Genomic DNA, 57,324 nt, shown 5'->3' with positions numbered 1-57,324 from the left:
TCAAACTACATGAGGTTGACCTGCCGGCGATCCGCGCAGCTCGCGAGGAAGCAGGCCCCGACGTCGAACTGATCGCGGATGTCGGCTGTCCATGGACGCTGACCGAAGCGCAGAACCTTGCCGCAGAGCTCAGGGCCGTCAACCTGAAGTTCCTCGAAGAGCCGCTGTGGCCGCCGGAGAATTTCGCCGGTCTTGCCGAGCTGCGGCGGACCGCCGGCATCCCCATCTCGTCTGGCGAGAACGCCTCCACGCTCATCGAATTCGAACACATGCTCGCCACGAAAGCGGTCGATTTCATTCAGCCGAGCCCGGCCAAAATGGGCGGAATCAGCGAGTTACGCAGAATTTTTCCCCTCGCCGCCGTCCACAACATCCCGGTGATGACGCACTCCTTCTACGAAGGCCCCGGACTGCTCGCAGCGATCCAGACCACGGCAGCGCTGGGAACCTCTGACTCGATGATTGAGTGGCGCCGTTTCGATCTGGAGGCAGCGATCTACGGGATCGACGCACTCAGCCCCCACGCAGGTCGAATCTCCGTACCCCAGGCGCCAGGCCTCGGAATCGACCCCGATCCCGATGTCATAAGCGCCTATCGCAGCGACAAGGTCTCCCCACGCGGCTCTTCATCACAGGCGACATGACGCTGACCGACGCTCTCGAGGAGATTCCGCACCGCTATCCCCACATCGACGTGGGCCTTACCCGGACAGGTGGCACGGCCTTGTTCGCGGTCGCCCCGATGAGGACGCAAGGCGGTCGTTCGGCACGACTGTGGCAATCGTCTACCTAAGCGCCTCGGCGAAGTTCGAACATTCACACCGCATGAGCGAGTAGCACGCGACTTCAACGGTAGGAGAACATAAAACGTCGATGATCGGCTACAGCGGTGAGCGGCCATAGCAAAGTCAGCCCGCGGAGGAACGAATGACTCCCGACCACAATCAAAACAAGCACCTGCGGCCGGCGTGGAGTTCGCCGAGCACAGCGGAATCTCGCTGCATCTTCGAGCTCCGGGAAAATGGACGGCACCGAGGTGGTGTAGCCGCCGGGCATCGCTGCCTAACCGGCAATGCTCCGCAATACGCCGAGCACCCGCGTGATTGTCGGCGATTTCGCATCCACGAGGTGAGCGGCAATCAGGTCGACGCCGAATGACGAGGGTTCCAGTAATCGGTAGGTGACTCCCGCGACGTCGAGATCGGCTGTCGGCGCGGGGACGACTGCGACGCCCAAGCCGGCCGCGACGAGTGTCACGAGGGTCGACGTCTCTGCGGCTTCGTGGCGAATACGCGGAGAGAACCCGGCAGCAGCGCATGCCGCGGCGAGCACTCCGCTCATGACCGAGCGTCCCTGTCCCGAATGGACGATGAAGTCCTCATCCCGCAGGTCGCCGATGCGCAACTGGTTGTGGTTTGTCAGCGGATGATCGGCCGGAAGAGCGGCGATCAAGCGATCCCGACGCAACACCTCGCATCGGACAGCAGGGTTTTCGACGGGCGGTCTCAGCAGGGCGATGTCGATGTCACCGGCTAACAATGCAACGAGTTGGGCCGGGGCGAGCATCTCGCCTCGAATACTGACCTCGAGATGTGGCACTTCGTCGCGCAGCGCGCGCACCAGTTGGGGAAGGACCGAATAGGTCGCCGATCCGACGCAGCCGATGGCCAGGTGTCCCTCCACTCCGGTCGCGATTCGCCGCGCCTGGTTTCCGGCGTCGTCCACCGCATCGAGGACCCCAATGGCTCGCTCCAGGTACACCTCGCCTGCGGGAGTGAGTTCGACCTTTCGGGTGCTCCGCGTGAGGAGGCTGACGCCGATTTCCCGCTCGAGTTGCCGAATCTGTTGGGAGAGCGGCGGCTGCGCAATGTGCAGGCGCTCGGCAGCGCGGCCGAAGTGCAGCTCTTCGGCCACGGCGCGGAAATAGCGCAGGTGGCGTAACTCCATTATTAGGACGTTACAGATATCAATAGCACTTATCTACGTATTTCAACATATCGTCGCAGCGGCCTACGGTCGAACTATGACAGATGTCGTGATCTGCAATCCGCTCCGAACCCCCGTCGGGCGAATGGGGGGCGCGCTCGCTGCCCTTACCGCGTCCGACCTCGCCACTGCGACCCTGCGTGAACTGATCTCCCGTACCGGACTCGGTGAAGGTGACGTCGACGACGTGGTCTTGGGCAACGGCTATGCCAGTGGCGAGGCGCCGGCCCTCGGTCGGATTGCCGCGCTGGACGCCGGTCTGGGTACCGGGGTGCCTGGACTTCAGATCGATCGGCGCTGTGGTTCCGGGCTGCAGGCCGTGCTCTACGCCGCCGGCCAGATCGCGACGGGTGCGGCCCGCCTGGTCGTGGCAGGCGGCGCCGAGTCGATGTCGAATGTCGAGCACTATGCACTCGGCCTTCGCAGCGGGGTGCGCCAAGGCGGAATATCACTGCTGGACCGTCTCGACCGTGCCCGCGAAACCGCAGGCGGTGCTACTCATCGCGTGGCCGGGGGGATGATCGAGACCGCGGAGAACCTCCGCCGCGAGTACGGCATCAGCCGCGAAGAGCAGGACGAACTCTCGGTCCGCTCGCATCGCCGCGCCGTCGCCGCCCGGGAACAAGGCCGATTCGCCGACGAACTCGTCTCGGTCGCGGTTCCGGGCAGGCGCGGGGGACCGGACGTCGTTGTGGACCGCGACGAACACCCCCGAGCCGATATCACCGTCGAACGACTGGCGGCGCTGCGCCCGATGCGCTCGAAGGTGGACGCCGCGGCCACGGTTACCGCCGGGAACGCGTCGGGACAGAACGACGGCGCGGCCATGTGCATCGTCACCACCCGGGAACACGCCGAAAGCCATGGACTCACACCGATGCTCGCGCTGCGGTCTTGGGCGGTCACCGGATGCAACCCGGAGGTCATGGGCATCGGACCCGTCGCCGCCACGGCTGCGGCACTGGACCGCGTCGGCCTCACCCTCGACGACGTCGACCTCATCGAACTGAACGAGGCGTTCGCCGCGCAGGTGCTCGCCGTGCTCGCCGAGTGGAAAGTCGATCCGCGCGACGACAGGCTCAATCCCAATGGGTCGGGCATCTCCCTGGGGCATCCGATCGGTGCCACCGGCGCCCGCATCCTCGCCACCGCGGCGTACGAAGCCCAGCGCCGCCAGGCGCGTTTCGTACTCGAGACCATGTGCATCGGCGGCGGCCAAGGACTTGCGGCCGTGTTCGAAGCAATCCGATGATCGAGAAATTCCTGGAGGGGCGATGAGCCGCACGGTGATCTGCTCGGACGCGGCGGAGGCCGTCGCCGGTATCGAGGACGGCGCCACCGTACTCGTCGGGGGGTTCGGCATGGCAGGCATGCCGACCACACTGATCGACGCGCTGATCGCTCAGGGTGCGTCCGAGCTCACCATCGTCAGCAACAACGCGGGCAACGGCGACACCGGGTTGGCGGCGCTGTTGGCCGCAGGCCGGGTCACCAAGGTGATCTGTTCTTTTCCGCGCCAAGCGGATTCCTACGTGTTCGACGGGCTGTACCGTGCGGGTAAGGTCGACCTCGAGGTGGTGCCGCAGGGCAACCTGGCCGAGCGGATGAGGGCGGCCGGCGCCGGCATCGGCGCGTTCTTCTGCCCGACGGGCGTCGGTACCCCGCTGGCCGAGGGCAAGGAGACCCGCACCATCGGCGGCCGCGACTATGTGCTGGAGTACCCGATCCACGGCGACGTCGCGCTCATCGGCGCCCACGTCGCTGACCGAGCGGGAAACCTGCTGTACCGCAAGACGGCTCGCAACTTCGGCCCCGTGATGGCCACGGCCGCGGCACTGACGATTGCCGAGGTCGCCCGCGTCGTCGACGCCGGCGACATCGACCCTGAAATCGTGGTGACACCCGGTATCTTCGTCGACCGCGTGCTGAACCTGTCCGAACTGTCCGACACCCAACAGAAGGCATCATGACCGATACCCTGGAATTGGCGACGGTCGAGCATCTCGACCGGGGTCCCGTGGACAAGCGGGAACTCGCCGCCATGATCGCGCGTGACATCCCCGCGGGGTCCTACGTGAATCTGGGTATCGGACAGCCCACCACGGTGGCCGACTACCTCGACCCCGCCGCCGGAGTGGTACTGCACACCGAGAACGGGATGCTGGGCATGGGTGGGGCCGCCGTCGGTGACCAGATCGATCCGGATCTGACGAACGCGGGCAAGATACCGGTCACCGAAACCCTTGGGGCGTCGTACTTTCACCACGCGGACTCGTTCGCGATGATGCGCGGCGGTCACCTCGACGTGTGCGTGCTCGGCGCGTTCCAGGTCAGCCGGCACGGGGACCTCGCGAACTGGCACACCGGTGCGTCGGACGCGATCCCGGCAGTGGGTGGCGCAATGGACCTGGCCATTGGCGCCAAGCGCGTCTTCGTGATGATGAGCCTGTTCACCAAGGACGGCACCGCCAAACTCGTGCCCGAGTGCACCTATCCGCTGACCGGGCTGCACTGTGTCAGCCGGGTGTACACCGAGTACGCGACCTTCGACATCGACCCTGCGGGTCACGGCATATGGGTCCGTGAAACGTTCGGCCTCAGCGTCGCGGCGCTGTCCGAACGGATGGACGTCGAACTGCTCGACGAACGGGAGCAACCGAAGGCCGTACCTCGACCTGATCGTTGCTCGGGGTGACTCAGCGGCGCAGCGCGGCCAGGTCCGACGTCGAACGCACCCCCAGCTTGGCGAAGACGGTGCTGCGGCGGCTGCTGATGGCGGCATAGTTCCAGTGCGTGGCGGTGACGTGATAGCCGTCGTCCACGACCGCATTGACCAGAACGGCGGCGATGTGGCTGGTGCTGTCGGTGGTCGATGCGGTCATCTGTGCCTCCAGAAGCGGTCCATTCTTGATTAATAGCGCCAAATCATGTCCTGGTGCTATATGGATTCAGTGCTTACCGTCGAACGTGCCGGTCATCACACGAAGGGCCTCTAACGAACGGAATGCCCATGGAGCTGTGGCCACCGACCACCGTCCGGGTTCTCCCGAATCGAGCGCCAAGGGCACGATCCCGACGCGCGATGGTGAACACGGCACCACTGGTGTGGCCGGGCAGCATCACCGACGCCGACGGCACACCGTTGCGGGCAAGGTCGACCTCTGGCACGCGGACGACGACGGCTATTCTTCCACTCCCCACCGGGAATTCCCGAGTGGAACCTGCGGGACAGCTTCTCCACGGGGCAGGACGGCGTCTTCGGGATCACCACGATTCGCCCTGCGCCGTACCAGATTGCGACCGACGGCAGTTGCGGTAGGCTCATCGCGGCAGCCGGCCGGCACGCCTGGCGCCCGGCGCACCTGCACGTGAAGGTGAAGCCGACGGCTCTCAGTCCGTCGCCTACGGCTTCGTGCTCGACCCAGAACGGAGCTGATGTGCTCTTCCACGTGCACATGGAGGTGAAGCTCCCGGCCGACATGGACCCGCAGACACGGGCCGAGATCGTTGACCGGGAGAAGGCCTACTCGCAGGATCTGCAGCGTGAAGGCAAGTGGCCACACATCTGGCGCGTCGTCGGCGAATACGCCAACTATTCGATCTTCGACGTCGATTCCAATGACGAACTGCACCAGATCATTTCGGGATTGCCGCTGTTTGCCTACATGAACGTCCATGTCACGCCGTTGGCCACACATCCGTCGGACGTCAACTCGTAGGCGCGTCAGCCCATTCGGGGCGGACCGCACTGTGGCACCCCGCCCGAAATGGCCTCGTCCTACTGATTCAGCTGCGCGATCGCAGCGACAATCTCCGGCTTGTCAGATTGCAGACTTCCTTGCCATCCGACGTTTTCCAGCGGGAAGTGATTGATCAGCACCAACACCTCGTCGGTATTGGCGATGCCGTCGTAGGCCGCGGCGATTGCGGATTCGATTTTCTGCACGAGCTTGCGCTTGGCGTCCAGGTTCGCCAGCGCCGGCGCCTCCAATGAGCACACCGGCCGCACCGGCTCGGCCTGGATGCGCCCGTCTTGGGAGGTGTTGTCGGCCGGATACTCGCGCAGCCAGCCGCGGGTGTCAGGAATAGGCCAGGCTTCGTGAAGCGCCTCGGTGACCTCTCGCATCATCTTGTGCTTGGCGTCCTGCGGTACCCCGGTGGGTGCGTCAATTGTGAAGACGGGCATCGACTTATCTCCTTCTGAGGACTGGTGGAGTGATACCACTCAAACATTACTACTCATTACTTGGAAATAACAAGTAGTTAGTCGGAATGTTAGATTTCGGCTGGTAGAGTCGATGCAATGGCAGGAAGACGCAAATATGACCAGGGTTGCGCGGTGGCTCACGCTCTGGACCTGGTCGGCGAGCGATGGGCGCTGTTGGTGGTGCGGGATCTGCTTCTCGGTCCAAAGCGCTTCACCGACCTGCTGGCCGGCCTGCCTGGGGCCAGCCCCGACGTGCTCACCCAGCGGTTGCGCGAACTCACCGAAGCCGGTGTGCTGCAACGCCGCCGACTCAGCCCGCCCGCTGCCTCATGGGTGTATGAACTGACTCCGTGGGGGGCCGACCTGGCGCCGGTAGTGGTCGGTCTGGCGCAGTGGGGCAGTCGCTCACCACAGATGCCCTACGACGCCCCACTCGGCACCGATTCGGTCATGCTCTCCCTCAACGCTCTCTTCGACCGCACCGCCGCCGCCGACCTCCGCGCTACCATCGCATTGCGCCTCGGCGACGAGCCCTTCCATGTCCGCATCGCCGACGGCGATCTCGCGGTCACTCGCGGCGAGGTCGTCAACGCCGATGCGACGCTCGAAACCGATCAGGCCACCTTGCTGTCGTTGCTGCGCACCGACCGCCCGCTCGACGAGGCACTCGCCAGCGGGAACCTGCGCCTGACCGGGGACCGCCCCGTCGTGGAGCGTTTCCGCAGGCTGTTTCCGCTGCCGCGGCTCGCATCAGAGTGACGCGAGTGACTTATCCCGGAGAAATTCATAACTACGTAGGGACAACAAAACCATGCCCGTGTGGAAGATATACACACCGACCGGCGCGTACTCGGACGACGACAAACGCACCATCTGGGAGACGGTCTCCAACTTCTACGCACAGATTCCGATTGCAAAATTCTAGGTACACCATCTTCGACGAAATCGACAAGGGCGGCCTCTACGTCGGCCGGGGTGAAGAACTCGAATTTCATCCGCTTTCGGATCGATCACCTCGCCCGGACGCTGCCCGGCGCGGTGGTCCGGGAGGGGTGGATGCGCATGATCGACAACACGCCGGCTCCCCGGGTGAAGGATCGCGGGATCGATTGGGAAATCTCCGTCGACGAAACGCCTTTTGACTTGTGCCCAATTCAGGGCGAGATTCCGCCGCCGTTCGAGTCAATCGCAGGGCGCACAAGGGTGCAGGACAACCGTCCCAGTCCGTACGCGTCGGCAACGTCCCACAAGCCGACGTCGGCGCGGCGGAGCGCAATGAGTTGCAACCCGGTACGGTTGCTCACCGCCCGTCGTCAGTCCGGGTCCACCACTTCGTTGCTGCCGTCGGCATAGGCCAGGAGGGCGGTCATGATGCGCTGATCGAGTACCGGATCTCGAAAGGCCTCCACGAACTGGGCATTCCACCACAAGCCGTCGGCGGCCAACCAGGCGATCTGCGCCCGAAGCGGATACGCGTCCAGGTCCGGCTTCTGCTCCATCCAATGTTCGAAAGCCTCCGAGATGGGACCCTGCATACCGGGTTCGGTGCGCGCCGCCAGGATGACCGCCCAGCGCCGCAGGACGGCATCACCGTCGACACCGGTGATGCCGTGTGAGGAGTTGGTGATGTAGGCCCTGGTGTAGGACCCGGCCGCTCGTCGTCGTATCGAGCCAAGTTGGCGTTCACATCCTTGACGAGCCGCGCGACCAATGCGGCGACCAGATCGCCCTTGTTCGCGAAGTGGTAGAGCACCCCGCCGTTGGAGACCCCAGCCTCAGCGGAGACGGCGTTCAATGTCAATGCCTGCGGCCCGAGAGAACTGTTTCGTTGAGGCGGCGTCCAGCATGCGCTCTCGCCGATCCGGAGGTGCCATTCGGACTCCCGTGGTGCGCCTCGCGGGCGGCTTGCGGTTGCGGTGTGTCGCTGGTCGAGCCTAATGGGGGACCGTTCTGATGACCTCAATGCCGGGCCGGGCCTCGCCCCGACATCTCAGTTGGTGAGCGCACCAATCTTGCCCGTTGCCCGTGCGACGAGCGGGCTGATCCCGGCAAGGAGAGCGATTATGGTGCCCGCGCCGTACGCGCCGGTGGGACCGAACGCATCGGTCATGGCGCCACCAACCGCCGTTCCGATCGCGGCTCCCGCCAGCGCGCCGGTGTTGAGCCAGCCGAACGTCTCGGTGGCCAGGTGCTCCTCGACGCCCCGGGACACCATGAGATAGAGCGTCGACAACGCCGGTGCGAAGCCGACGCCGGCGGCGAACAGTGCGCAGAATTGAAGTACTCGTCCGTCGACAACCCCGGTGAGCGCCGTCCCCACGGTGACGACTGCGAGCATCCCCAGTAATCCCACCATTCCCAGCTTGCGGTGCCCGAAGACGATTCCGCCGACCAGCGAGCCGACACTCGACAGCGCGATTGCCGCGCCGGCGACCACCCCGTTGCCACCCAGATCTGCCAAGACACCGACCTCGAGAGCCATGAACGACGAAACCAGGGCAAGGCTGGCGAACATTGCCAAAATCACTTCCCGCTGGAGCAGTACTCGGCCGAATGACGAGGTGTTGCGAACAATCCGCGGCGGACGCCGCTTGAGATTGGTGAGGAACCCGACCGTTCCGGAGACAGTGATCACTGCCATCACCACCAGCGGCACCTCTGTCGTCATACCGGTGGCAAGCAGCGTCGCCGCGACGGGTCCGATTACCCAGATGAGTTCCTGCGCCGAGGTATCCAGCGCGAACAAAGCGCCGACGACGTCGCCCGGAACCATCTCGGGGTACAGCGCTCGAACCACCGGCATCACCGGTGGAACCGACGCTCCGGCCAGGGTCCCGAACAGTGCCAGCAACGCCACGTTCGCAGGCGCGAATGCCAGGGCCACCATGGCGGCGGCATTGACTGCGCTCGCGGACAGCAATACCGGCATGACGCCGAAACGTCCGGTGAGCCGGGCAGTCACGGGCATGGCAATTGCTTCACCAATGCATACGCCCGCAACGACCGTTCCGCCCAGGGCATAGGACCCGGACTTGGCGTGAACGTGCAGAAGGATGGAGAGGGACAGCATCCCCTGAGGTAGGCGCGCGAAGAGTTGCCAGGCGGTCACCCGCAGCACGGAGGGCATCCGCAGCAGATCTAGATAAGCCCCCACAGTGTATTCCTTTGCGACGTAGACGCGTTCGCCCAGCCAGGGCGATCGACGTTGACCAGCCTCGGCGAGGTCGTCCCAATGGGAACCACCGCGGCGGCCGCTGGATTCCGGGCAGGGAGCCGCACGAAGGAACCGGGCTGCAGAGAGCAATAGTGTACCGTCCGGACGGTATGCTGAAACCGTACCATCGGCAGTGGTTTCGGCGGACAACCGGCCGTCAGCTCACAGCAACTGTCCAGTTTTGTTGCGGCGTGGGTGGATTCGACGCCCCTCCGCGGCGGGACACAGCGGAGGCGCGGATGATGAGCGGCGGCAAAGACCTTGGCGCGCTGGCAGGTCGATTGCTCATCGGCGTGATGGTCGATGACCTCGAGGCCCTGGGCCACGTAACGCAGGCCTCGATCCGGCCGACCGTCGAGCCAGGCTGGTGCTGCCGACCAACCGCGGACGCGGCATTCTCGTGACCTCGGTGCCCAAGAGTTGCGACGGTTCTTGTCCGGTTTCGAACCGCCATTGAGCACCAGTACGCGGCGATACCGGTCGTCGTCCCGGATCCGGACTCGACGGCCCGCGTGGTGCTTGACAAATGAGCGTTACGAAAGTAGTCATGCTTTGTGACAGTAAATGCTATTTACTAGTAGCCGTCCGACCACGCTCACGCGATCGGGTCGTTCCAGAACCACCAGATGAGGCAGGGAGGGATGAATGAGTTCGTCGGGCCGGGTTCCGTTCACCCGCGAGAACACCGCCGTGTTGCTGGACGACCCACCAAGGCGGACTGTTCACCGGCGTGCACGACATCGACGTCAATGAGCTCAAGCACAACGTGGTGGGGTTGGCGCGGGCTGCGCAGATCCTCACTCTGCCCGTCGTGGCGGTCACCACCGCACGCGACAGCAAGTGGTGGCAGACCATCGGGATGACGAACGGTTCGTCGCCAACGTCTCCGACTACGCCACGATGGACATGTCCTTCGCCACGCTGATGGGCCAGGTCACCTCCCCAATGACCAGATGAGCGCAATTGTTGAGGAGCGTGTGGTGCGCACTATACCGATCGAACCCGAGGATATTCCAGCCGGTCGAGCATTGCGGGCTGAGTTCGCCCGGTTCTGGTCCACCCAGCAGGGCGAGCCCCGCACCGTGTACGACCGATTCATCGCCGCGACCCCGATCGTCGCGGATGTGACTGTTCAGCGCGTCGCGGCCGATCCCGGCCCGGGTGTCTGGCTGCGGCCCGCCGACGCAGCGCCGGACCGAGTTCTGCTTTTTCTGCACGGTGGCGGCTATGGACTGGGCAGCACGTCGGCCTACGCGGGTCTGGTCAGTCAGCTCGCGGCGCGTGCGGGGGTGGCGGCATTCGCACTGGACTATCCGTTGGCGCCGGAGTCGCAGCTGCCCGATGCGCTGAACCTGGCCGTGGCGACACTGACACGGCTGAGCCGTGACTACGCCGCCGTCGCCGTCGCCGGCGACTCCGCCGGTGGCGGACTTACGCTCGCGACCGCAATCCACGCGCATCGGATAGGACTCGAAGTGGCTGCCGTCGTGGCATTCTCGCCGTGGACCGACCTCAGCCTCAGCGGTGCCAGCGTGCACGAACATGCGATCGGAGACCCGCTGCTCGATCCCGCGTACCTGCGCGAGTCGGCCGCGGCTTATCTGGGATCCGCTTCGCCCGATGACCCGCGCGCGTCACCGCTGTTCGGCATCTCGGATGGATTGCCGCCGCTGCTGCTCCAGGTCGGCTCCGACGAAATCCTGCTCGACGACTCGCGGCGCTTCGCTGCCGCCGTCGAAAATGTCGGCGGGACGGTGACACTCGAAGTGTGGCAGGGCATGCACCATGTCTTCCAGCTCAACGTGGAGCAGCTCGCTAGCGCACGGCGAGCCTTGGATACGGCAGGAGAGTTCTTGTCCCGACACCTCGCCGGAGCGTGACGAATCCGCTCGTGCGGCTGTCAGGCGTCATCTTCGACGGGAGCTTCGACGAGAAGCGACATCCCGTGATGGGCGGGCAACTCGACCGCGAAACTGTGCAGATCATCCACCGTGGCAAGCGCTTTGCCGGTGAACATGTCGGACACCACGCCGCGTGGCGGAAGCTTCTCGGATCGCACCGTGCCGGCCACTTCCTCGTTGGCGAAGTTCAAAACGGTGAGTTGATAGCGGCCTTCATCGGCGAGTTGGTGGACGAGGACGAGCATGCCGCGGTGTGACACCTCGGGGATGTCGATCTGGCGGCTCGTCGCTATACCGTAGTGCGACCGAACCCGAAGTATCGCCTGAAGTTGGCGCAGAAAACTTGTCTCGTCGCCCATCTGCTCGGGTATGGGGCCATAGAGACTCTTCCCCCGCGGCATGCCCGCCGTCGATTGCGTTGCGGCGGGGTTGACGCCCATGAGGTCATGTGCGGCACGGTGAATCCAGCGAGTGTCCCCGCCCCGCAGCAACTCTGCGACGTCAGCCGGTGGAAGCGTCAACATCCCGCAGAGATCCCACCCCGACAGCGCGAATACACCCGGCTGCAAGGCATTGAACATTGCCAGCAAGAGATGCGCGCGCCGGATCCGGTCGATATCGCCGATGGCGTTCAGGTCAGTGATGCCGAGTGTGGCCGCAATGACTGTCGCAGTGGTGCAGGCGATCCCGTTCGTGGTGAACACCAGGTTATATGGCGCGTTTTCGCCAGTGAGTCGATCCAGCAGGTCCCCACGGATGGCTTCCCCGAGTGACTCACCGGTAACCTCCGCGCCCTTGTATGTATAGACGTCGTCGCGGTGACCGGTTGACCAATGTACGAGCTCGTAGGTCAGTTCGTCGTGGTTCTGCAGCGCATGTACGAGTGAGGCCGGATCGACCCCCAGGTCCAGTGTGGTGCGCAGAGTCAGTCGGAGAAACTCGGTGTCGGCGGTGGCCAGTGCGTGATGGTAAGCAGGCCGATTGATGAAGTCGTACGACAAGTCGGCGCCGGCTTCACCGATTTCACGAATGTCGTCGATGGTGAGATTGAGCTCCTGGAAAGTGAAGCCACCCAACTTGCGAACCATGCTCGCGATCACGTGGTTCGCCGCCTCCGATAGCGGATGACCTTCCGACCACGCCGTGCTGTCTTCCGCGGCAGTCTTCTCCGCACCCAGAAAGCCGTTGGCGTCCAAACGAAGTCCGCCCGTGCCGAGGTCGGTCAGTGAATGCAAAGCGTCGCCGATGACCAGTCGCATACCGGCAAACGATGGGTCCAGCCAATTGATCGAGGGCTGGCCATCCTTGAAATAGTGAAGGTAGACCCAGCGACGTTCGACACCATCGGGGCCCAATACCGGGCGGGTGACACTCCAGTTGGTCTCCTTGATCCCTTCGGCGTAGAAGATGACGCGTTGCAGGCGGCCGATGATGTAGCCGGCCTTGTCGAGCCAATCCTCGGCCGCGGTGTCGATGTTGATCGAATCGACCCCGGCCGGCACTTCGGGAAGATGCTCCCAGTCGCGCGGGTCGATCTCGACCATGTGGTAGATGCCGGGGTAGTCGGCGTACTTCATCTCGGCCAAGCGAAAGTCCGCGCCTTTACCGGTATGGCCCGGCACGATGTCGTCGATGATCGTCCCGCCGTACCAATTGGCGGTGCCACACATGGAGCGAAACTCTTCCTCGGTACCGAACGCCGGGTCGATCTGTGTGCTGATCCGGTCGAAGTGTCCGTCCACGCTGGGTGTCTGCTCCCAGCCGGTGATGCCCCCTGCACGCTTCACGGGGCCGGTGTGGATCGCCTCGATTCCGATTTCGGCGAAGGCCTTCCACATCTCCTCGTCGGCCATGGCCTTGAGAAAAGATTCGCTGGGGCGGGTGACCAGCGAAAGCGGGTAGGCGGTGAACCACACGGAGGCCGTCTCGACGGCGCCACGTGGATTAGGCGTGGCATAGGGGTTTTGCCACATCGAGCCTTGTCCCGAGAATTGCTGGCTGATCTCGTTGGCATCGGCCAGCATCGATTGGCTCAGCAGCCAGGACACGTACGCCGGATTGTCGGCGGTGGCGGGGCCGTCCCGCGTCGGGGATCGTCGGCTGAACGGCGCACGCACGCGAGGACGGAAGCGAAGGGAGCGGGGGCGCGCGGGATGAAGATATTCGTCAAACGTGATTTCCGCCGGCTCGTGGGGCTGGTCCTCGGGGTCCGACTCTGCCGTTTGCGACATGAATTCCTTCACAGTTGTCCACTTGTTCGTCTGGTCGCTGTATTGCCAGAGCTAGCCAGGGTTGAAACAGCGACGTCGCGAGCGTAGAGGAGATAGATGGTCGTCGCCTGCCGCTGCGTCACGTCAACCCCAGATCGATGCCCTGGCGCAGATCGTCCATCGAGAAGGCGATCTTCGCTTCACCGATATCCACGGTGTATTGGCCGTCACCGGGCCGCGTCACCGGCGCCGAGAACTTGTACTCACAAGATGCACGTGACGATTCGAGGTGAGCCCGTTGTGTCATCTCCTGCACGAACTCACCGGTGGACAGATCTCCGCCGCCGACGGCCCGCCCGTCGAGACTGATGACCACCGGAGTGCCTTGCCGGACATCGATGCCCGCCTGAACGGAGTTGGCGATACATCGCTTGGTTTGCGGGGTATTCACATGGCTCCCGGAGATGGCCACCGTGATTCGGCCGTAGGCCAGGAAGCCGTCCTGTCGCCCGTCTGATTGGCGAGGATCCAGGACAATGTGGGTCGCGGCTGCAGCGGCGATCGCCAGCATCAGGTTGGCGATCAGTACCACGAGCCAAACGCCGAGTCGGCCATGTCGAACCATCGGGATGCCTCCGAGGAGCCGAGTCGAAGCCTACTGCCGTCGCCGCGGATCTTCAGCCCACATCAACCGACCGTCGTGAAATCACGCAGGCGCAGCGCGGCTACGAGTCGCGGGAAAGGCCCTGGCCGCATCTGTGCGAGGTCGGACTGCGCCGGGCCCACGAGAACCTGATGACATCAGATCGGTGGCCGCCTCGGTGGCCGATCGGTGGGGTTCAACAACCTGAGCCGCTTCGTGGCCTTGCGCAAAGAGCGCTATCGCGCGTCACCCGCGACGATGCTTCGCCGTGCGGCTTCGTGAACGCCGGTATCAGTGGACGTCGCATTATGCCGAGAGATCGTCGGCCCGCCAGCTGCTGTCGGGCTCATCGAGAATGCTGAGAGTGGGATTGAGAACGAGGCGGACCTGGTTGCCGCCGGCCTCTTGCGCCTCATTCATTGCGTCGGTCGCAAAGCCGAGGATTTCATCCAGCACCTCGTGCGGCGGATGCGACGCGAGTGGGCGCAGCGCGACGTTGGCGGCGCCGATGCTGGCCATCAACCGGGCCGGCGGCTCGCCGAGTCTGCCTTGGATTCGATTGATGAATGGCGACGGATCCGACGTCGTGAACAGTTCGGCGATCAAATATTCGGCCTCGCCGACGTGCGCAAGAAGGGCGGCGCCCCGGAGACACTTACGGAGTTGCTGTCCCGCCGCTACCCGAACCCGATCGCGATCGGAGTTGTTCAGCGTCGGGTAGCCATCGATGGTGACAATCGCCACCATCAGGTACTGGTCGCCGTGGCGCTCGCGCGCGCCGATAAGTGTCGATACACCGTTGTAGAACGCGTCGGCGTTGAGCAGGCCGGTGAGCTCATCGAATTCGTCGTGCCGGCGGTCGCCGGCCGTCAGCCGGATTGTCATTCGGGCGACGAACGCACAGAAAACGCTGACCAGCGCAACGAACCCCGGTCCGGCGACAGCCAAGGCGAAGCTGCTGTCACTGATCCGCAGAGCAAGGACTACGAGGGTCACCGCACCCACCGCCCACACGAAGACGAGCAGCCGAACAGTGTGGAAGAACGCGCAGTAAGCCGTCAGGATCGCGAAGGCGGTGGCGCCAAGCACCGCAATGACGGGGTTGGCCTCGATAAGGCATGCCGTCGCGATACAGACCGCGCCAAGCGCCACGCATCCTTGTGATTCAAGCCTGGTCGGCCACGACCGCCTCAGCCACAGCGACGCCATCGCCAGACAGCACAGCGTGACGGACACGGCGAGAAAGCTGTTTCGCAGGGAGTGGGGACCGGCTTCGGCGATAACCACCAGCGGCGCCAAGCCGAGGCCGCCGATCGCCGCGGCGATCAGTAGCCGAACCTTCGTGTGGGCTTCTCGCGTCGTGAGTAAGGCGGCCAACCAGTAGTACTGGTCGGGATTGCCGGCCTGTCGTCGTGACAAGATCAATGGATGACCGCCCGATCGAGGTAGATGTGGACAGGAGAAGAGTCAGCAAACGAATGCTGCGTTAGCCACAAAGCGAAATTGTAGCAGGCGTCAATAACTGGTGCTGTCGTGGAGCAGCCGGAGCAGGCAGTCGGTGCATCATGCGGAGCGATGACCCGCCGGCGGAGTTCACCGCACGTCGATTCATTAGGACACCGCTGCGACCTGGTCGCGCCGGTTGGTGCTTCGAGATGGCCGCATTCAGCATATGCGGCGGCCAGGGCATTGGAGTGGGCTTCCTTCAGCCGATCAACCAGCTGCAGACCATGGGGTTCTGCATGCACGCGGCGTTGATGTCGGGCAGCGGGCCCCGGCAGTGCAGCTCCTGAACGCCTCCCCGGTGGCATCGGTGGGCATGGTGACCCGTCTGCCCGCACACATGCCTGTTCAGGTCCGGCGAGGGCCGACGCCGCACTAGTCAACGCCATGCCGGGGGCAATCGCGGTCGCACCGAACAGGAGTTGGCCGAGTTTCATCGTTCAATTCTTCTTCCTCACAGATAGCGCCTTACCGCTATTTGCATGCTGGGGATTTGACAACCGCCCAGCGAAGTTTCACGGAGTGCTTTGACAGTAACTCGCATCGACGACATCTCGGCACCGGATGGGCGAGTTGCTACGCGAGGCGCCGGTGCGTTGCCGCCGGTGGAATGGTTCCGGTCGTAGCCGCGTTCGGCCCTGTGTGAGCAGTGTGGACGAGGATCGGCACCGATTTGGCGTGAGTGTGCTCGGCGGCCCGACGACCGTGGTTGATGTCGCGGGCAGACGCTTCGTCATTGATCCCACGTTCGATGCGTCAGGTCCGCATGGTCACCTCACCAAGACGGCCGGCCCTGCTATTCCGGTGTCGGCTCTCGGCGCGGTCGACGCTGTGTTGATCAGCCATGACGAGCACCTGGACAACCTGGACGAGGCGGGGCGCCGATTCGCGCTGTCGGCGCCTCTGGTTGTGACGCATCCCGGCGCGGCCCAGCGGCTCGGCCCGCCGGCCAAGGGCCTGGCGGTATGGGAAAGGCTGGAATTGCCCAAACGGGGCGATGCCGGAGCCGTCACGGTGCAAGCGGTACCCGCGGTACATGGCCCTGCCGATGGAGACCGAGATGGCAGTGGTCATGTCACGTGTGAGGTGACGGGTTTCGTGTTGGCCGGCGATGGCATCCCCACGACGTATCTCAGCGGCGACAACGCATCACTCGGTGCGGTCGCCGAGATCGCCGATCGGTGCGGTCCGATCGATGTTGCCGTTCTGTTCGTCGGCGCCGCTCGTCTCGCGGCGAGGCAGAACGGTCGTCCCCTGACTCTCACGAGTGCCAGGGCCGCGGCGGCGGCCGAGGTGCTGAAGGCATCAACAGTCATTCCAGCGCACATGGATGGATGGGCACACTTCACCGAGGGCGTGACCGACATTGTCGCCGCGTTCAACGATGCCGGGATTTCCGAAGTACTCAAAACCGCTCCGCAGGGGCAGTGGATCGTGCCGACGGTCGAGCGTCGTCAAGGAGTCAAAGCGTGAACCTGTCCTCGTCCTTCGTGCCGGTAATCGGTGCCGCTGTGCGCTCGGCGGTCGCCAGGACGGTGGCGTTCGAATCGCGCAGACAATAATCGGCATCACGGACGCGTCCACGACGCGCAGTCCTTCGATCCCCCTCAGCCGCAGTCCGGGGTCGACGACGGCGCGCAGGTCGACACCCGTGCGGCACGTGCCGACGGGGTGAAAGTACGGGCCTGACGTTGCGCGAATGTATGCGCGGCAGGAACCGTCGTCGACGAGATCGGCATCAGGGCCAGTGCTGGTCCCCGCAAGGTGGACAGCGCTTTGGTGTCAGCGAGTTGCTGCGCCCGATTCGGCGAAGTAAGCGGGCAACAGCTGCGGAGCCCCGACGGCCAGCGCCCGCGGAGAGCACGACTTCGTCAACGCTCTCGACGTGGTGTTCCACATCGCCGACGCTGTACTCGGCACTGCGGCAGCGCTTTTCCGTCGAGATTGCCGAGGAATGCAGTCGCGGTGGGACGGGGCCGCACGCGTCGTGACCCGTGGACTTTCGACGTCCAACGGCAGCCGAACCCTTACTTCGCTTTCGGCGGCGGCGGCATTCACTTCTGCTTCGGCGCAGGTCTGGCACGCCGCGAGATCAGCGCGGCTTTCGACGAGTTGCAGCGTCAGGTACCAGACATACCGTGGTCGGTGAGCCGGCGCCGTGATCAAGGTCATCTTCCGGGCAGAGCAGATTCAGCGTCGGTGCGGCGTTGAACGCACTGGAGCCGCGGCGCGTCGGCTCGTGTACAGGTAGGCAAGGTCATCGTCGGCCGTCCCCGCGTAGGGGCTCGCACCCGGGCGAGCACCGCCAGGAGGCCAGGGAGACGCCGATGATCGCAGGAGCTGTCGGATGGTCCGACGTGATCGTCATCGGAGCGGGACCCGCCGGCCTTGCAGTGGCGCGTGAACTCGACCATCGTCATGGCGTCCGGGCGCTCGTTGTCGACCGCGCAGCCGCGCCCGCGATGTCGTGGCGCCGGCGTTACGACAATTTCAGGCTGAACACGAGCGCCTACCTGTCACACCTGCCGGGCCAGCGCATCCCGCTGTCCGCGGGGCGGTGGCCCAGCAAGGAGGACATGGTCCGCTATTTCGACTCCTACGTACAACGGCAGAACATCAAACTGCGGTTCGGTTGCGACGTTGATCGCATCGATCGCGCTGATGACGGCTGGCAACTCGAAACGACGCTCGGGGACCTGCGGGCTCGGACGGTCGTGCTCGCGACCGGCGGCTACCGCACGCCGGCCGTTCCTCTTTGGCCGGGAATCGCCACCTTTGCAGGCACCCTCATACATTCGGATGATTTCTCGAACGCGTGGCCCTATTGCGGTCGTGATGTTCTTGTGGTGGGAGGCGGCAATTCGGCTGCCGACATCGCCGTACAGCTCGCCGCCGCCGGCGCCAATCGGATTTGGCTGGCAGTACGCACGCCCCCGCACCTCGTCCGGCGGGCGATCGGACCGATTCCGTCGGATCTGTTCATGGAACTGTCCGCCTGGTTGCCCGCGAGCGCGATCGACCCGTTGATCTCGCGCGTCAACCGGTTCATGGTGGGTGATCTCACGGCATACGGCTTCGGACAACCGCCCATCGGTCTGAAGGCAACCGTAGAACAGCGGGGCCGGATCCCTACGCTCGCAGACGAACTCATCGCTGCTGTGCGTGCGGGGCGAGTCGAGGTGGTCGCCGCGGTCAGGGCTATCCGGTCCGACCGCGTGTTACTCGCCGACAAGAAGTCGCTGAGCCCCGACGTCGTCATCGCCGCCACCGGTTTCAGCACAGACCTCCGTGGCGTGGTAGGCCATCTGGGCGCGCTCGACGTGCACGGCTATCCGCGCGGCGGTTTCGCCACCCATACCGGCGACGGACTTTTCGCCATCGGGTACGGCATACCTCCCCGAGGTCCGTTGCGCGCTATCCGCCTCGCCGCCACACCGCTGGCCCGACGTATCGTCCGGTATCTCGCTGACAAACCTGGAGGCATCCAGCTACAAAATCGGCAGCGCCGCCACGTATAACGGCTCTCGGCGGAGTCATCAGTGGGTGACCGATCCGGGATCGAGCCGCGTTCAGGGCCGCCTCGATGTCCCCGGACATCACAAACTAGCCGGGCAGTCCCTGCTCTTCCGGGGGAAGCGGCGCGGGCCCCTTGATGGCCGGCACGGCCATGGACACCACCGGTGTCGATGGCGCCTTGGTGGGCTTTTCAGTCGCTCCGGCGGAGTTCGTATTTCCGGTAGGTGCCGCAACGACGTTCGAGTCATGACCGTCGAAGACGGCCACCGCACCAATCGCTGCGGCCGCAACCACAGCGCAACCCCCTACGGCTGCACACAATTGAGAAACGATTCGAGTCATGGCAATTTGCTCCTAAATCGGCTGCGCCTACGGTTTTCCTCAACGCGACACTGCGCTGCTGTATTCCTGAATACGGTGTGAAATACACTGCGGTGCAGCTCAGAGGGTGACGAACCGCACAGAAGCATCCGCGTGATGCGTTCAGCGACAGACGTATTCGGACAACATTGTGAGAATCACGCGGAACCGGGCAGGGCAACGACGGGCAAACCCCTTTGGTGCCGAGCAGGAAGCCATGCCGGCACGACAGTGTCGCGGATGTCCATTGCACTCGTACATAACGTGTCAGACGCGCCTCACGTGCGCCCCGGCCGTTGTGAATGGCCATTCACCGCGAAGCCTCAGTTGATCCCAGGTGAAGCCGCCGACGAGCGATGCCAGCGGCCCACTTCAACGGCTCGGCCGACCCCGTCGGAGAAGTCATCGATGTGGCGACGGATCTGACGGTCTGCTATCTGGCGACTCGCAACGGCCTCAGTACTACGGCTTCGCTTCTCGTCAACCGACTGACTCGGGAAGGTCCCGCGCGGCTTACGGCACTCACCGCGGCGGAAGGGATAAGCCAACCGGCGATGACACAGTTGATTCAGCGTCTCGAGCGGCAGGGTTCGTGGCCAGGCTCAGCGATCCCCAGGACGGACGGGTCGCGTTGGTCGCAGTCACCGAGGCGGGTCGACGATTACTCGACCACCGGGCGGGCGAGCGCTGCGAGCGATTGACCGAATTGTTGACGACGCTGTGCCCTGAGGCCGAGTCCGCACTCCGGCTTGCGGCACATGTCGCTCTCCCGATCCTTCGCCAGTGCTGGACAACGCAACGGATGCCGCCAGTGCTGGGCCGGCTCTGCTGCAGTGAATGTCGTCACTCCATAAGGAGTTGATGGTCATCGACGGGAACGCGTCCGGTTGGGCTGACCTACGTGTCGCGGTGAGTGCGGGCGAAGTGGTCGGCGATGTACGCCGCGGGACGGCGGTGCCAGTGCGACCACCGCCGGATCATGTAATGGCCCGCGCCGGGCACCGGGACCCATTGCGCATCGACTCCACGCAGGGCCGCACGTCGTGTCTGCGCCGACGATGAGCGGGGATCGGTCCATGTGTCGGCCGTGCCGTGCATGACCAACATTCGACAGCCGGTCGGCACCAGATCGGCGTCGTCCCGCGGCCACCAGGGTGCCAGCGCGATGATGCCCCCGACACCTCCACCGGCGGCCAGGTGGGCCGCCACTCGCCCTCCCATCGAGTGACCGACGACGATGATCCGCGCGGCCGGAATATCGCGATGCATTCGCGTCAGCTCGACCTCGGCGTCGCGCAGCGCGCTCAGTCGATCGCCATTCCACCCCCGCAGGCGGTACTGAACTCGCCGTACCTCCGCATCGTTGTCGAGTCGACGTCGGAGCGCTTCGGCGAATACCGCCATCCGCTGGTTGGCCAGGTGCCATCGACGCGATGTCGCCTCACTCCGAGGTTTGCCTCCTGGCAGCACCAGCACACCATTGCCGCTTCGGCTGGTCGTCTCCATAGCATTCATTCGTAGCCGACGGCGGCCCGGCTGGTTAGGGTCGCACATTCCAGCGCGAGGAGGCGCCCATGGCCAAGCTGAGGTTCGGATACTTCATTGCACCGTTTCACCGTGCCGGCACCAATCCGACGCTCGCTCTGCAGCGTGATCTCGAGTTCGCCCAGCACCTCGACGCTCTGGGTTTCGATGAGGTCTGGTACGGCGAGCACCATTCCGCCGGCAGCGAGATCATCAGTTCGCCGGAGATCTTCATCGCCGCGGCCGCCGAACGTGCGAAGAGAATTCGCTTCGGCACCGGAGTCATCTCGCTCGCGTACCACAACCCGCTGTGGGTGGCCGACCGCCTGATGTTGCTCGATCACCTCACCCATGGCCGCGCCATCGGCGGAATGGGTCCCGGCTCGCTGCCCACCGACTCCGCAATGATCGGCCTGACGCCAACCGATACCCGCGAGCTTCTGGACACCAACCTGGATATCGTCGTACGCCTGTTGGCGGGGGAGACGGTGACGGCCGAAACCGCCACGCACTAACTGTTCGATGCCCGACTTCAACTTGCGCCGTACTCCGCCGACGGGATTCCCCTTGCCGTGGCCGCCGTCGCCTCTCCGACCGGTGCGCGACTCGCCGGAAAGCACGGGATAGGCCTGCTGTCGATCGGGGCCACGTTGGTCGCCGACGGCTGCGATGCTCTCGCCTACCACTGGGACATCGTCGAAGAAGGGGCCGCCGCGTTCGGCACGCAGGCCGACCGCGCCAACTGGACCCTCGTCGGACCGATGCACATCGCTGAGACCGAGGAGCAGGCGCGCGCCGACGTGCGATTCGGAATCCAGCCGTGGTTCTGCTATTTCCAGAAGGTCGCGGCGTTCCCGCAGATGACCATGCCGGGCGATCAGGTCGACGAGATGATCAACGTCATCAACGACGCGGGTGCCGGTGTCATCGGGACGCCAGAAATGGCGCGCGACCAGATGCAGCGGTTGCGGGATCAGTCCGGCTTGTTCGGCTGCATGCTGCAGATGGGACACGAATGGGCGAACCCGGCCGCGACGAAGCGGTCAGCGGAACTCTTCGCCGCCGAGGTCATGCCGCACTTCCACGGACAGGCGCAGCCGACCGTGGACGCCGCCACACGTGCCGGCGACGCGCGCGAGGACCTCGCCCAGATGCAATTCCAGGCCATCGACCACATGACGAAGAAGTATCAGGACGAAGTCGGCTCCAAAATAATCACCGCGGAGCTATTTGGGTTGACACCGTTGAGCTCTCGACGGCTCGTTCGTCAGGGCGCCGCCGGGTCGCGAGGACGCAGCCGGCGAGGATGAGTGTCAGGGCGGCGATGTTCCATGCCGTCAACGGCTCATGGAGGACGATGACGCCGGCCGCCAGTGCCACCGCGGGATTGATGTAGGTGAAGACGAGCGCACGTGCCGCGCCGACTTCACGGATCAGAGCGAAGAACACGAGAAAGGCCAGCGCGGTGCAGATCACCGCCAACCCACCCAGCGCCACGAGTACCCGTGTGGACGGCATCTGGTCGGGCCATGTGGCTGCCGCCGGAGCCGCGTACACCAGCGCCGCGAAGCCCAGGCAGACCGCCGTCATGGGAAGCGCGGGCACATCGGCGAGATGGCGCGCGGCGATCAGCGGGGCGATGGCGTAGCACGTCGCCACCAACAGCACCTCGATGATCGGCCACGCGCTGCCGCCGATGTGCGGACCGGCCAGCACCGCCACGCCCGAGATGCCGACGGCCAGGCCGATGATGCGTTTGGCGCCCAATCGCTCGCCGCCGGTGAAGCGGTCCAGGACGGCGGCGATGATGGGCGACGCGGCGATGAGCAGACCGGTCATCGAACTCGTCAGGTGGCGCTCGGCGTCCGAGAGCAGCCACCACGCCGCGATGATCTCGAAGAAGGCGAAGCCGAGCAGCGCTTTCCAGTGGTTACGAATGATCGTGACTGTCCGATGCGAGAAGGCCAGGGGCAACAGCACCGCGGCGCCGACGGCGGTCCGAACGAGCACGAGTACGGGAACCGAGACACCGTCGACCGCGATCTTGATCATCAGATAGGGAATGCCCCAGATGATGCTCATCGCGAGGAAGAGGATCCATCCACGCGAGCTCACGTCCACACCCTACGATCCGCCGAGCTGACAGGTGGAACCGGCGCGCGCGCACTGGAGCGTCACACCAGCGTGATGTTCCGATCCGAACCTAGGACCGCATCAGGCCGGCGTAACGCGCGAGGTGAAGCGCGGACGAGCCGAACTCGCGGTGCTGCACGACCTGAAAGCTGCCGATGGGCTGGCCGAACTACTGGCCTTCGGCTAAGGCAATGAGCGGAAGATCGTGGTTGACATCCGGATGACGGGGTATCGCCTACCGGCGATAATTGTGAGCGTGGAGCGGCGACGAGACGGCCAGGAGAGGCAAACACCGATTGCGCTCCTCAAAGAACTTCCCGCACTGGTGGTGCTGGAGCGTTTTCCGGTCCCCGTCCTGGCGGTCGCGGAGGACGGCATCATCCTGTTGGCCAACGCCGCTTTCGCCGAGATGCTCGGTTACAGCGCCGCCGCGGTCACTTCGCTCGAGTACCAGCAGATCTTTCACACCCCTCCCTGTCGAACAGCCCGCGGTGTCTGTCGTTCGGTCACATGCGAATCCGATCGTCGAGCTGCTGCATCACGACGGTTCCATCGTCCGTGCCGGGATGAGCCGGTCGGCCCTGCTGCGTGGCGACGATCCGGTGGCGCTGGCGACATTCCAGGACCTGACCGAACAGTTGTGGGTCGAGGAACTGTAGACCCCGATATCACTCGGCCGGTGTCGTCGCGGCGCGCCGCATGGACTCGCGCTTGAGGAACTCGCGGAAGTAGGCAAGCGAATCGTCGGTCACGATGGCCGGCAGCAGAACCTCCCATGTTCGGGCCACGCGTTCCAGAACGTCCGCTCCGGAGGACATCGCGTTCGACAGGAGTTCAGCGCCGAGCATCGCGACGAGGACGGTTTCACCCAGGGCACTCGGATCGATCTCGTTCCGCAGATCACCCTCTTCGATCGCATTGGAAGCACGTGCAGTCATCTCCGCGATCCAGCGAGCGTATGTGCTGGCGGCCACGTCATTGAACTCACCCAGCGTCCGTAGGAGTTGCAGTCCGCCCCGTACGATGCTGTCGGTGCGCATGAGGTCTGCGACGACGAACACCCCGTGGATCAGGTTTTCCAGCGCGGGCGCGGACGACGCCTCGGCGATGGTTTTGAAGGCCTGCGTGAGTGTGGCGCTGCTTTCCACGATGACCGCGGTGGCTAACGATTCCTTGGATTCAAAGTGGTAATAGAGCGCGCCTTTGGTCATTTCCGCACGCTCGATGATGTCACCCAATCCGGTAGCCCGATAACCCATCTCATTGAAGAGGTCTACTGCTGACGCGATGATCTTCCGTCGGGTGGCCTCGGAACGGGCCTGACGCGCCATCGGCCGAATACCTCCGCGGGAACTCCGTCGCCCCACCAGGTGGTGATGGCCTGGACGGCATCATAAATCATGGCACCAGTGGCGCTGCTTTTTTGATTGCCACAGCTGTGCGTCGCTTGATGAACTGAATTAGATAATCGATGCGGTCGTGCTTCACGAAGCCTGGAAATAGAAGGCTCCACATTATTTCCAAGTCGCGAAAGAACTGGTCGGGCCGAGTGAGATCGCTCGTTTGCCGAAGTCCCATGTACATGGCGACGAGCAGCCTGGCGATGCCGTCGGGGTCAGCCCCGTCGGCGATGTCGCCCTCCTTCACACCTTTGCGCAGGATCTGCCCGAAAGCCGTCACCCATTTCCCCAGCACGCTCGACTGGAGGCCATCGGTGCGGCCGATCGATTCGAGCAGGTTGAATCCCGCCCGTGCGGTCTCGTCGCCGATGTCTTCGGTCGCGACCAGATACAGGATGTCGATCAGAGTCTCCAGGCCTGACAGTCGCCGGGCGAGTAGCTGATCGACCGCATGGCGGGCCGCGGCGGTTCGGTGCTCGACGATGGCCGACGCCAGCGCATGCTTCGACCGGAAATGGAAGTACATCGCGCCTTTGGTGACTTCCGCGTCGGCGAGTATGTCGTCGAGGCTGACCAGGCTGTACGGCTTGTGCGCAAACTGGTGCGATGCGGCCCGCAGAATCTGTAGCCGTGTCGCGTCCGCTCGTCTATCGAGTTGTTCGGTCACTGCTGGACCTCGAAATCTCCACGGGAATGCCGTTCGGGCGGTATTCGGGTCTCCCGTAAATTAATCAATACCTGATTCTTTCACCCGTGTGCCGCAAGTGGCAGGGTGCAAACACGGACGTGTCGAACTCGAGACCATCGGGGGGTCGACCGGCCTTCCTGACGCGAGAGACGTCCAGTTCCCTGGGCAAAGAAGATGCTAGATACTCTAAGTCATCTTTTAGGCTGCAAAACAGCCGAAAAGTATGTAAGGTACTGGTGGTGATGACTCTTGGTCCGACGCCCGAAGCGGGGTCAAACGCCGCTTCTTGCGAGGTCAGGGCCGCTAAAGTGACCAGGAGTCCACTATCACCGGGTATCAGTCGGTGGTACTTTCATGCCGTTGCCATAGTCCGCGTTGGCAAACCCCCTCGAATCCCTGCGCGGGCTGTGGCAACTTCACGTGAGCGGCGGGAGTACGCCTCCTCATCCACCGCCCGTGTCCGTCGGCACCTGCTCAAAACTGAGCAGGCAAAGTGCTCGGCACCGTCAGCGGTTCCCGGCCCATGGCTCGGAGCCGCACCCCCTGGCAACTCGGCACGATCAACCAGCAATACCGAGGTAATTAACGGTGATGTGGGACGAAACGTTTAAGTGGGACGAATCGGCGAAGTGGGACGACGAAGTCGACGTCGTGTGCACGGGTTCCGGAGTAGCAGGACTGGCCAGCGCGATATCGGTGGTGGACGCCGGCGGCGAGGTGTTCGTTGCTGACGCGGGCGAGGCCGTTGCCGACAGCCAAGCATCCGTCGTGGTGCGGTCCAGAAGCGATCCGCTGCGTCCGTGGTTGGGCGTCCAGGTTGACGACGATGAGACGAACGAGTACTTCGCGGCGCTGTCATCAGACCTCGGTCCGCTGACACGCACCGAGTGGGACGTCGATGTGCCGATCAGGGTGGTAGATGAGCGAGTGCCGGTCGACGTTGGTGGGCCGGTCAAGCCGTTCTTCGGTTCCCGGCTGCGCGACTGGACAGCGCGTTGCCTCGCCTCACCGTCCGGGTACTTCTACACCCGGGTGTCGGATTGGCATTCGACCACGGTGTCCGCCAGCGATGGCGACGAACTCGAGATCGCCGAGATCGGTTCGATGACACCGGATCCCGATGACATCGGTGGATCGGTGGCCAGCTGGCTCTCCACTCAGGCGCAACTGCGGGGCATCAAGGCGCATCCGGACAGCACGCTGCAGCGCATCGTTTTCGAGGAGGGTCGCGTGATCGGGGCGGTCTTCAACACATCCGACGGACCGCTGTCGGTCCGCGCCAGGCACGGCGTGGTCGTGGCCACGGGCGGGCCGCATGTCAACGGCGCGGTGCGGCAGCAACTTGTGGACGCAAGCCCGCTACGGGTGTGCCTGGTCGGTCGGGAAGCCAGCCGGTTCGGTCGCGTCGAGTTGTTGACGTCGGACGCACTCGCTGAGGAGCCTGTTCCAGCGTGCCGGTCGATGAATCGTGCACTCCACATCAATCTGCATGAGACGCGCAGTCAGCTACAGACGCTGCGCTGCGGAAAAGTCAACGGATATCCGGCCCTTGGCCAATAGTGCCTCCATCTCGGTGCCCACGATCGGCCGCGAGAGCAGGAAGCCCTGCGCACGCTGACATCCGTGCCGTAGTAGGGTCAAGGCCGCCGCTTCAGTCTCGACCCCCTCGGCGACGAGTTGTAGGCCGAACGCTTCTGCGAGCGCGATGATCGCCCTCACGATCGCCAAATCGCCTGCGTTGGAGCCCAAGTCGCGGACGAAGCCTTTGTCGATCTTGAGCGTATCGACCGGCAGCGACTTCAGGTGGGACAGCACGCTGTAGCCGGTTCCAAAATCGTCGATCGCGACCTGAACGCCGACCTCTTTGAGTCCGGCCAGCGTTATCCGAGTAGTCTCGATGTCTTGGACGACAACACTTTCGGTGATTTCCAGGCAGACCGAACCGCCGTCGAGCCCGAACTCTTCGATGATGCCGGCCACGGTGTCGACGAAGCCGTCGGTGACAAGCTGAACGGGCGACACGTTGATGCGCAGCACCGCGTCCAGACCTACCCCGTGGGAATGCCACCGCGCGAACTCGGCGCATGCCGCACGCATCACCCACCGTCCCAATTCCCCTGCAAGGTTTATGGATTCGGCAACACCGATGAATGAGTCGGGGGAAAGCAGGCCACGTGTCGGGTGCTGCCAGCGGACGAGCGCCTCGGCGGCCAGAATCTCGCCCGTGCGCATGTTCACCTCAGGCAGGTAATGCAGCACGAGGGAGCCGTTTTCGATGACGCTCTGCAGGTGGAGCTCGATGTCGTTTCGGAACTCGCTCTTCAGCGACATGTCGTCGGAGAACACCGCGACCTTGTTTCCGCCTGCACCCTTGGCCGTCAACACGGCTTGATCGGCTCGGCGCAGGAGGTCGGAGGTGGTGTCGCGGCCCGGGAGGCCGAGCGCTATGCCGATGCTCACAGTGCGGGTCAGCATTTCGCCGTCGATCGCAACCCGTTCCGACAGCGTGGACTGCAGCCGGATCGCCAAGGCCTCAGCATTCGCGGCATCTACCGGCGCTGCGGGCACAACGACGAATTCGTCGCCGCCGAGCCGTGCGATCAGGCTGGGCCCTTCGTCGGTTTCCCGCAATCGTTCGGCGAGGACCCGGATGAACCAGTCGCCCGCGGTGTGGCCGAGATAGTCGTTGATCGCCTTGAGCCGGTCGAGGTCGAAGAACAACAGGGCGACGGGGCCCGGCTGCCCCGCGGCCAGTCGCGAGTCGAGGTGCGCCAGCAGCGCACGGCGGTTGTACAGCCCGGTCAGATCGTCATGCTCGGCGAGGTGACGAAGCTGCTCCTCGGCGCCCACACGCGCCTGCACCTGCGCGAAGAGGGTGGCGATGGCCTTGAGTGCGTTGAGTTCCTCGGGCAGCCAGGTCCTGTCCCCGAACTTGACGAAACCGAGTGTTCCAGTCGTGACGTCACCCGACACCAGCGGTACGGCGGCGAGCGACGTGGCGGGCACCGCCGTACTCTCCTCGATGCGCTGTTGATAGTCGTCTGTGGCGGGTTCCGGCCGAAACACACGAGGTTCCTTGGCGTGCTCGCAGAGCGCGAACACCGGGTCCGCGTCGGCGAAGTAGATCACGCCGAGCGGATCGGGATCGGGGATATCGGGACGCAGCGGCCATTCGGCGATCAGCCTGGTCGCTCGGATCTCGTGGTCGTTGTGCCTGAGGAAGCTCACGTCGACGGCGAAGTACTCGATCAGGTCCGCCAGGACCTGCCGAGAGACATCAGTCGCCGTCGCCGCGTTGACGCCCATCAATTTGGTGGCGACTGCGGTGACGACTAAATCAAGACTGGCTGGCACTTTGCCTCCGAAATCGAATGATCATCGTATCCGGTGACCATTGCGGGAGAAACTGCGGCGGCGGCTGCGCACCGATGCCGGCGGAGCGTCGAAGAGCCTCGGTACCAGCCTGAGACTCCCCGGGTGCGGTACTCGCCAGTGCACGGAAGCGAGTCTGCAACTCGCCGAGCGACGTTGGATAGGGCGGCGACAGTCGGTGCAGCAGCACCCACGGCGACGGCGCCTGCCCGCATGCCCACGTCCATCGGCGCTTGGTGACGAGATGGATCGTCAGCGAATCATCACCGATCTCCAGTGACCACGGCGGTGCGTCCCCTCCGGACGGCGCGCGGTTCGCGGCCGCGGCCAGCCTGTGCGTCAGCCCTCGTCTGTTGGCATCCCGCTGAGCCCAACCGTCGATGAATTCGATGCGTGGGTCGGCTTGCAACTCGGTGAGTACGCGGTGGTCGTCCGCATTATCGGTGTTGAGCAGTATTGCGTGCCAGTCATCGGGGTTCTCCGAATTCACGAACCGCTCTCGCTCTGGGCGTATCCATTCATGATGTGTGTCAGCTGTTTCATCTCCGCGACGATCTTGGCCGCTTGGCGCGGCTCCGCATGGCTTACGAATGTCCTGCGATCCCACCACATGATCTTCGTCCGGTACCGCGCATCCGGGTAAGGCGTTGCGGGAATCTTCGAAGCGACGATGCCGCCTGATGAACGCCAGCTGTCCAAAACATGTGTCGCCGCCGTCGCCATGAGGAATTGACAATCGAGAAGCGCCATCGCCGGATATGCGGACCGCGCCAGCGTGGTGGTCAGCTCGCGGTTGCGATTCGGGTCGTCCGCGACCCACGCAGTCTTCATCTCCACTACCCCGAAGGGCACTCGATCGTCGATCATCTTGCGGACGGCATCCTGCCCGGGTTGGCCACGCCACTCTTCGACAGCGTGCGAGTCGTCAGCGTTGCGGTAGGGCCCTTTGGCCCGAACACCGCCGATCACTCGCCCTGCCCTGTCGATGGCGGCGAAGAACAGCGCAGTGTTGTCGCAGTCGAAGATTTCCGCCGTGTCGAGCGCGCTCTCCACCCCATGCTTTCGGTAGCTGAGGCGCGCGCCCGCGACGTACTCGACCCACAGGTCACGTTCGACTGACGGTTGTCCGATAACCAGTTCACATTCGGCGTCGGGGTCCCAGAAGCTGATGGTCCGGTCAGTGCCCAAGTGCGTGCTGTGTGCGGCCTCCAGCGTGGGAGAGTGCATAGGTGTCCGATCCGTCGGGCAGCCGGCCAACGTCGCCTTTTCGGCACTGGCGGTGTACCTGCATCCGGCCGGTATGCAAATACCCGACGTTCAGTATCTCGCCCCAAGTACCCCCGATTCCAGCTAGCCGCGAAATCTTGTCTTAACGATCGATTCGAATCATCACCGGTTCACTCGCGACGAACTAGCCCGAGGCCAGTTTGGCTATCACGTAGTTGATAATCGCTACTGGTCAAATGCGATCGATCCGTCTTATGGCGAATGTGGCAGTCACTGTCAGACTCGAGTCTGGCGTTATCCTTCGACGCAGAAGAAATTTTCGCCGACTCCCTAATAGCGCGCGTTTCGCGGCTAAGCAAGGTTCGGCGGTGCTCCAATGAAAGTATCGATTGCGCGACCTTGGGCGCGGCCTTTGCCAAATATGGCGACCGCCGTCAATAGAACGGCTATGTGCGTCGATCGTGTGTGGTCATCGCATCGAGCGCAGTCGGACCGATGAGTAGCAATAATTTGCCGACGGTGATGGTATGGGGATGGAACGTTGATTCAGGTGGGGGGCGAGTACCCGGGTGCGGGAGGCAGGCGGTTACCACCAAGCGATGTGGGTCGTCTCCTGCTGCGTTGTGCCGACCGGCCGGGCCTGGTGGCCGCCGTCAGTAGTTTCCTCGCTGACGCCGGAGCAAACATCATCTCCCTCGACCAGCACTCCACGACGCAGTCCGGTGGCACATTCATGCAGCGCACAATCTTTCATTTGCCGGGATTAACGGCGGTCCGTGATGCGTTAAATAATGATTTCCGCGAGCAGGTGGCTTCGCAATTCGACTTGGACTTCCGGCTCGCCGAGGCGTCGAAACCTAAGCGCGTGGCGATCATGGTGTCCAAGAGGACCACTGCCTGCTAGATCTCCTGTGGCGCAATCGCCGAGGAGAACTCGACATGTCGGTGATGATGGTCATTTCGAACCACCCCGATCTAGCCGATCAGGTCTGCCCATTCGGGGTGCCTTTTTTGCATGTGCCCTCGATGAAGAATATTCGCGTCGCCGCCGAGCGGCGGAAAATGGATTTGCTGCGTGGAAACGTCGACGTAGTGGCACTGGCGCGTTACATGCAGATCCTCACTCCGGAATTCCTGGCCGAGGTTAACTGTCCGCTGATCAATATCCATCATTCTTTTATGCCCGCGTTCATTGGCGGAGCGCCCTATCGGCGGGCCAAGGAACGCGGCGTAAAACTCGTCCAGCCACCGCACTATGTGTCGGAGGTTCTCGACGACGGACCGATCATCGAACAGGACGTGGCGCGGGTCGATCATCGCCACACCGTCGAGGATCTGGTCCCTCTCGGGTCCGACGTTGAACGCCTAGTTCTGTCGCGAGCGGTGCTGTGGCACTGTGAGGATCGCATCATCCGATACGGCAATCAGACGGTCGTGTTTTAGAGCGGGCAGGGCTAAGGAGACAGGTCGTGAAGAAGTTCGGCGGGCTCGAGGAGTTCGTGGCGGCGCAGGGCGCCCAGCTGGGTCCCACCGACTGGTTGGAGGTCACCCAGGATCGCGTCAATGTGTTTGCCGACGCCACCGATGACCATCAGTGGATCCACGTCGACCCGAAACGGGCGGCATCTGGCCCCTTCGGCGGCGCCATCGCACACGGCCTCCTGACGTTGTCTTTGCTGCCGCACTTCACCCAGCGGCTGTACACCGTCGACAACATCACGATGGCCATCAACTACGGCTACAACAAGGTGCGGTTCATCACCCCGGTGCGGGTGGGTGCCAAGATCCGGGCGCGCGCTGAGATCGCCAAGGTCGATCGGCTCGAGGGTGCGGTTCAGGTGACGCTGACGACGACGGTGGAGATCGAGGGTTCCGACAAGCCGGCGGCGGTGGCCGAGTCGATCGTGCGGTTCATCGCCTGACGGCGGTGCCGTCGATTCGGTGCTGACGGCGATGGCGTCGATTCGGTGCTGACGGCGATGGCGTCGATTCGGCACTGACGCTCAGTACTGCGTCGAGCCCTGATCCACCGATATCCGCGCGGCAGTGACGTTTCGTTTTCGTCGCTGGCCAGCCAGCACACCGTGTCGGCGATCCGTTCGGGGCTCGGCCACCCAGGTGATCGATCCGCCGCGCCCGCCATCGATGATCTTCTGGGCGCCGGCCATCACCGTGTTCCAGGTTCCAGTCACGTTGATGTCCATGACGTTGCCAAAGTCCTTGGGCGAGATGGCATTCCAGACCTGCGGCGCCGCGATCCCCGCGTTGGTCACGATGATGTCGAGCCGTCCGAGAACGGTGACGCCTCATCGACGGCTTGACGGAGCCCGTGGATGTCGAGGATGTCGACCTCCGCGGCGATCACTCGGCGACCGGTGCCCTGGACCAGCTTGACGGTCACGGCGAGGTCGTCGGAGGTCGCGGGATAGTAGGACACGCATGGAGATAGCTCGACGGCCAGGATGCCCGCGCCTTCCTCCGCCATTCGGATGGCGTGTGCGCGCCCCTGTCCCCGTGCCGCTCCGGTAATGAAGGCGACCTCGCGGGTGAGCCGACCGCTCATTTTTGCTCCCGCTGCGCGGCTTTGACGAGATTCGAGCCGATGATCAGACGTTGGATCTCGCTGGTGCCCTCGTATAGCCGCAACAGCCGGACGTCGCGGTAGATCCGTTCGACGGGCACCTCGCGCATGTAACCGCTGCCACCGTGAATCTGAACCGCGAGATCGGCCACCTTGCCGGCCATTTCGGTGCAGTAGAGCTTGGCCGCCGACGGTGCGATCCTGCGGTCATGGTCGGTGATCCACTGTCGCGCGGTATCGCGCACCAGCGCCCGCCCGGCGAGTACCCCGGTCTGCTGGTCGGCGAGCATCGCCTGCACCAATTGGAAGCTGCCGATGGGTGTGCCGCCTTGCGTGGCGATGGCGGCGTAGGCGACGGACTCGTCGAGCGCTCGCTGAGCGGCCCCGACGGCCAGGGCGGCGATGTGGACCCGCCCCCGGGCCAAAGAGGTCATCGCCGCCCGGTAGCCGATGTCCTCACTGCCGCCGACCAGCGCTGAATCCGAGACGCGCACGTCGGTGAAGTTCACATCCGAGGTCCAGGCGCCTTCCTGACCCATCTTGGCATCCTTGGGCCCCACCTCGACGCCCGCAGTGTCGGCGGGCACCAGAAAGACGGCGACGCCCGCCCCCTTGTCGTCGGCGGGCCTGGTGCGCGCAAAGACGACGAACAGATCGGCGACGGGCGCGTTGGTGATGAATCGCTTCTGGCCGTTGATGATCCATGTCTCGTCTGTGGTTCCGTCGCGCACGGCCTTCGTTCGCAGTCCGGACGGATTCGAGCCGGCGCCCGGCTCGGTCAGCGCGAACGAAGCGACGACGTCGCCGGTCGCCATTCGTTCGAGCCAGCGGGCCTTCTGTTCATCGGTGCCGAATCCGACGAGCACTTGTCCCGCGATGCCGTTGTTGGTGCCGAACATCGAGCGCAGCGCGAGCGAGGTGTAGCCCAGCTCCATCGCCATCTCGACGTCCTGCGCCAGGTCCAGTCCCAGGCCACCCCACTGCTGGGGAATCGCGTAACCGAACAGCCCCATCTTCTTCGCCTGGTCTCGCAGATCGTCAGGCACTCTGTCGCCGGCCAGTATCTCTTGTTCGCGCGGAACGACGGCGGTGCGGACGAAATGACGAGTCTGGGCCAAGATTTCCTGGAAGTCGTCGTCGCTAACTTCGGCTGTGCTCATCGGCAGATGCTCCTCCTTGGCAGGGGTGCCTCACGGCCGGGGGGTCGAGGATATATGAAATATGATGCTCGATTGTTGGCCCCCTCGGCCGACAACAAACCGAGGATGGGTGATCAGGTGTCACTACTGGCCGGTCAGACCGCCGTCGTCACGGGCGGCGCACAAGGACTGGGATTCGCCATCGCCGAACGATTCGTCGCCGAGGGCGCGCGTGTGGTCCTCGGCGATCTGGACCTCGCCGCCACGGAGGCCGCCGCGAGGCAACTCGGCGGCGACGCAACGGCGTTGGCGGTCCGCTGTGACGTGACGTCCGGAGACGAGGTCCAAGCGCTGGTGGCCGCCGCGGTATCCCGGTTCGGCGGTTTGGACGTCATGGTCAACAACGCCGGGATCACCCGCGACGCCACACTGCGCAAGATGACCGAGGACCAGTTCGATCAGGTCATCGCCGTACACCTGAAGGGCACCTGGAACGGCACCAAGACGGCCGCGGCGGTCATGCGCGAGAAAAACAGCGGCGCCATCGTGAACATGTCCTCGATCTCCGGCAAGGTCGGGCTCGGCGGGCAGACCAACTATTCGGCGGCCAAGGCCGGCATCGTCGGCATGACGAAGGCTGCCGCCAAGGAACTCGCCCACCTCGGTGTGCGGGTCAACGCGATCCAACCGGGGCTGATCAGGTCCGCGATGACCGAGGCCATGCCCCAGCGGATCTGGGATCAGAAGCTCGCAGAGGTGCCGATGGGCCGCGCCGGGGACCCCGATGAGGTGGCCAAGGTGGCATTGTTCCTGGCCAGCGATCTGTCGTCATACATGACCGGAACCGTTCTCGAAGTCACTGGGGGGAGGCACATATGACGACCCGCCAAGCTGTCGTCTGCGAGCCCGTCCGCACGCCGATCGGCCGATACGGCGGCGTGTTGAAATCGCTGACCGCGGTGGACCTCGGCGTCGCCGCGCTGAAGGGGCTGGTCGACCGAACCGGAATCGACCCCGGCGCGGTGCAGGTGGGTGCACGTTCCGGAGTGAAGGTGCATGACGGCCTGGCCCGGGGCCGCACCACGGCCGGAGGCCTGCACTATCCGGTGCCGGGCGGCATGCTGGAGGCTGCAGAAAACCTGCATCGTGAGTACGGCATCTCGCGCCAGGAGCAGGACGAACTGGCCGTATCGTCGCATCAGCGTGCGGTCGCGGCCCAGAAGGACGGGATCCTCGCCGAGGAAATCATCCCCGTCACCGTGCGCACCCGTCAGGGTGAGGAGCTGATCGACACCGACGAGCACCCGCGGGCCGACACGTCCGTGGAGACGCTGGCCAAGCTCAAACCCGTTCTTGTGGACGATGATCCGGAGGCTACCGTCACCACAGGCAACGCCAGCGGGCAGAACGACGCCGCGTCGATGTGCATCGTGACGACCCAGGAAAAGGCCGACGAACTCGCGCTCACCCCGTTTGCGAAGTTGGTGTCGTGGGGTTCGGCCGGCGTGGCGCCGAACGTCATGGGTATCGGCCCGGTGCCGGCCACAGAGGTCGCTCTCGCCCAAGGCGGGGTTGCGGCTGGAGGATATCGACCTTATCGAACTCAATGAAGCATTCGCCGCTCAGGCCCTGGCCGCGATGCAGGAATGGAAGTTCACCGCGGCCGACCGGGACCGAACCAACGTCCACGGGTCGGGCATATCGCTGGGCCATCCCGGCGGTCCCACCGGCGGTCGAATCTTCGCCACGCTGGCGCGGGAGCTCAACCGGCGAGGCGCGCGCTTCGGACTCGAGACGATGTGCATCGGCGGTGGGCAGGGACTGGCCGCGGTATTCGAAAGGGTCGGCCCGTGACCAAGCTCGCGCAGACACTGGGGCTCACCGAATTCCAGACCGAGATCGTCTCGACGGTAAGGCAGTTCGTAGACAAGGAAATCATCCCTGTCGCCCAGGAGCTCGAGCACGCCGACACCTATCCGCAGGCGATCGTCGATCAGATGCGCGAGATGGGTCTGTTCGGTCTGATGATCCCCGAGGAGTTCGGCGGCCTGGGCGAGTCCCTGCTCACCTACGCCTTGTGTGTCGAGGAACTCGCCCGCGGCTGGATGAGCGTCTCCGGAATCATCAACACCCACTTCATCGTCGCCTACATGATCCTCCAGCACGGCACCGACGCGCAGAAGCGGCACTACCTCACGCGGATGGCGACCGGCGAGACACGGGGCGCATTCTCGATGTCCGAGCCGGAACTCGGTTCCGATGTCGCCGCGATCCGCACCCGCGGCAAGCGGAATTCGGACGGTACCTACACGATCGACGGCCAGAAGATGTGGCTGACCAACGGGGGCAGCTCGACGTTGGTCGCCGCGTTGGTGCGTACCGACGAAGGAGCGGAAAAGCCGCACCGCAATTTGACTGCGTTCCTGGTCGAAAAGCCGGTCGGCTTCGGCGAAGTCGTGCCGGGGCTGACCATCCCGGGAAAGATCGACAAGCTCGGATACAAGGGGATCGACACTACCGAGCTGATTTTCGACGGCTATGCCGCCAACGCCGACGACATTCTCGGCGGGACCCCCGGCCAGGGATTCTTTCAGATGATGGACGGCATCGAGGTCGGCCGCGTCAACGTATCGGCCCGGGCATGCGGTGTGGGTATCCGCGCCTTCGAGCTCGCGATCCGCTATGCCCAGCAGCGCCAGACCTTCGGCAGGCCCATCGCCGAACACCAGGCGATCGCCTTCCAGCTCGCCGAGATGGCGACCAAGGTCGAAGCGGCCCACCTGATGATGGTCAATGCAGCGCGGCTGAAGGACTCGGGCGAACGCAACGACGTCGCCGCGGGAATGGCCAAGTACCTGGCGAGCGAGTTCTGTTCGGAGGTCACCCAGCAGAGCTTCCGGATCCACGGCGGATACGGCTACTCGAAGGAATACGAGATCGAACGGCTGATGCGTGACGCGCCCTTCCTGCTGATCGGCGAGGGCACCAGCGAGATCCAGAAGAACATCATCAGCAAGCGACTGCTCGCCGACTATCGGATCTGATCGTGACCGCTCCGGAGTTCGTGCCGCGACCGCAGCTCGCCGAGGACGTCGCGCGGTACGTGCGTAAGCGAATCTTCGACGGCATGTATCCCGCCGGGCAGTACATCCGCCTGGAGCAGCTGGCGGTCGAACTGGGTATCAGCGTCACTCCGGTGCGCGAGGCGCTGTTCGTGCTCAGCGCCGAAGGCCTGCTCTCCCAACAGCCGAGGCGCGGTTTCGTGGTCGTTCCCGTCACCTGTCGCGATATCACCGATGTGTCCAACGTCCAGGCATACATCGGTGGTGAACTCGCGGCCAGGGCGGCGGCCAACGTCGACGACAAGCAACTGCGCCAGCTCGAGAAGATCCAGACCGAACTGGAGGCCGCCTACGCCGCCGATGATGAAGAGCGTGCGGTCCGGCTCAACCACGAATTCCACCGCGCCATCAACGTGGCCGCCGATTCGCCGAAACTCGCGCAGCTGATGTCGCAGATAACCCGCTACGCACCGGAATCGGTGTTCCCGGTCATCGAAGGCTGGCGAGCAAATCCAACCGCCACCACCGGCGGCTGCTGGCGGCACTCGAGAAGCGTGATGAGGATCTTGCCCGGACAGCGATGTCCGAACATCTCGCCGCGGGTGCGAAGCCGTTGATCGAACACCTGACGGAACGCGGCGTGGTCGGCTAGATCGGGCGATCTTGCTTCTGATCGACGAGCAGGGCCCGTAGCCGGCGGACGTCGACCTTGCCGGTGGGGCCGCGGGGAATCGGGCCGTCGGAGTCCAACAGCAGCCATACCGTCGGCACCTTCCCGAGTGAACATTATCGCCAGGGTGTCGCTGGCGGTGACCGTACCGGCCGTCGCGTCCAGGACGGCGCCCCCATTCAATGGCGCCAATTCATCAGTGGTCCAGATAGATTGCCGTGCAGGGAGGTTCGTCAGTTCCGGTTCGGGGTCGTCGAGGTAGAGATAACTGCGGAACTCCTCGACGGCCACGAGGTACCGCACCGAGGCCACGCGCAGTTGGGCGACCAGTTCGGGTGCCTGAAGCAATGTGCTCAACGGCACCAGCACGGCACCGATGCGGGTCAGCGCCATGGCGATCTGTACCCGTTGCACACAGCAGGGCATGATGAGGCCGACCCGGGTGTCTTTCTCACGCTCGCATCTATGAACGCCGCGGCGAGACCATGGGTCGCGGCGTCGAGTTCGGCGTAGGTGATCCGGCTGTCCGGGAAGATCACCATCGGCTTCTCGCCGTCCTCGCGGGCCCGAAGCCTTCGGTTTGATCGTCTCACCGTGGACCGCAAGTCGTTCGCCTTCCATCACAACCTGATGGGCTTCCCTAAGGTGACGGTGGGGGAGATCGGCGGCTACGCGCTCGGCGGCGGATTCGAGATGGCGCTGATGACGGACATCTCGATGATGGGGCGCGACACCAGGATCGGTATGCCCGCCACGCGGTTCCTCGGTTCGGCGCTGGCTAGCTGTACTGACCACGGACGTTGGTGACGGCGTGGCGGGGTGACAAGACGAAGACCTCCGAGTGAAGTGCGAGCTGCTTAGGAACGCACTCATTCACCGGAGGTCTTCGTGTCCCACCGTAATGCCCCATTGTCGGAAACTGGTCGGCTGCGTCTGGCTCGTTGTGTCGTGGAGGACGGCTGGCCGTTGCGCCGAGCTGCGGAACGGTTTCAGGTGTCCGCGACTACCGCGGCCCGCTGGGCGCGCCGCTACCGTGCCCAGGGCCGGGCCGGGATGGTTGATCGGTCATCGCGCCCACATCGCAGCCCCAACCAGACCCCGACACGCACCGAGCGACGAATCATCAAGGTGCGGGTTATCCGCCGGTGGGGACCTGCCCGCATCGGCTATCTGCTGGGACTGCATCCCTCGACGGTGCATCGGGTGCTGACCCGGTACCGGCTGGCCAAATTGCGTTGGCTGGACCGTCCGACCGGGCGGGTGATCCGACGCATGGAGGCCGCCCGCTGCGGGGACCTGGTCCACGTCGATGTGAAGAAACTCGGCAAGATTCCCGCCGGCGGGGGCTGGCGGATGCTGGGCCGCGCCGCCGGTAAACGCAACGCCTGGGCCGATAGGAGCTCCGGTAAGCGCAGCCGTAACGGCGACCCACTGCGCGGCTCCCACTACCTGCACACCGCCATCGACGCACACTCGCGGCTGGCCTACTCCGAACTGCTCGCAGATGAACGCAAAGAGACCGCCGCAGCATTCTGGCTGCGCGCGAACGCCTGGTTCACCGAGTGCGGCTTTACGGTCCGAACCATATTGACTGACAACGGATCCTGTTATCGTTCACATAAATTCCGCGACGCTTTGAGTGACATAAGGCACCGCCGTACCCGCCCCTATCGGCCGCAAACCAACGGCAAGGTCGAACGATTCCACCGGACCTTGGCCGACGAATGGGCCTACGCCCGGCTCTACCGCAGCGACGCCGACCGCTGCGACGAGTTCCCGCGATGGCTCCACACCTACAATCACCACCGCGGCCACACAGCACTCAAGGGTCAACCACCCGCCAGCCGCGTACCTAACCTCTCAGGTCAGTACAGCTAGCCTGCAGCTGTTCTTCCATCGGTCGGGACCGGTGCTGGCCAGGCGACTACTGCTGACCGGCGACATCATCGAGGCCGGCGCCGTCGAACATCTCGGCGCCTTCACCGACACCTGCGCGCCGGCGTCGGTGGCCGCACGTGCCTGGTACTGGGCGGGGAAGGCCGCCAAGATGCCCGCCGACGGAGTCGTCTTCGCCAAGGAGGCGTTCCGCCTCGTCGAGCAGGGCCAGGCCTACCAGGGCGAGGAAGTGGCCAGCTATGTGTTCCACGCCTATGGGACGAACCTGCAGTTCATGCCCGGCGAGTTCAACTTCGTGCGACGAGCACTTCCGCGTGCCCGAGCCGGAGTGACGGCGGTCACCAACTGGCGGCAATACAGTAGCTGCTACTTTTGTAACGTCGCCTACATCGAACCGAGGTCGAGAACATGCCCACACCCGCCATTGTCGGTGCCGCAAGGACAGCCATCGGCCGGTCGTTCAAGGGGGCCTGGTCAATACCCCTCCGAGACGCTGATCACCACGGTGCTGCTGCCGGAGGACATCGACGACATCATCTTCGCCGAATCGCATTACGGCGGCCGCGATCTGGCGCGCTACGCGGCCGATGCCACCGGTTTGCAGCATGTTCCCGGTCAGTCGGTCAACCGGCATTGCGCGGGCAGCCTGACCGCGATCGGGAACGCCGCCGCCCAGATCGGGTCGGGCATGGAACGTGTGCTCATCGCCGGCGGTGTGCAGTCGCTGTCGAGACGCCGGATGCGCCGACGAAGGACATGTCGATCACCGTCGGTTGGAACACCGTGCAGGCCGTTGGCATCACCCGCGAGGAGATGGACGCGTGGGCGGCGCGGTCGCACCCGCGCGCTATCGCAGCCATGGACGAGGGCAACTTCCTCCGGGAGATCGTTCCGCTGAAGGCCCAGCAGTTCGACGGATCGGAGGTGGACTTCAGCGTCGACGAGCATCCACGCCGGGACACCACCGTCGAGAAGTTGGCCGGGCTCAAGGGTCCCGCACCCGGAGATCGAGGGGTTCTCCATCACGGCAGGCAACAGCAGCGGCACCAACGACGCCGCCGCGGGAGTCGCCCGTGTCGAACGTCAATACGCTGAGGCGCAGCGGCTCTCGGTGATGGCGACCGTGAAGGCGTGGGCCGCCGCGGGTGTCGCGCCCCGCGACACCGGGCTGGGCGCCGTCAAGGTGATCGGCAAGGTCCTCGACCGCGCGGGCCTCAAGCCATCCGACGTCACGCTGTGGGAGATCAGAGGCGTTCGCATCGTTGCCGATCGCCGCATGCCGTGAGTACGGTCTGGACGAGGAAAGGGTGGACTTTTCCGGAAGCGGCGGCAGCCTCGGTCATCCCATCGCCGCCTCGGGTGCACGAATGGTGACCACGCTCGTCTATGAACTGCAGCGGCGCGGAGGCGGCATCGGTGTCGCTGCCATGTGCGCCGGCGGCGGCCAGGGCGGCGCGGTCGTCGTCGAGGTTTAGCGGGCGACGGCCTTGTTCTTCGCGCGTGAGCCGGCGGCCTTGGTCGCCTTGCGGGCCGGTTGCGGGGCCGTTGTGCGACCGTCGATCAGCCTGCCGGCGCGATCGAGGATGCATTCCAGACCGAATTCGAAGTTCTTCTCGTCGGCGGCGCCGATATGATGGCCCTTCTCGGTGACCAAAGCGAGCAACGGGGTGCTTCCGGCATCGATCGACATCGTTTCCTCGATGTCGCTCGGCCTCTCGTCGCTGGCGAGGTTCTTCTCCCGCAATCGCTGGAGCACCACCGATCCGCGCACGTGCACCGACACCGCCGAGTAGGTGTCGAACGCAGCTTCGGGGGAGAGACCCGCCTCGACCAGGCCGGTGATGGCCTTCTCCACTTCCTGGACGCCGAGCCGGGCCGTCCGGGGACTCAGCGCCGACCGGATTAGGATCAGGTCACACAGAATCGGGTTGCCCATGAACGTCTTTCGCATCGTCCGCGCGTGGTTGCGCAACGTCTCGCGCCAATCCGTTGCCTCGACGTAGGGCGTCGCGAAGACGTACTGGCGCAGAGCGCGATCCGTCATCGCATTGAGGAGGTCGTCCTTTTTGCGGAAATACCAGTAGATGCTGGTGACGCCCACACCCAGGTGCTTGCCGAGGAGCGGCATGCTGAGGTTGTCGATCCCGACCTGCTCGGCGAGTTCGAAGGCGCCCTTGATGATGTCGTCGGGATTGATGGACCCGCGCTCGCGCCGCTGACGCTTCTCAGCGGTTGCTTGCTTTGCCACTGAGGGCACCTCCATCACATTCATCGCTGCGCACGCAGCCCCGGGTAAGGTCGGTGGTCTTAAATCTACCGGCAGCCACACCCCTGAACTGCGCCTTCGCCATCGTGTCGCCGCTCGGTCGTTACCGTCAACCTTACCGGTGACCATCCGGTCGATGGCGCCCACCACTGTTCCACTCTTCTACTGTAAGGCCTATAGTAAGCATCTCCAGCGAATCGGTCGACAGAAAGCTGAGGGTGTCGGGGTCATCAGCTCGACGGCGACCGGGAGTTGTCGGCCGCGGTGATCACCGGCGCCGGCGGCAACTGCTGCGCAGGCATGCACGGCCGGACCGGAGCGAACATCGACGTCGACGGCAGCAGCGATTTCCCCCTAGCGCGCCCACAGAGGGATGAATTATGGCCAACGCCAGGCAGGCTCGTTCGTGGGCGCGCAGCGCGCTGCTGGCGGCCCAGTGACGCCGAACGGTCATTGCGGAAGCCACTACCGATACATGCACAGTATGTGCATACCTCCTGCTCCGGTGCCATAGTTGAGGAGGCCTCATCGCCGAATACGGCATCTCGTAGATCCTGCCGACCTTGCCCCGCCAGAGATGGGTGATGAAGGCGATGGGCGCCGGTGCGTGCCGGTCCCATGAGAGGAACCGTTCCCGCATCGGGGGATTCGCGTGCGTCACGGCCGCCGAGCGTGCTGCCCTGATGGCGAAGGAGATCTCGGTCCCCGGCGACCGACAGATCAGGGCGTTGTTCACGAGCGCGGGCAACCCAGTGCTGTCCGTTCCCAACGGTGAGGAACTCGAGGTCGCAGTTGCGGGTCTGGACCTGATGGTCGAGCTGGACCTGTACGTGAACGAGACGACCGCACATTGCGATTACGTGCTGCCCGTCACCACGATGTACGAGCGCGACGATTTCGCGGTGACGTTTCAGACATTCCAGGCGACACCCTTCCGGCAGGCCACCGAGGCGGTGGTGACACCGGTCGGACAGGTGCGCACGGAATGGGACGTCATCAGTGCGCTGATGCAACGGATGTCTTCCCGAACAAGGGCATTCGCGGTATTGGGATTCGCTCGTACGATCACGGACATACTCGGGCGCCGCTTCACACCGCGTGGCGTAGTCGACATGATGATTCGGATGTCGGAGGGCGGCAACCGGTTCGGTCTGCGTCGCGGCGGGCTGACCTTCCGAAGGCTGACGCAGCGCCATCCGCATGGCATCGTGCTCGCACCTCACCTTCCGACGGGCGTGCTGGACGAGGTGGTTGCCTACCGCCATGGCCGCGCCCGACTGAAGCACGACGACATCGAGGCCGAGATCGTCAAGCTGTCACGACGCATGCGCCTACGGATTATCCGATGCGGATGATCGGAATGCTGGAGCCGCGGTCGGAGAATTCGGGGATGCACAATGCGCCGTTGCTGATGCGGGGGGAGCGGACCCATCGCGCACTCATGCATGTCGACGACGCTTCCGAGCTGCATATCGCCGACGGCGACATGGTGCAGGTGACCTCTCCGTTCGGCCGGATCACCGTGCCGGTGTACGCAACCCAGGACATCATTGGGGCGATCGCGATACCGCACGGCTGGGGGCACAAAGGCACGGGCGGTTGGAGGGTGGCGAACCGCGCGGGCGGCGCCAACGTGAACCAGCTGACGTCGAGTGACCCGAAGGACGTCGAGTCCCTGGCCGCGATGTCGTACGGGTGTGCCCGTCCGGGTCGATCGGGTCGCTGCCGTCGCCGTCAACGCAGAGTGATCGCATCACGCGACTGGGCTACGGCGTCAGGTGATGCCGAGAACGCGCTTCTCGAAGACGTCGGCGCCATGGTCGGTTCCGCCGGTCGCCGCGAAACCCTCCGCCACCCTGGCTGCGCCGTCGGTCATCGTCATCGCGTCGCGCACTTTCGCGCGCAACCGCTTCGCCGACAGTCTCCTCGCCGGCAGCCTCGTGCCACATCCGGCTACCTCCGCACGTCGTGCGACCTCGAATTGGTCGCGCCCGAATGGCACGACACATACCGGCACGCCGTGAGCGAGCGCCTTCTGTGTTGCTCCCATCCCGCCGTGAGTCACCGCGCACACCGCGCGGTCCAGCACGGCTCCATGGGGAACGAAACGGCACACCGTCGTATTGCCGGACGTGGTCACTTCGTCGGATTTCGCGGTCGGCACCGTCGCCACGATGTGAACGGGATCATCGGCCAGCGCCTCGATCGTGGTCAGCACCAGCGCTTCGTCGGCCTGCCGTTCTGATGACGTCGTGACGAGCACGATCGGGCGGTCGATCGACGCGAGCCAGTCGGGGACGCTGTTCTGGTCGAACTCGAGCACGCAGGGCCCGATCATCTGCACGGCATCGCCCCAGCCTTGCGGATACTGAAACGGCTTGCCGCTGGCGACCAGCATGAGTGGAGCGCGGCGCAGGAACTCGTCGATCGAACCGACCGGTGGGGCACCCACGTCGGTGCGGATCCGATTGATCGGCGGGACCATTATCCGCTCGAGCGAACCCACCACAACGGTTCGCGCCGCGGCGTCGCGGATGCGGCCGACCGCACCGCCCAACGGTTTGAGGCCGAGCCCGAACGGGGGCACTCCGGCTGCGCTCAGCGGCGGCGTGTACGGGGAGAAGCATGCCCATGGGATGGATCCGGCCTCGGCGGCCGACAGGGCGCCCCAGCAATTCACGTCGACCAGTAATGCGTCGGGCCGAATCCGCGAGACGGCATCGAAAAGGTCGGCGACCTCGTGGGCTGCGCGTCGGCTGAACACCGAGACCGACAATTTCAGCGCGCCGAGAGGATTGGACGCTTTCCAGTCATCCTGCCCGATCTCCTCGATCGCGGGGTCGATCACATCGGCAGTGAAGCCGAGTGATTGCGCGACCTGCATCCCGGTCGACAATGTCCGCGCATGGATGTGGTGGCCGCGGCGGGACAGCTCTGACAAGAGGGCGCTCATCGGCAGCAGGTGGCCCAGTGCCGGTGACGTGTAGGCCAGAATCGTGGCCATCGTCAGACTTCCGGCGGTCGAGCGGACAATGTGGCGACCATCTGACGCGCCTCGCCGAGGCGACCTCGTGCATCGAGCCCTTCACAGAGTGCGAGGTACTGCTCGGCCAGTTCGACATGGCCGTCCGAGTCGCCTTCCGCCTTGGCCAACAACGCGCGGGATCTCAACCACCACAGGTCCATTGCGGGAATGCCGGGATGCCGGGCGTGCGGTTGATCGACGATACGGTGCGCTTCGGCGAGATCGTTGTCGGAGCCTCGGTCCAAGAGAAGCTCGACGAGGACCTCACCCGCGCGGCCCGCCAGAACTCGAAATCCCTGTTTGGTGTGCAGTGAGAAGCATTCGCGAAGCTCGCCGATAGCGTTGTCGCGCTGACCGTTACGGGCGGCGTCGATCGCCAGATCGGCAGAGACGGCCGCTAGGGCTGTGGTGAACAGATTGTGCTTCTGGATGGCTGTCCGGGCGCGGTGGAGCACATCGATCCCCTCGTGATATGACGCGGCCTTCGACCGGAGCATCACCACGCCGTACGTCCACTGTGCGGAGACGATGCCGAACATGTCACCGAAGGACTCGGCTCGGCGCACCGAGTCGTGCATCTCGCGCACCAGATCGTCAGGCTGATACAAACCCATCGCCGCCAACATGCCCCGAAATGCCCACACCACGGCCTGGCTGGCGGGTGGGAGCCCCTGTGCCTGCCGATAGCTCTCCCGCAGATGACCACGGCCGCGCTCAGGCTCACCCGTGCACATTTCGATAGCGCCGCGAACCGAATTGGCCAGCGCCAACTCCATGGTGGGCACATCCCGCAGCAGCCCCACGATCCGATCGATCATCCGCAGCGCGGCGTCGAAGTCGCAATTGGCAAACCGTGCATACGCAACGGAGAAAAGGATGACGCCCATTGTTGCGGTATCACAGTCGATACCGCCGGCCATCTCCTCGAGTTCCTCGGCCAATGCTGCGGCCTCGGGGATGCGGTTGTCGTTTGTGGCGAAGGAGACGATGCGACCGGCCATGCCGATCGCGAGAGATGTCGGATCGCCCGCGAGCTTCGTCAGCTCACGAAACTCGTCGAACCGCTCGTCGACGTCGACATCATGACCGACGAAGACCGACTTGGATATGAGCATTGTCCTCGGCGCTACACGCATGTGGGCGACGGTGAAATGGTCATCTGGCAACTCGTCGGAAATGCGTTGCGCGCTCTCCCAACGCGCGCGCGCGGCGGAAAGGTCGCGGACGGCGAGCCATTCGGCCGCGCGCATGTGCCAGTGGTACGCCTCGGCCAGGTTGCCCGCCGCTTCGAGGTGGGTGGCGATCAACCCCGCGTTTTCGTCGGCGGCGCCGGGATCACGCCCCTCGATGGCGACGGCCAGCCGGCTGTGGGCCTGCATGCGCGCGGCACTCAGCTGCGATTCGTAGGCTACGGTGCGCACCAGCGGGTGGCGAAAGCAATACCGTTGTCGTGGTACGAATTCCGTCTGATCGATCAGTTCTGACGAGACCAAGTCGGCCATCTGATAGGGCATGGCTTCCGGAAGGAGAGTGTGCAGAATGTCCACGTCGAAGTGGGTACCGATCACCGCCGCGGCGTTCAGGATCGACTTTGCTTCAGTGGGCAGCCGATCGATGCGGGCCGCGACCACCGCTTGGACGGTGGCGGGGACCGCGATGTCCGAAACGTCGGTCGCCAGGCGGTAGTGACCGCGGCTCCCCGTGAGCACGCTGCTTCCGGCCAGATCGCGCACGATCTCCTCCGCGAAGAACGGGTTGCCCGAGACCGCCATCACGATTCGATCTGTCAGGGATACCAGCGAGGGGTCGCTTCCGAGGAGTTGGCCGACCAAACGCACGGCGGTCGATTCCATCAGTGGCCGCAGGGTGATCGTCTGATGTGGATGGCGATACAACGCACCGTGGAACTCTGGTCGGTAGGCCGTGACGAGTATCGATGTCGTCACGTTGAGCGTGGCGGCGAATTCGGAAAGGACGTGATCGCTGGGTGCGTCGATCCATTGGGCGTCATCGAGAACAAAAACGGTTCGGTTGGGGTGCGCCAGGACAGTTTGGGCCATCATCTCGACAAGTCGTCGGCGTCGGCCGTCGATGCTGACCTGTGGTGGGTCCGCGCCGGCTCCTGCGATCCCCATGGCCTCGAACAGTATTTGTGCGTCCGGAGAGTGTTCGGTGAGCAAACCCCTGAGCTGGCCCAACGTGTATTCCCTGGCGTCGGCGTCGCTCAGCCCCTCCGCGCCGAACATGGCGCGGAGCAGACGCGACAACGCGCGGAATGCGAGTGTGGACGTGTGGGATTCGCAGCGGGCGACGACGACATCCGCGCCCTGATGCGCGGCGATCGCGGTGAACTCGCTGATCAGCCGACTCTTGCCCAGTCCGGGGTCACCGACTATGCCCACCAGGCAGCCGCGCTTGGCGTCGAACATTCTGCCCAGCCAACTCAATTCGGTCTCACGGCCAAGCATCATCCCCTCGTTGCGACCCAACACCATCCGGTCGGATTCCACGGCGACGAGCTGGCGTGCGGGCACGGGCAAGGCTGCTCCCTTGATGACAACGTCTTCGACCGGTCCGAGTCTGGTGACATCCTGGATGAGGCGGGCGGTGGACAATGAGCACAGGACGGCACCGGCAGGGGCCGCCGCCTCCATCCGTTGTGCCATTCCGACGGGGTGGCCGATCACTGTGTATCGCCTTGAGCCCGAGCCGATTTCGCCGGCGACCACCTCGCCGGAGTTCAGGCCGATCCGAATCCTGAGGGCAATGCCGTCCAGGTGAAGGAGTTCAGTGGCAAGGTCTTCGGTGATCGATTGAATCTCGAGCGCCGAGATGCATGCCCGCAGCGCATGGTCCTCCAGTGCGACCGGCGCGCCGAACGTGGCCATCAAGCCGTCGCCGGTGAATTTGTCGACCGTGCCCTGGTAGCGCTGCACGACGGCGGATGCCCTGTTGAAGAGTTCGTTCATGATCTCGCGGAGTCGCTCCGGGTCGATCGCCGCCGCAAGCTTCATCGACTCGACGACATCGGCGAACAGGACGGTCACCTGCTTGTGTTCGCCTGGCGCGGGTGCCGAACTGACCGCTGACCCACAGGCATCGCAGAATCGCGCCTGCGCGCGGAGGTCGTGACCGCACGACAGACACCGATTGGTGGCCTCGCTGACCGGACTGACCATCCTCCGAATCTCCTGCGACGTCAATTCCACATGATCGCGCACGGCACATCGGATTGGTGCCTTATCCGCAAATCTGTCGAGCGTGCGCCAACTCAGGAAAAATCGCGGCGTGTCGGCCGCGGACACGCGCGCTCGGCGATGGGGGGAAGGCGGCTAGGCGATGGCACCGTTGTTCTTGAGTTCCTCGATGCGGTCCCAGTCCATGCCCAGTTCCATCAGCACGAGCTCGGTGTGCTCGGCGCGCCGCCGTCACCGGCGTCCCCTTCCACGATCATGTCGTGGGCGATCGCCTGTTCGTCGGTGCCGAGATCCACAAGGCTCTAGAACGGCGCCCATTGGCCCTTCATGATCTTCAGATGCTGTCGCCAGTAGTCGAACGGTTTGCTACGAATCGCATCGGCGATGGTTCTGGCTGCCGCCTCGGCGTTTTCGATGAGCGGATGAACGTCGGAGAAGCGCGGATCGTCGACCAACTCGGCCAAGCCCAGATGCTCGAAAGCATCGCGAATGCCGGTCGGGCTCACCATGCACAGGTTGATGGTGCCGCTGTCCGACGTCAGGTAGTTCCCGAGGAAAGGATTCACCGTGGGTCCCGCGGAATCCGGCATGAGCGATCGCATCGTCTCGCCCGTCTCCATGCCTTGAGTGACGCTGGCACCCGCCGCCCACCCGGCCGTGCTCAACAAACGAGACGTCGAGTTCCACGGCTTCACCGGTGCGCTCACGGTGGAACAACGCGGCCGAGATGCCACCTGCGACGTTCATCCCGCCGATGGAGTCGCCGAACGCCGGGATGCCTTGCGAGAGGGCACCACCCAGCTCCGCGGGCGTCAACGCGTGGCCGACGCCACTGCGGGTCCAGAACGCGGTGCCGTCGAACCCTCCGGTGTCACGCTCTGCCCCCTCGCTGCCGCGGGCGTAGATGACCATCGGGTTGACCGCGCGGTTGTGTTCGACGTCGAACCTGTTCTTCTGGCGCTGCGCCGGCATGTAGTTCGTCAGGAAGACATCCGCGGTCTTGGCGATCTCGTAGAGAACCTCTTGGCGCCGGGACTGGACACATCGATGCCGACGCTGCGCTTCCCGCGGTTGGGATGCTCGATCAGCGGGTGCCGATTCGGGTCGAGCTGGAAGCCGCCCATGTTGATGAAGCCGCGTTGGGTGTCGCCGCGCCCGGATGCTCGACCGTGATGACGTCCGCGCCCCAGTCGGCGAGGATGGCCCCGGCGTTCAGCGTCACCGGACGCGCGGCCCCGCCATTCGGCGGATCGATTCAGTTCCCGGCAGGTGCAGGTCTCGGGATGCGGATGGCGCGCAACCGGACACGGCGCCGGCTCAAGCGCTTTCGCTGATGGCCTGCTCGCGGGCCCACCGGTAGTCTGCCTTGCCCGCCGGGCTGCGCTCGATCACCGGGCGGAACACAATCGCCTTCGGCAGCTTGTACCGGGCGATGGAACCGGAGGCGTGGTCGATGAGTTCCTGGGCATCGGCGCTCGCGCCGTCGACGAGCGCGACGATCGCCACGACTTCCTGCCCCCAGCGCTCACTCGGCCTGCCCGACACCACCACATCCGCGACGGCGGGATGCGATCCGACGGCCGTCTCGACCTCTTCGGCGAAGATTTTCTCGCCGCCGGAATTGATGGTCACCGAGTCCCGGCCGAGCAATTCGATGGAGCCGTCCTCGAGGTGTCGCGCGCGATCGCCGGGCACCGAGTACCGGACGCCGTCGATGACGGGGAAAGTGGCTGCGGTCTTGGTCGCATCGCCCTTGTAACCGAGCGGCACGTACCCGCGTTGCGCAAGCCAACCCATGCCGTCGTGGCCGGGTTCCAGGATCGCGCCGAGGTCCTCGGCCGCCACGAAGGTGTCCGGGCCCGCGGTGAACTTCCCCGTCGCCACCGCCCCCGACGCCGACATGTGGGTCATCTGCACGCCGGTTTCCGAGGAGCCCACGCCGTCGACGACGATCAGGCCGGGTTTGGCGTCGACGAGGCGCTGTTTGGCCGTCGGAGTCAGCAGCGCTCCGCCGTTGGCCACCACCGCCAGCGAGGACAGGTCGGCGGTGCCGCGTTCGATGGCGTCGGCCAGCGGGCGCGCCATCGCATCGCCGACCACGGTCACCGCCATGACCTTTTCCCGCTCGATCGTGCCGACCGCCTCGTCGGCGTCGAACCGGTCGGTGACGGTGGAGAACACCACGGACTGCCCGGTGGTCATGGCCGTCATGACCGCCCACTGGGCCGCGCCGTGCATCAGCGGGGGCAGGATCATCAGCCTGGACTCCGGAGCCTCGGCAACGCGTTCGGCGATGTCCTCGTAGGAGCCGGCCAGCTCGCCGGTGTAGAGACTCCGGCCGCCGAACGCCGTCATGAAGATGTCGTGCTGGCGCCACAGCACCCCCTTCGGCATGCCCGTCGTGCCGCCGGTGTAGAGCACGTAGAGGTCATCGGGGGACGGCTGATCGGGCGGCAGTACGGGCACGCCCGACCCGACGATCGATTCGTAGTCCACGGCACCGTGCACCAGGTCATTGCCGGATTCGTCGGCGATCTGGATCAGCACGCGCAACTTGGGAAGTTGCCGAAGCACATCGTTGACGCGCGGCGCGAACCTCGCGTGGTACATCAGCGCGGTCGCGCCCGAGTCGGCGAGCAGGTAGTGCAACTCACTCTTGACGTAGCGGTAGTTGACGTTGAACGGTGCCACCCGGGCCCGCCATGCGCCCAGCATGGCTTCGACGTACTCGGGTCCGTTGTGGGCATAGATCCCGAGCAGGTCCTGGCCCACCTCGTGACCGGCCAGGCCGGCCCGCTCGGTCTTAGCGCCCAATCCGCGGGAATGAAGGTATGCCGCGAGGCGGTTGGACCGCTCGATGACCTGGCGGTATGTGTAGCGGCGGTCGCCCTGGATGATGAATTCCCGATCGCCGATCACGGCCCCGACGGTGTCGGCGGCGGCCGGGGACGGTGAAGTGTGTCGCGGAGTTGGACATCGTGCCTCTCAAGGCTGGTGGGGGAGCAGCTTGATCATCAGACCGCTGGCCTCGGATAGTACGTTGCCGTGGACGTCGGTCATGCTCGCCTTGAGAAACGCTTTCCGGCCGTCGACGGAATCAATCCACGACCGCGAGACCAGCGGCTCGTCTGTCGGAGTGATTTTGCGGTAGTCCACGTGCAAGTAGGCGGTCCTGCTGTCGGGCCGCCCCGCCGCGGACACGACCATGCCGAAGTGCCAGTCATAAAACAGCGGTATCACCCCGCCGTGGACCGCGACGTTGCCGCCGACGTGGAAGCGACTGAAGTGGCCCCGCACCGTGACGGCGTCGGGGCCGCACTCGGTGACCTGCCAGGGCGGCATCAAGGGGGTGGCCGAGTCCGGGGAGGTGGCGGGCGCGCCCGGCCGGTGCGACACCGGCTGGCGCCTGATGTGTTTCGAGTCGCGCACACGTCTTCGATGACTTCGGCGGTGTCGGTCCACAGTGCCGGGTCGGGGTCAGTGGACACCGCGATGTCCTGCAGCCGCGGCATCGCCGTCATGAATCGGGCCATTCCGGCGGTGCGTCAACCGGCTCGACTCTCGCGAATTGGCGGATCTCGTTTTCGGTGTCGGTCACGTGTCGGCTACTCCCTTGTGTTCGGCAGGTCATCGGTGGTCGTGATCGTCGCGAGCAGCGACAGCATGTTGTCGATGATGGAGGTTGCCGGTGATGGCCAGGTTGACCGAGACGCCGACGGCCACGATGGTCGAGACGCCGAGATTGCGCAGGACCGCGTCGAGGTCCGTGCCGCCCATCGGTCCGATGCCGTGCCATCGGGTCATACCAGATCCGTTGGTGCAGGCCGATTCGGGTACCAGGGACGCGCCGAGGTGGCGGCAGTGGCCCGACCGCAGGTGCACGGCGCCCGCCTCGTCGCGATATGCCACGAGTTCCCCACCGAAGTGCAGAAGGGCGCGGACTCCACCCTCGCGGGAGATTCGGCCGACCAGACCTTCACGCGAGTTGCCTCCTAGCGGCGCTTTAGAAGCGTAATAGAACAGCTTACAGTTTCTATTTCCGCACCCATCTTCCTCGACGAGCACCGTCCCTTCCGTCGGAGTCGACATCGTTTGACGCTCCGGGAGGCGGCACCGCCATTGTCGCGAAACGGCCAGTAGCTCAGAGTAGTTACTGTAATAGCTACAGTATTTCCGGCACAACGTGAGGTGCTTGCTTGTGACGACGTCCAACACCGTGCGAATCGACGCAATCGTCACCCCGGGGCGCGCTTCGACACCACCTTCGACACCAACGTCGTCGCGATGACCTTCGACGCATTCGCGGCGGAGTGGGTCGTCGAGACCGAGGGCGGCGGGTCGTTCGTCGCCCGATTCGTTGTCGCGGCATCGGGCATCCTGTCGGTACCACTCGAACCCGACATCCCCGGAATGGACACCTTCGCCGGAACTTCGTTGTACACCAGCCGCTGGCCGAAGGAGAACGTCGGCTTGTCCGGTAAGCGGTCGGTGTCATCGGCGCCGGCTCGACAGGCGTGCAGCTTATCCCGGTGGTCACTCGGGAAGCCGGACATGTCATCATGTTCCAGCGTTCGGCCGCCTACCCACTCCCGTGGGAGGTACGCCCATTCGACGACGGCGAGCTCGACGTCGGTTATCTGGTGAGTCAGCGGCTTCCCATTCAGATGCGTCGCGGCAATGACGAGGAATTGATCCGTGAGTATCTCCGACAGATGAGCGCACTGGGCGTCGCCGACTATTCATTCGACCAGGCATGGCGGCACTATCGATTCGCCGTGGCCTATCTGATGGTGCTTCCGTTCATCACGTTGATCGGTTGGGACGCGATGCCGGAGCGCTCCCGTCGGCTCTGTCTGAAGCTCGCTGAGCGCGCAGTGGCGGCCGTCGACGAGATCGGCGCCCTGGAGGTGTTCGGGTGACTCGGTCGGCCAAGGAAGTGGTGGAGCTCTACAACCTGGTGGTCTGGAACGAGCGGAATGTCGCGCTGGCAGACGAATTGATGGGTGACACCGTGATCCGGCATGACCTGGGCGAGGCGACGACGCTCACTTACCGGCAGGCCGTCCAGCGAATTGCGGACCACTGGAATATGTTTGACAGACTGCGGTTCGATCTGAATCTTGTGGTCGCAGGTGATGACGTTGAGCACGTCGCGATCGTGTATCAGTCGCCGATGGCACCAAGGCGAACGTCGGCAGCATGGAAATCTTTCGGGTGGGCTCCGGCCGGATCACCGAAGTCTGGAACTGTGGCCACAAGCAAGGAGTTTGGCAGTGAATGCTCGCGTGTTGGACGAATTCGCTACTACCTTCTGGCCGGCGCGGGCGGCGAGGGACCGGACACGCTGATGGACGAAGCCCGGCGCGGTGAGGAGATGGGCTTCGGCACCGCCTTCATCTCCGAACGCTGGAACCTGAAGGAGGCGTCGTCGCTCGTCGGGGCCGCCTGCGCGGTCACCACTCGCATGCAGATCGCCACGGCCGCAACCAATCACAACACCCGACATCCGTTGATCACCGGATCATGGGCGACGACCATGCACCGGTTGTCCGGTGGCCGGTTCACGTTGGGGATCGGCCGCGGTCTGCTCGGAGTGCCGGAGTCCGACTTTCCGCTGATGCTCAAGCTCACCCACGACCGAGGATCAGGCGTCGGCGATCGCCAATGCCCGGATCGACGGCGAACCATTGTCCGACATCGACACCATCAGCTATTACGCGATTATCACCGCCGCCGGGCATGACACCACGAGCGCGACTATCTCAGGCGGGATGCTGGCGCTGATCGAAACCCTCAAGGAGCTTCGACGACTCCGCGCCGATCCGGGTCTGATGCCGTTGGCCATCGGAGAGATGAGCCGCTGGGTCAGGGACGAAGACGGCGACCCATTCCGTTTGATAGTCTCGAGATCGCTACAAGCACATCGCATTCGGATATGGCGTGCATTGCTGTCTCGGCGCGGCGCTGGTCCGCATGGACGTGAACAGCTTCCTCAGCGAATTGCTGCCGAGGCTGGAGACCGGCGACTACCTTCGTCGGGGGACTGAAGCACCTGCCGATCCACTACTCGCCGCGGTACATTGACCTCTTGTCGAGATGCGGACGACCGCCTCTGTTTGTGCGAGGCGGCCGTCCTGCAGGGGTAGTCAGCTGGGATCAGATCGGAAGTGGAATCCAGATTCCGAAGAAGTAGAAGCCCCACTGGTTGTAGCCGGGGTCCCACACCGGCTGTTCCTGAAAGCCCCAGTAGTTGATGGGTGGCGGCGGCGGCCCCCACGCGGCGGGCAGCGGGCCGTCCCACGGTGGCGCAGGCGGGGCGCCAAAGCCCCAGGGCGCGGGCCCGTCACCCCACGGCGCGCCGTGGAACCGGCCGCGCCAGTCGTTGTCCTGCGGGTTCCACGGTGGCCTCCAGTCGTGCCCGTCAGGTCCGCGGTTGTCGCCGGGTCCGTGGTTGTCGCCCGGTCCACCGGGTCCGCGATTGTCACCGGGTCCACCCGGCCCGCCGGGTCCGCGGTTGTCGCCCGGTCCGCCAGGCCCGCCCGGCCCACCGGGACCGCCGGGTCCGCGGTTGTCGCCAGGCCCACCGGGACCCCAGGGTCCGCGGTTGTCGCCCGTCGCACCGGGACCGCCGGGTCCGCGGTTGTCGCCCGGCCCACCGGGACCGCCGGGTCCGCGGTTGTCGCCCGGCCCGCCAGGTCCACGGTTGTCCCCTGGGCCACCAGGCCCACGTTGCTGCTGAGGTCCGCCCGGTCCTCCTGGGCCCCCCGGTCCGCCGCCGGGGCCGCCAGGGCCACATTGCGCACCTGGTCCGGGGCTGCAGGGAGGTGCCGCGTTGGCGACGCCCGACGTCAGGCCGATGCCGGCCGCGCCGAGAGTCCACCCGATCGCCGCTCCGGCGATCAGTCGATTGAGTTTCATAACCAAGCCTTTCCCGCGTCGATTGACGCCCCGACCCACAGGCGAGGTTATGTAGGCAGTCTAAGAGCGAGCTATGCGGTCACTATCAAAGCGCTGGACATCGAATATGTTCGCTGCGAAGTTCGTAAACGATACTGCGGTCGACCGACAACGAGCGCGGATCCGAATTTGCCGCTATCCCTTGTGGCGGCGCGAAATTCGCCCCTCATGGTTGCTTCGCCAGTTTGGCGCGGCATCGCTTATGGCGCGTGGTGGCGTTGACGGCTTTGCGCGCAGACGGCCGTAGTGACCTGCCTCACGGCCATGTGCCTGCGGGGTCCAAGTCACCCTTTCGTCGCCCGACAACCGCGTGGAGGAACGCTTTCACGTGAGAACCGACAGCCGCTGGGCTATAGGACAACTGCGGTTGCCTGCCGGTCGGGAATATGCAAAATCACGGCGGCCAGGTCATGGGCGGTAACCCGTATGGTGGATGTGTGGCGCGAAAAATGTTGGCAAGCAAAGGCATTGAGCATCGAGCGTTCGATCGGAACCGTCGACGCTTTCGACGCATAGCTGCAGCAATCGGCAGCTTGGCTGTCTTGGGCCTTTTCGCGTCGGGGCTTGGTACCGGTGAATCTTCGCCGGCGCAGGCGGCGCCGATGTGTCAAGACGGCGTGCCGGCTGACTCGAACGGGCAGTGCGCGCCGCCGTGTAGGACGGCCCATCCAAGAGATGCGGACCGCGGATGTACGGCTGTGCCCACGCCAGACGACGACTGGCCACTGCCGGTTGAGACCGATCCATACCCGATCCTGGTGGGGCCCACTGGACGGAACACGACACCGCCGACCAAAACCTCCGAGCCGACCGAACCAACTAAACCGACCAAGCCGACCGGACCGACCAAGCCGGCCGAGCCCACCCAGCCGCCGACGAGCGGGCCACCGCCGACTGGGGCCGCAACACCGCATGGCAGCAAGCCGGAACCTGAGTCTCCGCATAATGCGCCAGGTCCGGCCACACCCGTAACGGGGGAGGAGCCGCCGGACAACGCCTCAGGGCCGGCAGCGACACCCGAGCCTGGGCCGGCGATATCGGCTCCGGCTCCGGCCGCACCTGCTCCGGTGATGGCTGTTCCGGCACCCGCTCCCGCTGCACCTGCGCCTGCTCCGGTGCTGGAGGCGCCTGCTCCAGCGATCTCGGCTCCAGCTCCGGCGGTCTCGGCGCCTGCGCCCGCGATTTCTGCGCCTGCGCCGGCGTTCTCGATGCCCTCGCTGACGCATTGACCCAGACCGGCAGATGGCAAGCAAAGATCATGTGCAAACCAGGCTTTTGAGGACGCTCTCCAGCCCGAACTCTGCCTGCACCGGCTCACCCCCAACATGCGACGTGCCGGCTGAGAGCGATTCACTTCTCGCGCGGTAGGTCCGGACGGTCCGGTCGGCTGCCGCTGAGCTCGTACCGGAGCGCTGCCCGCTCAGCAGCAGCGAGGGTTGGGATTTGACTCCGTAGCGGCGTGGCGCATCCGCCAGTATTCGCGCTCAGAGATCACCGGCTCGTCGGGGTGCGCCATGCTGCGATGTTCGACGTAACGCTCGTAGTGGTTATCACCCATCAATGTGCCCCAGTACCAACCGATCTGGCGTGCGATTTCGGTAGCGCGTCCCATTGCTTCTGCACCTCCTTCTCGGCGTGAGTCGGTATCAATCCGGACGGCGCGAACAATCGCGACGGCACCGGCTCGTCTTCGGTCAATGGACTGCCGGTGCCCTTTATCGCGCGCAGCGCGACGATCACTCCGGCGACGAACACGATGACGACGAGGATTGCGAACACGATCGACAGGGTGCCCTGGATGAAGGTGTTACGGATGACCGCATCGAGCTGACCGGGGTCCTTGGCGGCCTGAAACGACGTCTTGCCGGCTTCCTTGGCCGCGACGTATTGGTAGTGCTGGGTCCAGTAACCTACCTTCGGATCCCCGGAGAAGATCTTCTGCCACGACGCCGTCATCGTCACCGTGAGATCCCACAACAGCGGAACTGCCGGAATCCACGCCCATTTCAGCAATCCGCGTTTGATCACCACGACCGTCACGACCGTGAGCGCGATGGCTGCCAGCAACTGGTTGGCGATGCCAAACAGCGGAAACAGCGTATTGATGCCGCCGAGCGGATCGGTGACACCCATCAGCAGGATGCTGCCCCAGGCTGCGACCACGATCACGCTGCAGATCCACGCGCCAACCCGCCAGCTCGGATCCTTCAGCTTTCGTAGTGGCCCGCCGAAGTTGCTCAGCCCGTCCGACAGCATGAAGCGCGCAACGCGGGTGCCGGCGTCGACCGTCGTCAGGATGAACAACGCCTCGAACATGATCGCGAAGTGGTACCAGAAGGCCTTGAGGCTCTCGCCGCCGAAGACCTGATGCAGTACCTCCGAGATTCCGATCGCCAACGTTGGCGCGCCACCGGTTCGCGACACGATCGACTCCTCGCCGACATCCTCTGCGGCTTGGGTGATCTGTTCGGGGGTGATCGGCGCACCGGACAGCCCTAGCCCGTTGACGTAGTCGGCCGCGGTCTGTGCCGTCGTTCCGGTCTGGGCGGCAGGAGCGTTGATGGCGAAGTACAGATGCTGGTTGAGGATCGCGGCGGTGATCAGCGCCATGATGCCGACGAACGACTCGGTGAGCATGCCGCCGTAG

42 protein-coding genes and 22 pseudogenes (2 of these 64 cut by a window edge) are annotated in these 57,324 nt (G+C 64.6%); 32 read left to right on the top strand and 32 right to left on the bottom strand.

Features of this window, described 5'->3' with window-relative positions; all coding sequences use genetic code 11:
* A protein-coding gene (locus ACVWWN_RS30295; protein WP_457147148.1) for a mandelate racemase/muconate lactonizing enzyme family protein crosses the window boundary here: on the top strand, positions 1-644 show its 3' portion. Its footprint begins 517 nt before the window's first position; 644 of the gene's 1,161 nt are visible here — the last part of the coding sequence; its start codon lies off the left edge, out of view; its stop codon occupies positions 642-644.
* 418 nt (positions 645-1,062) lie between these two features.
* On the opposite strand, the gene ACVWWN_RS30290 is transcribed toward ACVWWN_RS30295, so the two are convergent.
* Positions 1,063-1,947: a LysR substrate-binding domain-containing protein gene (locus ACVWWN_RS30290; RefSeq protein WP_457147147.1), complete on the bottom strand. Its 885-nt coding sequence runs from the start codon at positions 1,945-1,947 to the stop codon at positions 1,063-1,065.
* 76 nt (positions 1,948-2,023) lie between these two features.
* On the opposite strand from ACVWWN_RS30290, the gene ACVWWN_RS30285 reads away from it, so the two are divergent.
* The 3 genes from ACVWWN_RS30285 to ACVWWN_RS30275 are packed head-to-tail and all read left to right on the top strand — an operon-like array spanning position 2,024 to position 4,681.
* A complete protein-coding gene (locus tag ACVWWN_RS30285) occupies positions 2,024-3,238 on the top strand; it encodes an acetyl-CoA C-acetyltransferase (RefSeq protein WP_457147146.1) in 1,215 nt (404 codons plus the stop codon).
* Between the two features lie 22 nt (positions 3,239-3,260).
* Positions 3,261-3,956 (top strand): 3-oxoacid CoA-transferase subunit A, encoded by a 696-nt coding sequence (locus tag ACVWWN_RS30280; RefSeq protein ID WP_457145293.1) that lies wholly within the window; start codon positions 3,261-3,263, stop codon positions 3,954-3,956.
* Complete coding sequence (locus ACVWWN_RS30275) at positions 3,953-4,681, top strand: 3-oxoacid CoA-transferase subunit B (protein WP_457145294.1); 729 nt, start codon at positions 3,953-3,955, stop codon at positions 4,679-4,681. The genes ACVWWN_RS30280 and ACVWWN_RS30275 overlap by 4 nt, the downstream gene beginning before the upstream one ends.
* A gap of 1 nt (position 4,682) precedes the next feature.
* Here the strand turns inward: ACVWWN_RS30275 and ACVWWN_RS30270 are convergent, their stop codons facing one another.
* Positions 4,683-4,868, bottom strand: coding sequence for a hypothetical protein (locus ACVWWN_RS30270; RefSeq protein WP_457147145.1), 186 nt, complete (start codon positions 4,866-4,868; stop codon positions 4,683-4,685).
* A gap of 136 nt (positions 4,869-5,004) precedes the next feature.
* Between ACVWWN_RS30270 and ACVWWN_RS30265 the strand changes: the two are divergent.
* Together ACVWWN_RS30265 and catC are read left to right on the top strand one after the other, a co-directional pair.
* Positions 5,005-5,363, top strand: a pseudogene (locus ACVWWN_RS30265) (dioxygenase family protein); the annotation flags it as partial.
* A 60-nt stretch (positions 5,364-5,423) separates the two neighbouring features.
* A complete protein-coding gene (catC, locus tag ACVWWN_RS30260) occupies positions 5,424-5,705 on the top strand; it encodes a muconolactone Delta-isomerase (RefSeq protein ID WP_457145297.1) in 282 nt (93 codons plus the stop codon).
* Positions 5,706-5,764: 59 nt separating this feature from the next.
* On the opposite strand, the gene ACVWWN_RS30255 is transcribed toward catC, so the two are convergent.
* Positions 5,765-6,172, bottom strand: coding sequence for a tautomerase family protein (locus ACVWWN_RS30255; RefSeq protein WP_457147144.1), 408 nt, complete (start codon positions 6,170-6,172; stop codon positions 5,765-5,767).
* Positions 6,173-6,289: 117 nt separating this feature from the next.
* Between ACVWWN_RS30255 and ACVWWN_RS30250 the strand changes: the two genes are divergently transcribed.
* Complete coding sequence (locus tag ACVWWN_RS30250) at positions 6,290-6,952, top strand: winged helix-turn-helix transcriptional regulator (protein ID WP_457147143.1); 663 nt, start codon at positions 6,290-6,292, stop codon at positions 6,950-6,952.
* 216 nt (positions 6,953-7,168) lie between these two features.
* Positions 7,169-7,546, top strand: coding sequence for a tautomerase family protein (locus tag ACVWWN_RS30245; protein WP_457147142.1), 378 nt, complete (start codon positions 7,169-7,171; stop codon positions 7,544-7,546).
* Here the strand turns inward: ACVWWN_RS30245 and ACVWWN_RS30240 are convergent.
* The 3 genes and pseudogenes from ACVWWN_RS30240 to ACVWWN_RS30230 form a co-directional block, all read right to left on the bottom strand.
* The gene (locus ACVWWN_RS30240) at positions 7,507-7,800 is read right to left on the bottom strand and encodes a hypothetical protein (RefSeq protein ID WP_457149337.1); all 294 of its coding nucleotides are present in this window, start codon (positions 7,798-7,800) and stop codon (positions 7,507-7,509) included. The genes ACVWWN_RS30245 and ACVWWN_RS30240 overlap by 40 nt on opposite strands.
* A 113-nt stretch (positions 7,801-7,913) precedes the next feature.
* Positions 7,914-7,994: pseudogene (locus tag ACVWWN_RS30235) on the bottom strand (TetR family transcriptional regulator); the annotation flags it as partial.
* A 189-nt stretch (positions 7,995-8,183) separates the two neighbouring features.
* A complete protein-coding gene (locus tag ACVWWN_RS30230; protein ID WP_457147141.1) occupies positions 8,184-9,347 on the bottom strand; it encodes an MFS transporter in 1,164 nt (387 codons plus the stop codon).
* Between the two features lie 299 nt (positions 9,348-9,646).
* Between ACVWWN_RS30230 and ACVWWN_RS30225 the strand changes: the two genes are divergently transcribed.
* Together ACVWWN_RS30225 and ACVWWN_RS30220 are read left to right on the top strand one after the other, a co-directional pair.
* The gene (locus tag ACVWWN_RS30225; RefSeq protein WP_457147140.1) at positions 9,647-9,811 is read left to right on the top strand and encodes a hypothetical protein; all 165 of its coding nucleotides are present in this window, start codon (positions 9,647-9,649) and stop codon (positions 9,809-9,811) included.
* A gap of 549 nt (positions 9,812-10,360) precedes the next feature.
* Entirely contained in the window at positions 10,361-11,287 is a 927-nt protein-coding gene (locus ACVWWN_RS30220; protein WP_457147139.1) for an alpha/beta hydrolase fold domain-containing protein, read from the top strand.
* A gap of 20 nt (positions 11,288-11,307) precedes the next feature.
* On the opposite strand, the gene treS is transcribed toward ACVWWN_RS30220, so the two are convergent.
* The 3 genes from treS to ACVWWN_RS30205 all read right to left on the bottom strand — a co-directional run bounded on the left by treS (position 11,308) and on the right by ACVWWN_RS30205 (position 15,580).
* Entirely contained in the window at positions 11,308-13,539 is a 2,232-nt protein-coding gene (gene treS / locus ACVWWN_RS30215; protein WP_457147138.1) for a maltose alpha-D-glucosyltransferase, read from the bottom strand.
* Positions 13,540-13,657: 118 nt separating this feature from the next.
* Positions 13,658-14,143: a hypothetical protein gene (locus ACVWWN_RS30210; RefSeq protein ID WP_457147137.1), complete on the bottom strand. Its 486-nt coding sequence runs from the start codon at positions 14,141-14,143 to the stop codon at positions 13,658-13,660.
* A gap of 324 nt (positions 14,144-14,467) precedes the next feature.
* Positions 14,468-15,580: a GGDEF domain-containing protein gene (locus ACVWWN_RS30205; protein WP_457147136.1), complete on the bottom strand. Its 1,113-nt coding sequence runs from the start codon at positions 15,578-15,580 to the stop codon at positions 14,468-14,470.
* Between the two features lie 236 nt (positions 15,581-15,816).
* Here ACVWWN_RS30205 and ACVWWN_RS30200 point away from each other — a divergent pair, with 236 nt between their 5' ends.
* Positions 15,817-15,954 (top strand): hypothetical protein, encoded by a 138-nt coding sequence (locus ACVWWN_RS30200; RefSeq protein ID WP_457147135.1) that lies wholly within the window; start codon positions 15,817-15,819, stop codon positions 15,952-15,954.
* A gap of 361 nt (positions 15,955-16,315) precedes the next feature.
* Positions 16,316-17,137, top strand: coding sequence for an MBL fold metallo-hydrolase (locus ACVWWN_RS30195; protein WP_457147134.1), 822 nt, complete (start codon positions 16,316-16,318; stop codon positions 17,135-17,137).
* Positions 17,138-17,224: 87 nt separating this feature from the next.
* Here ACVWWN_RS30195 and ACVWWN_RS30190 read toward each other — a convergent pair.
* A pseudogene (locus tag ACVWWN_RS30190) lies at positions 17,225-17,398 on the bottom strand (GMC oxidoreductase); the annotation flags it as partial.
* 255 nt (positions 17,399-17,653) lie between these two features.
* Between ACVWWN_RS30190 and ACVWWN_RS30185 the strand changes: the two are divergent.
* Positions 17,654-17,875 (top strand): annotated as a pseudogene (locus ACVWWN_RS30185) (hypothetical protein); the annotation flags it as partial.
* 116 nt (positions 17,876-17,991) lie between these two features.
* Positions 17,992-19,182: a flavin-containing monooxygenase gene (locus ACVWWN_RS30180; RefSeq protein ID WP_457147133.1), complete on the top strand. Its 1,191-nt coding sequence runs from the start codon at positions 17,992-17,994 to the stop codon at positions 19,180-19,182.
* Between the two features lie 85 nt (positions 19,183-19,267).
* On the opposite strand, the gene ACVWWN_RS30175 is transcribed toward ACVWWN_RS30180, so the two are convergent.
* Entirely contained in the window at positions 19,268-19,474 is a 207-nt protein-coding gene (locus ACVWWN_RS30175; RefSeq protein WP_457147132.1) for a hypothetical protein, read from the bottom strand.
* A 963-nt stretch (positions 19,475-20,437) separates the two neighbouring features.
* Positions 20,438-21,046: an alpha/beta fold hydrolase gene (locus tag ACVWWN_RS30170; protein WP_457147131.1), complete on the bottom strand. Its 609-nt coding sequence runs from the start codon at positions 21,044-21,046 to the stop codon at positions 20,438-20,440.
* Between the two features lie 68 nt (positions 21,047-21,114).
* On the opposite strand from ACVWWN_RS30170, the pseudogene ACVWWN_RS30165 reads away from it, so the two are divergent.
* A pseudogene (locus tag ACVWWN_RS30165) lies at positions 21,115-22,275 on the top strand (LLM class flavin-dependent oxidoreductase); the annotation flags it as partial.
* Between the two features lie 4 nt (positions 22,276-22,279).
* Here ACVWWN_RS30165 and ACVWWN_RS30160 read toward each other — a convergent pair.
* Entirely contained in the window at positions 22,280-23,179 is a 900-nt protein-coding gene (locus ACVWWN_RS30160; protein WP_457147130.1) for a DMT family transporter, read from the bottom strand.
* A 313-nt stretch (positions 23,180-23,492) separates the two neighbouring features.
* Between ACVWWN_RS30160 and ACVWWN_RS30155 the strand changes: the two are divergent.
* A pseudogene (locus tag ACVWWN_RS30155) lies at positions 23,493-23,856 on the top strand (PAS domain S-box protein).
* Between the two features lie 9 nt (positions 23,857-23,865).
* Here ACVWWN_RS30155 and ACVWWN_RS30150 read toward each other — a convergent pair.
* Positions 23,866-24,528, bottom strand: coding sequence for a ScbR family autoregulator-binding transcription factor (locus ACVWWN_RS30150; protein ID WP_457147129.1), 663 nt, complete (start codon positions 24,526-24,528; stop codon positions 23,866-23,868).
* Positions 24,529-24,595: 67 nt separating this feature from the next.
* Positions 24,596-25,264, bottom strand: coding sequence for a TetR family transcriptional regulator (locus ACVWWN_RS30145; RefSeq protein WP_457147128.1), 669 nt, complete (start codon positions 25,262-25,264; stop codon positions 24,596-24,598).
* Positions 25,265-25,876: 612 nt separating this feature from the next.
* On the opposite strand from ACVWWN_RS30145, the gene ACVWWN_RS30140 reads away from it, so the two are divergent.
* A complete protein-coding gene (locus ACVWWN_RS30140; protein WP_457149336.1) occupies positions 25,877-26,845 on the top strand; it encodes an FAD-binding protein in 969 nt (322 codons plus the stop codon).
* On the opposite strand, the gene ACVWWN_RS30135 is transcribed toward ACVWWN_RS30140, so the two are convergent.
* From ACVWWN_RS30135 to ACVWWN_RS30125, 3 genes are read right to left on the bottom strand one after another with little or no spacing between them, the layout of a single operon-like run.
* The gene (locus ACVWWN_RS30135) at positions 26,792-28,591 is read right to left on the bottom strand and encodes a putative bifunctional diguanylate cyclase/phosphodiesterase (RefSeq protein ID WP_457149335.1); all 1,800 of its coding nucleotides are present in this window, start codon (positions 28,589-28,591) and stop codon (positions 26,792-26,794) included. The two genes, ACVWWN_RS30140 and ACVWWN_RS30135, sit on opposite strands and share 54 nt — an antisense overlap.
* A 31-nt stretch (positions 28,592-28,622) precedes the next feature.
* Positions 28,623-29,147, bottom strand: a complete 525-nt coding sequence (locus tag ACVWWN_RS30130; RefSeq protein WP_457147127.1) for a hypothetical protein — start codon at positions 29,145-29,147, stop codon at positions 28,623-28,625.
* Positions 29,144-29,884 (bottom strand): hypothetical protein, encoded by a 741-nt coding sequence (locus ACVWWN_RS30125; protein ID WP_457147126.1) that lies wholly within the window; start codon positions 29,882-29,884, stop codon positions 29,144-29,146. Before ACVWWN_RS30125 ends, ACVWWN_RS30130 begins: the two co-directional genes overlap by 4 nt.
* A gap of 550 nt (positions 29,885-30,434) precedes the next feature.
* Here ACVWWN_RS30125 and purU point away from each other — a divergent pair.
* A pseudogene (gene purU / locus ACVWWN_RS30120) lies at positions 30,435-31,327 on the top strand (formyltetrahydrofolate deformylase).
* A gap of 26 nt (positions 31,328-31,353) precedes the next feature.
* Positions 31,354-31,806, top strand: coding sequence for a MaoC family dehydratase (locus ACVWWN_RS30115; RefSeq protein ID WP_457147125.1), 453 nt, complete (start codon positions 31,354-31,356; stop codon positions 31,804-31,806).
* An 81-nt stretch (positions 31,807-31,887) separates the two neighbouring features.
* Here the strand turns inward: ACVWWN_RS30115 and ACVWWN_RS30110 are convergent.
* Together ACVWWN_RS30110 and ACVWWN_RS30105 are read right to left on the bottom strand one after the other, a co-directional pair.
* Positions 31,888-32,447: pseudogene (locus tag ACVWWN_RS30110) on the bottom strand (SDR family NAD(P)-dependent oxidoreductase).
* Positions 32,444-33,625: an acyl-CoA dehydrogenase family protein gene (locus tag ACVWWN_RS30105; protein WP_457147124.1), complete on the bottom strand. Its 1,182-nt coding sequence runs from the start codon at positions 33,623-33,625 to the stop codon at positions 32,444-32,446. Before ACVWWN_RS30105 ends, ACVWWN_RS30110 begins: the two are co-directional and overlap by 4 nt.
* A 105-nt stretch (positions 33,626-33,730) precedes the next feature.
* On the opposite strand from ACVWWN_RS30105, the gene fabG reads away from it, so the two are divergent.
* The 4 genes and pseudogenes from fabG (at position 33,731) to ACVWWN_RS30085 (ending at position 37,318) form a co-directional block, all read left to right on the top strand.
* Positions 33,731-34,483, top strand: coding sequence for a 3-oxoacyl-ACP reductase FabG (gene fabG / locus ACVWWN_RS30100; RefSeq protein WP_457149334.1), 753 nt, complete (start codon positions 33,731-33,733; stop codon positions 34,481-34,483).
* Positions 34,480-35,458, top strand: a pseudogene (locus ACVWWN_RS30095) (acetyl-CoA C-acyltransferase). The gene fabG and the pseudogene ACVWWN_RS30095 overlap by 4 nt, the downstream one beginning before the upstream one ends.
* Positions 35,455-36,648: an acyl-CoA dehydrogenase family protein gene (locus tag ACVWWN_RS30090; RefSeq protein WP_457147123.1), complete on the top strand. Its 1,194-nt coding sequence runs from the start codon at positions 35,455-35,457 to the stop codon at positions 36,646-36,648. Before ACVWWN_RS30095 ends, ACVWWN_RS30090 begins: the two are co-directional and overlap by 4 nt.
* 2 nt (positions 36,649-36,650) lie before the next feature.
* Positions 36,651-37,318: pseudogene (locus ACVWWN_RS30085) on the top strand (GntR family transcriptional regulator).
* On the opposite strand, the gene ACVWWN_RS30080 reads toward ACVWWN_RS30085, so the two are convergent.
* Positions 37,315-37,437 (bottom strand): hypothetical protein, encoded by a 123-nt coding sequence (locus ACVWWN_RS30080; protein ID WP_457147122.1) that lies wholly within the window; start codon positions 37,435-37,437, stop codon positions 37,315-37,317. The pseudogene ACVWWN_RS30085 and the gene ACVWWN_RS30080 overlap by 4 nt on opposite strands.
* 67 nt (positions 37,438-37,504) lie before the next feature.
* A pseudogene (locus ACVWWN_RS30075) lies at positions 37,505-37,729 on the bottom strand (long-chain fatty acid--CoA ligase); the annotation flags it as partial.
* Positions 37,730-37,918: 189 nt separating this feature from the next.
* Between ACVWWN_RS30075 and ACVWWN_RS30070 the strand changes: the two are divergent.
* The 4 genes and pseudogenes from ACVWWN_RS30070 to ACVWWN_RS30055 form a co-directional block, all read left to right on the top strand.
* A pseudogene (locus tag ACVWWN_RS30070) lies at positions 37,919-38,119 on the top strand (enoyl-CoA hydratase-related protein); the annotation flags it as partial.
* Positions 38,120-38,224: 105 nt separating this feature from the next.
* Positions 38,225-39,214: an IS481 family transposase gene (locus ACVWWN_RS30065; protein ID WP_457144821.1), complete on the top strand. Its 990-nt coding sequence runs from the start codon at positions 38,225-38,227 to the stop codon at positions 39,212-39,214.
* Positions 39,213-39,564 (top strand): annotated as a pseudogene (locus tag ACVWWN_RS30060) (enoyl-CoA hydratase/isomerase family protein); the annotation flags it as partial. The gene ACVWWN_RS30065 and the pseudogene ACVWWN_RS30060, both read left to right, overlap by 2 nt.
* Before the next feature lie 76 nt (positions 39,565-39,640).
* Positions 39,641-40,707, top strand: a pseudogene (locus ACVWWN_RS30055) (thiolase family protein).
* Here the strand turns inward: ACVWWN_RS30055 and ACVWWN_RS30050 are convergent.
* On the bottom strand, positions 40,704-41,480 hold the full coding sequence (locus ACVWWN_RS30050; protein WP_457149333.1) for a TetR/AcrR family transcriptional regulator: 777 nt from the start codon (positions 41,478-41,480) through the stop codon (positions 40,704-40,706). The pseudogene ACVWWN_RS30055 and the gene ACVWWN_RS30050 sit on opposite strands and share 4 nt — an antisense overlap.
* Before the next feature lie 581 nt (positions 41,481-42,061).
* Here ACVWWN_RS30050 and ACVWWN_RS30045 point away from each other — a divergent pair.
* Together ACVWWN_RS30045 and ACVWWN_RS30040 are read left to right on the top strand one after the other, a co-directional pair.
* Positions 42,062-42,853: a molybdopterin-dependent oxidoreductase gene (locus ACVWWN_RS30045; RefSeq protein WP_457147121.1), complete on the top strand. Its 792-nt coding sequence runs from the start codon at positions 42,062-42,064 to the stop codon at positions 42,851-42,853.
* Positions 42,844-43,107: pseudogene (locus ACVWWN_RS30040) on the top strand (molybdopterin dinucleotide binding domain-containing protein); the annotation flags it as partial. The gene ACVWWN_RS30045 and the pseudogene ACVWWN_RS30040, both read left to right, overlap by 10 nt.
* Positions 43,108-43,272: 165 nt before the next feature.
* Here ACVWWN_RS30040 and ACVWWN_RS30035 read toward each other — a convergent pair.
* The 6 genes and pseudogenes from ACVWWN_RS30035 to ACVWWN_RS30010 form a co-directional block, all read right to left on the bottom strand.
* Positions 43,273-44,502 carry a glycosyltransferase gene (locus ACVWWN_RS30035; protein ID WP_457147120.1) on the bottom strand — a complete coding sequence of 410 codons (1,230 nt, stop codon included), beginning with the start codon at positions 44,500-44,502 and terminating at the stop codon, positions 43,273-43,275.
* Positions 44,503-44,504: 2 nt separating this feature from the next.
* Complete coding sequence (locus ACVWWN_RS30030; protein WP_457147119.1) at positions 44,505-47,570, bottom strand: ATP-binding protein; 3,066 nt, start codon at positions 47,568-47,570, stop codon at positions 44,505-44,507.
* A gap of 285 nt (positions 47,571-47,855) precedes the next feature.
* A pseudogene (locus ACVWWN_RS30025) lies at positions 47,856-48,975 on the bottom strand (CoA transferase).
* A gap of 62 nt (positions 48,976-49,037) precedes the next feature.
* Positions 49,038-50,697 (bottom strand): annotated as a pseudogene (locus ACVWWN_RS30020) (acyl-CoA synthetase).
* A gap of 8 nt (positions 50,698-50,705) precedes the next feature.
* A pseudogene (locus ACVWWN_RS30015) lies at positions 50,706-51,318 on the bottom strand (PaaI family thioesterase).
* A gap of 7 nt (positions 51,319-51,325) precedes the next feature.
* Positions 51,326-51,569, bottom strand: a pseudogene (locus ACVWWN_RS30010) (isochorismatase family protein); the annotation flags it as partial.
* 420 nt (positions 51,570-51,989) lie between these two features.
* Here ACVWWN_RS30010 and ACVWWN_RS30005 point away from each other — a divergent pair.
* The 3 pseudogenes from ACVWWN_RS30005 to ACVWWN_RS29995 form a co-directional block, all read left to right on the top strand.
* Positions 51,990-52,348, top strand: a pseudogene (locus ACVWWN_RS30005) (cyclohexanone monooxygenase); the annotation flags it as partial.
* Between the two features lie 287 nt (positions 52,349-52,635).
* A pseudogene (locus ACVWWN_RS30000) lies at positions 52,636-52,997 on the top strand (nuclear transport factor 2 family protein).
* Positions 52,994-53,913 (top strand): annotated as a pseudogene (locus ACVWWN_RS29995) (LLM class flavin-dependent oxidoreductase). Before ACVWWN_RS30000 ends, ACVWWN_RS29995 begins: the two co-directional pseudogenes overlap by 4 nt.
* On the opposite strand, the gene ACVWWN_RS29990 reads toward ACVWWN_RS29995, so the two are convergent.
* The 3 genes from ACVWWN_RS29990 to ACVWWN_RS29980 all read right to left on the bottom strand — a co-directional run.
* On the bottom strand, positions 53,877-54,638 hold the full coding sequence (locus ACVWWN_RS29990) for a chitin-binding protein (RefSeq protein ID WP_457147118.1): 762 nt from the start codon (positions 54,636-54,638) through the stop codon (positions 53,877-53,879). The pseudogene ACVWWN_RS29995 and the gene ACVWWN_RS29990 sit on opposite strands and share 37 nt — an antisense overlap.
* Before the next feature lie 1,459 nt (positions 54,639-56,097).
* Positions 56,098-56,235, bottom strand: a complete 138-nt coding sequence (locus ACVWWN_RS29985; protein WP_457147117.1) for a CstA-like transporter-associated (seleno)protein — start codon at positions 56,233-56,235, stop codon at positions 56,098-56,100.
* Positions 56,235-57,324 carry the 3' portion of a carbon starvation CstA family protein gene (locus ACVWWN_RS29980; RefSeq protein ID WP_457147116.1) on the bottom strand. The gene runs 1,205 nt beyond the window's last position, so the window shows 1,090 of its 2,295 coding nt (coding positions 1,206-2,295); the start codon falls outside the window, past its right edge — the gene reads right to left on this strand; its stop codon occupies positions 56,235-56,237. Before ACVWWN_RS29980 ends, ACVWWN_RS29985 begins: the two co-directional genes overlap by 1 nt.

Source organism: Mycobacterium sp. URHB0021, from assembly GCF_054057895.1.
Note: the sequence above shows the minus strand (reverse complement) of the source record. Positions and strands in the feature narration are given on the sequence as shown.

What these genes read in the sequence shown, in the direction of transcription:
- ACVWWN_RS30290 (WP_457147147.1), bottom strand. Translation starts at nt 1,947, where the DNA reads ATGGAGTTACGCCACCTGCGCTATTTCCGCGCCGTGGCCGAAGAGCTG.
- ACVWWN_RS30285 (WP_457147146.1), top strand. Translation starts at nt 2,024, where the DNA reads ATGACAGATGTCGTGATCTGCAATCCGCTCCGAACCCCCGTCGGGCGA.
- ACVWWN_RS30280 (WP_457145293.1), top strand. Translation starts at nt 3,261, where the DNA reads ATGAGCCGCACGGTGATCTGCTCGGACGCGGCGGAGGCCGTCGCCGGT.
- ACVWWN_RS30275 (WP_457145294.1), top strand. Translation starts at nt 3,953, where the DNA reads ATGACCGATACCCTGGAATTGGCGACGGTCGAGCATCTCGACCGGGGT.
- ACVWWN_RS30270 (WP_457147145.1), bottom strand. Translation starts at nt 4,868, where the DNA reads ATGACCGCATCGACCACCGACAGCACCAGCCACATCGCCGCCGTTCTG.
- ACVWWN_RS30255 (WP_457147144.1), bottom strand. Translation starts at nt 6,172, where the DNA reads ATGCCCGTCTTCACAATTGACGCACCCACCGGGGTACCGCAGGACGCC.
- ACVWWN_RS30250 (WP_457147143.1), top strand. Translation starts at nt 6,290, where the DNA reads ATGGCAGGAAGACGCAAATATGACCAGGGTTGCGCGGTGGCTCACGCT.
- ACVWWN_RS30225 (WP_457147140.1), top strand. Translation starts at nt 9,647, where the DNA reads ATGATGAGCGGCGGCAAAGACCTTGGCGCGCTGGCAGGTCGATTGCTC.
- ACVWWN_RS30220 (WP_457147139.1), top strand. Translation starts at nt 10,361, where the DNA reads ATGAGCGCAATTGTTGAGGAGCGTGTGGTGCGCACTATACCGATCGAA.
- treS (WP_457147138.1), bottom strand. Translation starts at nt 13,539, where the DNA reads ATGTCGCAAACGGCAGAGTCGGACCCCGAGGACCAGCCCCACGAGCCG.
- ACVWWN_RS30210 (WP_457147137.1), bottom strand. Translation starts at nt 14,143, where the DNA reads ATGGTTCGACATGGCCGACTCGGCGTTTGGCTCGTGGTACTGATCGCC.
- ACVWWN_RS30200 (WP_457147135.1), top strand. Translation starts at nt 15,817, where the DNA reads ATGGCCGCATTCAGCATATGCGGCGGCCAGGGCATTGGAGTGGGCTTC.
- ACVWWN_RS30180 (WP_457147133.1), top strand. Translation starts at nt 17,992, where the DNA reads ATGATCGCAGGAGCTGTCGGATGGTCCGACGTGATCGTCATCGGAGCG.
- ACVWWN_RS30170 (WP_457147131.1), bottom strand. Translation starts at nt 21,046, where the DNA reads ATGGAGACGACCAGCCGAAGCGGCAATGGTGTGCTGGTGCTGCCAGGA.
- ACVWWN_RS30150 (WP_457147129.1), bottom strand. Translation starts at nt 24,528, where the DNA reads ATGGCGCGTCAGGCCCGTTCCGAGGCCACCCGACGGAAGATCATCGCG.
- ACVWWN_RS30140 (WP_457149336.1), top strand. Translation starts at nt 25,877, where the DNA reads ATGTGGGACGAAACGTTTAAGTGGGACGAATCGGCGAAGTGGGACGAC.
- ACVWWN_RS30135 (WP_457149335.1), bottom strand. Translation starts at nt 28,591, where the DNA reads ATGGGCGTCAACGCGGCGACGGCGACTGATGTCTCTCGGCAGGTCCTG.
- ACVWWN_RS30125 (WP_457147126.1), bottom strand. Translation starts at nt 29,884, where the DNA reads ATGCACTCTCCCACGCTGGAGGCCGCACACAGCACGCACTTGGGCACT.
- ACVWWN_RS30105 (WP_457147124.1), bottom strand. Translation starts at nt 33,625, where the DNA reads ATGAGCACAGCCGAAGTTAGCGACGACGACTTCCAGGAAATCTTGGCC.
- fabG (WP_457149334.1), top strand. Translation starts at nt 33,731, where the DNA reads ATGGGTGATCAGGTGTCACTACTGGCCGGTCAGACCGCCGTCGTCACG.
- ACVWWN_RS30035 (WP_457147120.1), bottom strand. Translation starts at nt 44,502, where the DNA reads ATGGCCACGATTCTGGCCTACACGTCACCGGCACTGGGCCACCTGCTG.
- ACVWWN_RS29990 (WP_457147118.1), bottom strand. Translation starts at nt 54,638, where the DNA reads ATGAAACTCAATCGACTGATCGCCGGAGCGGCGATCGGGTGGACTCTC.
- ACVWWN_RS29985 (WP_457147117.1), bottom strand. Translation starts at nt 56,235, where the DNA reads ATGGGTGATAACCACTACGAGCGTTACGTCGAACATCGCAGCATGGCG.